The organism is Aeromonas sp. s6, from assembly GCF_040907815.1.
GTDB lineage: Bacteria > Pseudomonadota > Gammaproteobacteria > Enterobacterales > Aeromonadaceae > Aeromonas > Aeromonas caviae.
Genome location: NZ_JBFOCN010000052.1, coordinates 56833 through 114503 on the forward strand (window position 1 = coordinate 56833; position 57671 = coordinate 114503).

At 60.8% G+C, this 57671-nt stretch carries 48 protein-coding genes (2 of these 48 only partly in view); 27 read left to right on the top strand and 21 right to left on the bottom strand.

The genetic code is table 11. The features are described 5' to 3' along the window. From AB5Y50_RS07770 to AB5Y50_RS07795, 6 genes are all read left to right on the top strand, one after another. Window positions 1–2255, top strand: partial view of a hypothetical protein gene (locus tag AB5Y50_RS07770; RefSeq protein ID WP_368162590.1) — the 3' portion only. It extends 16 nt beyond the left edge of the window; the window shows 2255 of its 2271 coding nt (coding positions 17–2271); its start codon lies off the left edge, out of view; the stop codon is at window positions 2253–2255. A gap of 85 nt (window positions 2256–2340) precedes the next feature. Beyond that, on the top strand, window positions 2341–3942 hold the full coding sequence (locus AB5Y50_RS07775) for a diguanylate cyclase (RefSeq protein WP_043152479.1): 1602 nt from the start codon (window positions 2341–2343) through the stop codon (window positions 3940–3942). A gap of 158 nt (window positions 3943–4100) precedes the next feature. Next, a complete protein-coding gene (gene ppnN, locus AB5Y50_RS07780; protein ID WP_010673382.1) occupies window positions 4101–5456 on the top strand; it encodes a nucleotide 5'-monophosphate nucleosidase PpnN in 1356 nt (451 codons plus the stop codon). 127 nt (window positions 5457–5583) lie between these two features. Next, window positions 5584–6381 carry a flap endonuclease Xni gene (gene xni, locus AB5Y50_RS07785; RefSeq protein WP_042864270.1) on the top strand — a complete coding sequence of 266 codons (798 nt, stop codon included), beginning with the start codon at window positions 5584–5586 and terminating at the stop codon, window positions 6379–6381. A 142-nt stretch (window positions 6382–6523) separates the two neighbouring features. Next, window positions 6524–7531, top strand: coding sequence for an isocitrate dehydrogenase (locus AB5Y50_RS07790; protein WP_010673380.1), 1008 nt, complete (start codon window positions 6524–6526; stop codon window positions 7529–7531). Window positions 7532–7651: 120 nt separating this feature from the next. Next, a complete protein-coding gene (locus tag AB5Y50_RS07795) occupies window positions 7652–8095 on the top strand; it encodes a hypothetical protein (RefSeq protein ID WP_010673379.1) in 444 nt (147 codons plus the stop codon). A gap of 66 nt (window positions 8096–8161) precedes the next feature. Here AB5Y50_RS07795 and rlmM read toward each other — a convergent pair whose 3' ends face one another. From rlmM to dinB, 6 genes are all read right to left on the bottom strand, one after another. Continuing rightward, window positions 8162–9256, bottom strand: coding sequence for a 23S rRNA (cytidine(2498)-2'-O)-methyltransferase RlmM (rlmM, locus tag AB5Y50_RS07800; protein WP_010673378.1), 1095 nt, complete (start codon window positions 9254–9256; stop codon window positions 8162–8164). After that, entirely contained in the window at window positions 9249–9635 is a 387-nt protein-coding gene (locus tag AB5Y50_RS07805; RefSeq protein ID WP_010673377.1) for a DUF423 domain-containing protein, read from the bottom strand. Before AB5Y50_RS07805 ends, rlmM begins: the two co-directional genes overlap by 8 nt. Window positions 9636–9678: 43 nt before the next feature. Next, window positions 9679–10314 (bottom strand): alpha/beta fold hydrolase, encoded by a 636-nt coding sequence (locus AB5Y50_RS07810; protein WP_043152486.1) that lies wholly within the window; start codon window positions 10312–10314, stop codon window positions 9679–9681. A 12-nt stretch (window positions 10315–10326) separates the two neighbouring features. Further along, window positions 10327–11247: a transcriptional regulator GcvA gene (locus AB5Y50_RS07815; RefSeq protein ID WP_029313926.1), complete on the bottom strand. Its 921-nt coding sequence runs from the start codon at window positions 11245–11247 to the stop codon at window positions 10327–10329. A 286-nt stretch (window positions 11248–11533) separates the two neighbouring features. Then, complete coding sequence (locus AB5Y50_RS07820) at window positions 11534–13669, bottom strand: methyl-accepting chemotaxis protein (RefSeq protein WP_043152488.1); 2136 nt, start codon at window positions 13667–13669, stop codon at window positions 11534–11536. Between the two features lie 67 nt (window positions 13670–13736). Continuing rightward, a complete protein-coding gene (gene dinB, locus AB5Y50_RS07825; protein ID WP_043152491.1) occupies window positions 13737–14789 on the bottom strand; it encodes a DNA polymerase IV in 1053 nt (350 codons plus the stop codon). A 218-nt stretch (window positions 14790–15007) separates the two neighbouring features. On the opposite strand from dinB, the gene AB5Y50_RS07830 reads away from it, so the two are divergent. After that, a complete protein-coding gene (locus tag AB5Y50_RS07830) occupies window positions 15008–15220 on the top strand; it encodes a hypothetical protein (protein WP_039040708.1) in 213 nt (70 codons plus the stop codon). Between the two features lie 81 nt (window positions 15221–15301). Here the strand turns inward: AB5Y50_RS07830 and nqrM are convergent, their stop codons facing one another. The 9 genes from nqrM to AB5Y50_RS07875 all read right to left on the bottom strand — a co-directional run bounded on the left by nqrM (window position 15302) and on the right by AB5Y50_RS07875 (window position 23127). Then, window positions 15302–15526, bottom strand: a complete 225-nt coding sequence (gene nqrM / locus AB5Y50_RS07835) for a (Na+)-NQR maturation NqrM (RefSeq protein WP_010673371.1) — start codon at window positions 15524–15526, stop codon at window positions 15302–15304. Between the two features lie 11 nt (window positions 15527–15537). Continuing rightward, on the bottom strand, window positions 15538–16575 hold the full coding sequence (locus AB5Y50_RS07840) for an FAD:protein FMN transferase (RefSeq protein WP_029313924.1): 1038 nt from the start codon (window positions 16573–16575) through the stop codon (window positions 15538–15540). Between the two features lie 3 nt (window positions 16576–16578). Continuing rightward, window positions 16579–17802, bottom strand: a complete 1224-nt coding sequence (gene nqrF, locus AB5Y50_RS07845) for an NADH:ubiquinone reductase (Na(+)-transporting) subunit F (RefSeq protein WP_010673369.1) — start codon at window positions 17800–17802, stop codon at window positions 16579–16581. A gap of 17 nt (window positions 17803–17819) precedes the next feature. Next, the gene (gene nqrE / locus AB5Y50_RS07850) at window positions 17820–18416 is read right to left on the bottom strand and encodes an NADH:ubiquinone reductase (Na(+)-transporting) subunit E (RefSeq protein ID WP_005303538.1); all 597 of its coding nucleotides are present in this window, start codon (window positions 18414–18416) and stop codon (window positions 17820–17822) included. Between the two features lie 3 nt (window positions 18417–18419). After that, window positions 18420–19052 (bottom strand): NADH:ubiquinone reductase (Na(+)-transporting) subunit D, encoded by a 633-nt coding sequence (locus AB5Y50_RS07855; RefSeq protein WP_005303545.1) that lies wholly within the window; start codon window positions 19050–19052, stop codon window positions 18420–18422. Further along, on the bottom strand, window positions 19045–19833 hold the full coding sequence (locus AB5Y50_RS07860) for a Na(+)-translocating NADH-quinone reductase subunit C (RefSeq protein WP_029313922.1): 789 nt from the start codon (window positions 19831–19833) through the stop codon (window positions 19045–19047). Before AB5Y50_RS07860 ends, AB5Y50_RS07855 begins: the two co-directional genes overlap by 8 nt. After that, complete coding sequence (locus tag AB5Y50_RS07865; RefSeq protein ID WP_010673367.1) at window positions 19823–21052, bottom strand: NADH:ubiquinone reductase (Na(+)-transporting) subunit B; 1230 nt, start codon at window positions 21050–21052, stop codon at window positions 19823–19825. Before AB5Y50_RS07865 ends, AB5Y50_RS07860 begins: the two co-directional genes overlap by 11 nt. A gap of 3 nt (window positions 21053–21055) precedes the next feature. Next, a complete protein-coding gene (locus tag AB5Y50_RS07870) occupies window positions 21056–22399 on the bottom strand; it encodes a Na(+)-translocating NADH-quinone reductase subunit A (protein WP_029313920.1) in 1344 nt (447 codons plus the stop codon). A gap of 419 nt (window positions 22400–22818) precedes the next feature. Further along, window positions 22819–23127 carry a BolA family transcriptional regulator gene (locus AB5Y50_RS07875; RefSeq protein WP_010673364.1) on the bottom strand — a complete coding sequence of 103 codons (309 nt, stop codon included), beginning with the start codon at window positions 23125–23127 and terminating at the stop codon, window positions 22819–22821. 207 nt (window positions 23128–23334) lie between these two features. On the opposite strand from AB5Y50_RS07875, the gene AB5Y50_RS07880 reads away from it, so the two are divergent. The 6 genes from AB5Y50_RS07880 to AB5Y50_RS07905 all read left to right on the top strand — a co-directional run bounded on the left by AB5Y50_RS07880 (window position 23335) and on the right by AB5Y50_RS07905 (window position 28563). Continuing rightward, on the top strand, window positions 23335–24468 hold the full coding sequence (locus AB5Y50_RS07880; RefSeq protein ID WP_010673363.1) for a methyltransferase: 1134 nt from the start codon (window positions 23335–23337) through the stop codon (window positions 24466–24468). A 24-nt stretch (window positions 24469–24492) separates the two neighbouring features. Then, the gene (locus tag AB5Y50_RS07885; protein ID WP_039040711.1) at window positions 24493–25065 is read left to right on the top strand and encodes a YajG family lipoprotein; all 573 of its coding nucleotides are present in this window, start codon (window positions 24493–24495) and stop codon (window positions 25063–25065) included. A gap of 14 nt (window positions 25066–25079) precedes the next feature. After that, window positions 25080–25631 carry a peptidylprolyl isomerase gene (locus AB5Y50_RS07890; RefSeq protein WP_010673361.1) on the top strand — a complete coding sequence of 184 codons (552 nt, stop codon included), beginning with the start codon at window positions 25080–25082 and terminating at the stop codon, window positions 25629–25631. A gap of 114 nt (window positions 25632–25745) precedes the next feature. Next, the gene (locus AB5Y50_RS07895; RefSeq protein ID WP_052816331.1) at window positions 25746–26075 is read left to right on the top strand and encodes a hypothetical protein; all 330 of its coding nucleotides are present in this window, start codon (window positions 25746–25748) and stop codon (window positions 26073–26075) included. A gap of 187 nt (window positions 26076–26262) precedes the next feature. Then, window positions 26263–27564, top strand: a complete 1302-nt coding sequence (locus AB5Y50_RS07900) for an MFS transporter (RefSeq protein WP_041215845.1) — start codon at window positions 26263–26265, stop codon at window positions 27562–27564. Between the two features lie 156 nt (window positions 27565–27720). Next, window positions 27721–28563 carry an outer membrane protein OmpK gene (locus tag AB5Y50_RS07905; RefSeq protein WP_041211271.1) on the top strand — a complete coding sequence of 281 codons (843 nt, stop codon included), beginning with the start codon at window positions 27721–27723 and terminating at the stop codon, window positions 28561–28563. Between the two features lie 102 nt (window positions 28564–28665). On the opposite strand, the gene AB5Y50_RS07910 is transcribed toward AB5Y50_RS07905, so the two are convergent. After that, entirely contained in the window at window positions 28666–29148 is a 483-nt protein-coding gene (locus tag AB5Y50_RS07910) for a YajQ family cyclic di-GMP-binding protein (protein ID WP_010673357.1), read from the bottom strand. Window positions 29149–29506: 358 nt separating this feature from the next. On the opposite strand from AB5Y50_RS07910, the gene AB5Y50_RS07915 reads away from it, so the two are divergent. The 3 genes from AB5Y50_RS07915 (at window position 29507) to AB5Y50_RS07925 (ending at window position 32870) form a co-directional block, all read left to right on the top strand. Then, entirely contained in the window at window positions 29507–30454 is a 948-nt protein-coding gene (locus AB5Y50_RS07915; RefSeq protein ID WP_039040714.1) for a ketopantoate reductase family protein, read from the top strand. Between the two features lie 30 nt (window positions 30455–30484). Next, on the top strand, window positions 30485–31060 hold the full coding sequence (locus AB5Y50_RS07920; RefSeq protein WP_052816332.1) for a DJ-1 family glyoxalase III: 576 nt from the start codon (window positions 30485–30487) through the stop codon (window positions 31058–31060). A 319-nt stretch (window positions 31061–31379) separates the two neighbouring features. Continuing rightward, a complete protein-coding gene (locus tag AB5Y50_RS07925; RefSeq protein ID WP_010673354.1) occupies window positions 31380–32870 on the top strand; it encodes a SulP family inorganic anion transporter in 1491 nt (496 codons plus the stop codon). Window positions 32871–33018: 148 nt separating this feature from the next. Here AB5Y50_RS07925 and AB5Y50_RS07930 read toward each other — a convergent pair whose 3' ends face one another. Next, window positions 33019–34098, bottom strand: a complete 1080-nt coding sequence (locus AB5Y50_RS07930) for an ATP-binding protein (protein WP_010673353.1) — start codon at window positions 34096–34098, stop codon at window positions 33019–33021. Further along, on the bottom strand, window positions 34095–34823 hold the full coding sequence (locus tag AB5Y50_RS07935; RefSeq protein ID WP_010673352.1) for a response regulator: 729 nt from the start codon (window positions 34821–34823) through the stop codon (window positions 34095–34097). Before AB5Y50_RS07935 ends, AB5Y50_RS07930 begins: the two co-directional genes overlap by 4 nt. A 155-nt stretch (window positions 34824–34978) precedes the next feature. Here AB5Y50_RS07935 and AB5Y50_RS07940 point away from each other — a divergent pair, with 155 nt between their 5' ends. The 7 genes from AB5Y50_RS07940 (at window position 34979) to AB5Y50_RS07970 (ending at window position 44905) form a co-directional block, all read left to right on the top strand. Further along, the gene (locus AB5Y50_RS07940; protein ID WP_010673351.1) at window positions 34979–36136 is read left to right on the top strand and encodes an efflux RND transporter periplasmic adaptor subunit; all 1158 of its coding nucleotides are present in this window, start codon (window positions 34979–34981) and stop codon (window positions 36134–36136) included. A gap of 14 nt (window positions 36137–36150) precedes the next feature. Then, on the top strand, window positions 36151–39276 hold the full coding sequence (locus tag AB5Y50_RS07945) for a multidrug efflux RND transporter permease subunit (RefSeq protein WP_010673350.1): 3126 nt from the start codon (window positions 36151–36153) through the stop codon (window positions 39274–39276). A gap of 39 nt (window positions 39277–39315) precedes the next feature. After that, window positions 39316–39444, top strand: coding sequence for a hypothetical protein (locus AB5Y50_RS07950; RefSeq protein WP_261925305.1), 129 nt, complete (start codon window positions 39316–39318; stop codon window positions 39442–39444). Between the two features lie 642 nt (window positions 39445–40086). Further along, window positions 40087–41448, top strand: a complete 1362-nt coding sequence (locus AB5Y50_RS07955; protein WP_127904527.1) for a putative glycoside hydrolase — start codon at window positions 40087–40089, stop codon at window positions 41446–41448. 61 nt (window positions 41449–41509) lie between these two features. Further along, the gene (locus tag AB5Y50_RS07960) at window positions 41510–42799 is read left to right on the top strand and encodes a carbohydrate porin (RefSeq protein ID WP_029313911.1); all 1290 of its coding nucleotides are present in this window, start codon (window positions 41510–41512) and stop codon (window positions 42797–42799) included. A gap of 74 nt (window positions 42800–42873) precedes the next feature. Beyond that, the gene (locus tag AB5Y50_RS07965; RefSeq protein ID WP_010673345.1) at window positions 42874–43743 is read left to right on the top strand and encodes a MalM family protein; all 870 of its coding nucleotides are present in this window, start codon (window positions 42874–42876) and stop codon (window positions 43741–43743) included. A gap of 139 nt (window positions 43744–43882) precedes the next feature. Continuing rightward, window positions 43883–44905 carry a LacI family DNA-binding transcriptional regulator gene (locus AB5Y50_RS07970; protein WP_041201452.1) on the top strand — a complete coding sequence of 341 codons (1023 nt, stop codon included), beginning with the start codon at window positions 43883–43885 and terminating at the stop codon, window positions 44903–44905. 326 nt (window positions 44906–45231) lie between these two features. Here the strand turns inward: AB5Y50_RS07970 and AB5Y50_RS07975 are convergent, their stop codons facing one another. From AB5Y50_RS07975 to AB5Y50_RS07985, 3 genes are all read right to left on the bottom strand, one after another. Further along, window positions 45232–46563: an ABC transporter substrate-binding protein gene (locus tag AB5Y50_RS07975; RefSeq protein ID WP_010673343.1), complete on the bottom strand. Its 1332-nt coding sequence runs from the start codon at window positions 46561–46563 to the stop codon at window positions 45232–45234. 10 nt (window positions 46564–46573) lie between these two features. Further along, complete coding sequence (locus AB5Y50_RS07980; protein ID WP_010673342.1) at window positions 46574–48547, bottom strand: methyl-accepting chemotaxis protein; 1974 nt, start codon at window positions 48545–48547, stop codon at window positions 46574–46576. Window positions 48548–48640: 93 nt separating this feature from the next. Further along, window positions 48641–51361 carry a glycoside hydrolase family 3 protein gene (locus AB5Y50_RS07985; RefSeq protein ID WP_029313906.1) on the bottom strand — a complete coding sequence of 907 codons (2721 nt, stop codon included), beginning with the start codon at window positions 51359–51361 and terminating at the stop codon, window positions 48641–48643. Window positions 51362–52161: 800 nt separating this feature from the next. Here AB5Y50_RS07985 and AB5Y50_RS07990 point away from each other — a divergent pair. From AB5Y50_RS07990 to AB5Y50_RS08005, 4 genes are all read left to right on the top strand, one after another. Continuing rightward, window positions 52162–54390: a glycoside hydrolase family 9 protein gene (locus tag AB5Y50_RS07990; RefSeq protein WP_197970411.1), complete on the top strand. Its 2229-nt coding sequence runs from the start codon at window positions 52162–52164 to the stop codon at window positions 54388–54390. 828 nt (window positions 54391–55218) lie between these two features. Continuing rightward, entirely contained in the window at window positions 55219–55524 is a 306-nt protein-coding gene (locus tag AB5Y50_RS07995) for a PTS sugar transporter subunit IIB (protein WP_010673339.1), read from the top strand. A 27-nt stretch (window positions 55525–55551) separates the two neighbouring features. Then, the gene (locus tag AB5Y50_RS08000; RefSeq protein WP_010673338.1) at window positions 55552–56904 is read left to right on the top strand and encodes a PTS cellobiose transporter subunit IIC; all 1353 of its coding nucleotides are present in this window, start codon (window positions 55552–55554) and stop codon (window positions 56902–56904) included. A gap of 57 nt (window positions 56905–56961) precedes the next feature. Further along, window positions 56962–57671, top strand: the 5' portion of a protein-coding gene (locus AB5Y50_RS08005; RefSeq protein ID WP_010673337.1) for a glycoside hydrolase family 1 protein. It continues 670 nt past the right edge of the window; 710 of the gene's 1380 nt are visible here — the first part of the coding sequence; its start codon is at window positions 56962–56964; its stop codon lies off the right edge, out of view.

A 57671-nucleotide genomic window follows, 5' to 3' on the forward strand; every position in this document is an offset into this window, starting at 1 on the left:
TTCTGGCAATGATGATGTCCTCCTTGTCGGCTCCTGATCTGGATCTGGCCAAGGAGCAGTTGTCCATCGACCTGCAGCAGGCCCAGACCCTGGTGCTGACCGATCCCGCCAGATGTGCCCAGATTGCCACCTCCTTCCTCGAACGCACGGCCAACAATCCCAAGCAGATCATCAGCAACCGTCAGGAGTACGGCTATCGCGAGCCGATGCTGAACTACGGTACCGCCACCCAGACCACGGGCGCCTATCTGCTCAAGGGGGAGTGTCTGCAGCAGCTAGGGCAGTTCACCCAGGCACAGGAGTCCTTTGAGCAGGGCATCGCCATGGCCGAGAAAGAGCAGCAGTTCGAGCTGCAGGCCCATGGGCTCTATCTGCTGGTTCGAAGCCGCAATCTGCAACAGCATACCCATGGCGCCGCGTCCCCCCTGCTCGACAAACTCGACAAACTGCTGGCCAATCCCGACCTCAAGGAGAGCCAGTTGCAGGTCTACAGCCGTCTGCTACGCGTCAACGCCAGCGTAGAGGAGCGGCAATTCGATCTCGCCAAACAGCAGCTGGCCGAGACCCGCAAATGGGCGGAACACGCCAAACAGCCTCTGGCCAGGGCCTGGACCAGCGCCGTGGGCGGGGATCTCTATCAGGCGCTGGGTCAGCCCCAGCTTGCACTGGGGGAATACATCGAAGCACAACAGCAAGCCAAACCCCTGCAGGATCCCCTCTTCCTCGGCCTGCTCTCGAACCAGATGGTCAGCCTCTATCAGGAAGAGCAGGAGCCACAAAAAGCGCTGCAATACGCCAGCGAGGCGGCCAACTATTTTCATGCCCTCGGCAATTCCTCCATGCTGAGCGACGCCCTGATCGTGCTCGCCCGTCTCAACCGGGATCAGGGCGAGATGAACATGGCGCTGGTCTATTTCTTCAATGCTCTCGACCTGCTGGACGAGAGCAGCAACCGCACCCGCATCGCCCATCTCAAGTTCGAGATAGGCAAGACCTACCTGCAGACCGGCAACCTCAACCTGGCGCGAAACTACCTGAACGCCGCACGCCAGTCCCATGAGCTGGGGGATGACAAGGAGTCGCTCATCGACACCCTGCTGTTGCTGGGAGAGTTGCACCTCAAGCAGCAGGAGGCGGGCATCGCCATCCTGCAGTTGGAGAACGCTCTCACCCTGGCCAACCGGATTGGGGACATCCGGCGCCAATTCGAGATCTTCCGCCTGCTCTCCGTCGCCTATGAGCAGAAGGGTTACCTCCAGCAGGCCCTGGAGAGCTACAAGAATTACCACCAGCGCAGCGAACTGGTTCGCCAGCAACAGCTGGCGCTGGAGCAGGAGGCGGTGCGCGACAACTACGCCCAGGTGGAGCGTGTGCAACAGGTCAAGGAGCTGGAACAGCAACTCGACGTCAGCCAGCACCAGCAGGAGCGATACCTCTGGACCAGCGTCAGCACCGGGCTGCTGCTGGCACTCTTCATCTATTTGTTTTTCACCCTCTGGCTGAAACTGCGGGTCGCGCGCCTTCATGCCAAACAGCTGGGAGAAGCCCTGCAGGTAGAGCCGCGCAGCGGCCTGGCCAACTGGCAGCGACTGATGAGCCGCTGGCCGCGGGAGATGGCCAAGCGCCAGCAAAAATCCGAGCGCTGGTACCTGAGCGAACGCCCCACCAGCGAATTTGACGACAAGCTGCACTACCTGCTGTTCCGGGTTCCCTTCCTGATCAACAGCCTGGAGCAGCACGGCTATCAGGTCAGCCGCGAGATAGAGCAGGCCTTCGGCCGTTACGTCAACGAACTGACCCCGCAGGATGGCCGCATCTACGACCTGCGCGAAGGCCACCTGCTCTATGTGGTGCCCCAGCGCCACGTGGCCCAGTTGCATCAGCTGGCCCAGACCCTGCTCGACACCCTGGCAGCCTTCCCCTGCGAGCACCCGCTGGACAGGCGCATCAGCCTCGGCATCGTCAGCCATCCCTTCCTGCCCAAGGCGGCCATGGCCCTCGATCACCACGGCCTGTTCGATCTCTGCTACCTGGCCCTCTCGGGTGCCATTCAGCTCAGCGAAAAATGCCAGCAGAGCGTCTGGCTTGAGCTGGCCGCCATCGATTGCCAGCAGGCCGCATTTTTTAACGGAGATGTGTGGCAATGCTGCTTGATGGCAATTGACAAGGGACTGGTAAAAGTAAATTCTTCTCATGAAAAGCAATGGGTTAACTGGCTTGCGCTTTCACGGACGAAGGTTGCGGACAATCCGTGACAAAAAGGTACTCAACGGGGTCTTTGATTGGCTTTCTGTTGCTGGACGAAACAAAAACGATAATGACAACAGGGCGACCTGAAGAATGAATGATATGGCTGCCGTAACAGGACAACTGGCAAGACTCAGGGAATCCCTCCAGCAGAAACAGCAGGAGCTTGACGGCATGGCGAGCTTCTCCGATGCCGAACGCACCCGCAGTATCCAGTTCATCGGCAAGTTGATGCAAGCCTGTCGCGGCCACGATCGCGAGCTCGACAACCGGCTCGCCAAGCTCAAGCAGAAACTTGAAGGCAACCCTCCGCTCACCTCCATCGATGCCGATCTGATCGCCATCGAGAAGCTGTTGCAGCAGCACAGCCACACCATGGAAGAGTCCATCAGCCTGACCCGGGCAGCCATCGATCTCGGCAGCAAACAGCTCAAAACCATCAAGGGGTTTCCGGAAGATACCCGCCGCGCCCTCAAGGAGTTTCTCGCCAGCCCGGAGAGTTACGGCATCGGCGATCACCAGAAGAAGGTGATCCGGCTGCTGGAGTTCTACCAGCAGGCGATCAAGATCCAGCTGCTGCCGCGCAAGCCGCTGATCCCCCCTTCGGCGGAGATCCCCACCGAGCTCTCCAGCCCGGCCCCTACCGACTCCTTTGACATCAAGGCACATGCCCAGATTTCAGACGAGTTGCAGCGTCTCATCACCGAGCTCGACTTTGCCGGCGCCGTGGGCGAGAGCCTCGCAGACATCCGCCGCCAGTTGCTCGGGGGCATCACCCCTGCCCTGCTGGCCGAAGTCTGCCTGCAGATCATCGAACTCATCATCGAGGGTACCCGGGAAGAGCGCAAAGCCTCCCAGGCGTTTCTCAGCACCCTGAACGAGAGTCTCTCCTCGGTCCATTACAGCTTTACCGAATCCCTGGATGAAGGGCGGGCGCTGCAAAATGCCGCCCATCTCAGCGGACAGGCGCTGGAGCGGGAACTCGCCGCCATCGATCGCGCCATGGCAGCCCATGACTCGCCACAGATACTCAGGGGCGCCATTTCTGGGCATCTGGACACCATCCGCCGGCTGCAGCAGGAGCGGGAGGAGATGGCCAACCGCGAGCGCCACCTGCTCACCCACCTCTCCAACATGGAAGCCAAGCTCAGGTTGATGAAGGACGAGACCGCCGAGTACAAGAAGCGGCTCAGCATCCAGAAACACAAGCTCTTCCTCGACAGCCTGACCCAGGTACACAACCGGGCGGCCCTGGACGAGCGGCTCGAGCTCGAATACAAACGCTGGCTACGCTATGGCACCCCCCTGTGCCTGGCCATCATCGACATCGACCACTTCAAGCACATCAATGACAATTACGGCCACATGGCCGGCGACAAGGCATTGAAGGTGGTTGCCAAGGCCCTGCAGAACGCCTTGCGCGACACCGACTTCATCGCCCGCTTTGGCGGTGAGGAGTTCGTGGTCCTGCTGCCGAACATCAATCCGGACAAGTACCAGAAGCCGCTGGAGAACCTGCGTCAGACCATCAAGAGCATCCCGTTCCGCTTTCGCGATGCCAGGGTCGAGATCACCATCTCCATCGGTGCCACCCTGTTTCGGACCGGCGACCATACCACGGATGCGTTCGAGCGCGCCGACAAGGCGCTTTACAGTTCCAAGCACTCCGGCCGGGATCAGGTCAATCTCGCCTGAATCCGCTTTGAGGGGCGGCTAAAAAAGCGGCAAACGCACAGTCCCCCTATTCCCCTGCCCACCCCCTTGCCTCTACTATCGAACCCGAGGGATGCCAAAGCATCCCGTTTTCTCCCCAGGGAAAGCACAACGATAACAAGCGAGTGAAAGGGGAAATTATGATTACACACATCAATCCCGTGGGCAGCATGGACCTGCTGTCCCAGCTCGAGGTGGATCGCCTCAAGCAGACGGCCTCCAGCGATATCTATCAACTGTTTCGCAACTGCTCGCTGGCGGTCCTCAACTCCGGCAGCCATACCGACAGTTCCAAAGAGATACTGGAACGTTTCAAATCCTTCGATATTCACGTGATCCGGCGCGAGCGCGGGGTCAAGCTCGAGCTGTTCAACGCCCCCGAGCACGCCTTCGTCGACGGCGAGATCATCCGCGGCATCCAGGAGCACCTGTTCTCCGTGCTGCGGGACATTCTCTATGTGTCGACCCAGCTCGAGTCCAATCGTCTGGTCAACCTGACCAGCTCCACCCATATCTCCAATGTGGTGTTCGCCATCCTGCGCAACGCCAAGGCGATCCTGCCCGGCGCCGATCCCAACCTGGTGGTCTGCTGGGGCGGCCACTCCATCAACGAGGTGGAATACCAGTACACCCGGGCGGTGGGTAGCGAGCTGGGTCTGCGCGAGCTCAACATCTGTACCGGCTGCGGTCCGGGTGCCATGGAGGGCCCCATGAAGGGGGCCGCCGTCGGCCACGCCAAGCAGCGGGTGCGCAACGGCCGTTACATCGGTCTCACCGAGCCTTCCATCATCGCCGCCGAACCGCCGAACCCCATCGTCAACGAGCTGGTGATCCTGCCGGACATCGAGAAGCGGCTGGAAGCCTTCGTGCGTCTGGGTCACGGCATCATCATCTTCCCGGGCGGGGTCGGCACTGCCGAGGAGCTGCTCTACCTGCTCGGCATCATGATGCACCCGGCCAACGATCGCCAACCCATCCCCATCGTGCTGACCGGCCCGAAAGAGAGCGCCGACTACTTCCGCGCCATCGACGACTTCGTCAAGGCGACCCTGGGGGAAGCCGCCACCAGTCTCTACCGGATCATCATCGGCGATGCGCCCGAGGTGGCCCGCGTGATGAAGGAGGCGATGCCGAAGATCCGCGAATACCGCAAGTCGGTGGGAGATGCCTACTCCTTCAACTGGTCCCTGCGGATCGAGCCCGAGTTCCAGCTGCCGTTCGAGCCGGATCACGCCAGCATGGCCAGCCTGGATCTGCATCGCAACCAGCCACCCCAGCTGCTGGCAGCCAACCTGCGCCGCGCCTTCTCAGGCATCGTCGCAGGCAACGTCAAGGAAGGGGGCATCAGGGCCATCGAGAAGAAGGGTCCCTTCAAGCTGCACGGCGACAAGGAGCTGATGCACCTGATGGACAGATTGCTGGAAAGCTTCGTCAAGCAGCAGCGCATGAAGCTGCCGGGCAGCCAGTACGTTCCCTGCTACGAGATAGTCAAATAGTCGGGACATCACAATGCACCGCACCGGAGGGGCCCATGGGCCCCTCTTTCATTGACTGGTCTTCTACGGGGTTAGCAGGAGACGCCACCATTGTTACAATGGCAATCCCCGACGCCCGGAGTGCCCCATGCCACACCTGCTCATCATCGATGCCCTCAACCTCATCCGCCGACTGCACGCGGTGCAGAGCCAGCAGGGACTGACCCCGGCTCAGGCCCTGCTCGCCACCCGTGCCAACCTCATCAACACCTGCAAGAAGCTCCTGGCGGCCAGCGAGCCGACCCACGCCATCGCGGTCTTTGACGGTGAGGTCCACAGCTGGCGCAAGACGCTCTATCCCCCCTACAAGGAGGGCCGCACCCCCATGCCGGATGAGCTGAGAGAAGGGCTTGCCGACCTGCAGGACGCCTTCTGGGAGTGCGGTGTGGATGCCCTGCTCTCCCAGACCGACGAGGCGGACGATCTCATCGCCACCCTGGCAAGCGGCATTGCCCAGCACGGCGCCAGCGCCACCATCATCTCCACCGACAAGGGGTTCTGCCAGCTCATCTGCCCGCAGATCCGGGTGCGGGATTACTTCAACAAACGCTGGCTGGATGCCGCCTTCGTCCAGCAGCAGTACGGCGTTACACCGACCCAGCTTGTGGACTTCTGGGCCCTGACCGGTATCAGCGGCTCCAACATCAAGGGGGTGCCCGGCATTGGCCCCAAGACCGCCACCCAGTTGCTGCAGCAATACGGGGACCTGGCTGCCATGCTGGAGGCCTGTGAGCGGGAGGAGGCCACCAGACCCCTGCTCAAGCTGCGCCAGCACCGGGAAGAGGCCCTGCTGGCCCAACGCCTGGTCCGGCTGCAGCACGATATCCCGCTCGGGTTCAACCTGCGGGAGATCCGCTACCCTCCCATCCCTGATGCCGGGGCGTGATCCCCAGCACACCATTTCCCAAGACAGGCCGTACCTGTTGACATAAATGGGTAAAATGTAAAGAAACATGGAGGATGTGGTGCAAAAATGGTATAAAGCCGACGAATCCTCCCCCTCTGTTCCCTAGAAGTGGATACGCCTCATGTCAAAAAGAAAGATTACCGTCATCCCGGGCGACGGCATCGGCCCCAGCATCATCGAATCCGCCATCCAGATCCTGACCCACGCGGGTTGTGACTTCGACTACGAATACGCAGACGCCGGTCTGGTAGCCCTGGAAAAACATGGCGAGCTGCTGCCCCAGGCCACCCTCGACCTGATCGAGAAGAACAAGGTCAGCCTGAAAGGCCCGCTCACCACTCCGGTCGGCGGCGGCTTCACCTCCATCAACGTCTCCCTGCGCAAGAAGTTCAATCTCTACGCCAACGTGCGCCCCGTCCTCTCCTTCAAGGGCACCAAGAGCCGTTACGACAACATCGACATCATCACGGTGCGCGAGAACACCGAAGGCATGTACTCCGGTGCCGGCCAGAAGCGCAGCGATGACAACCAGAGCGCCGAGGCGATGAGCATCATCACTCGGGAAGGGGCCGAGCGCATCGTCACCTTCGCCTTCGAGCTGGCGCGCCAGGAAGGACGCAAGAAGGTCACCATCATCCACAAGGCCAACATCCTCAAGTCCACCTCCGGCCTGTTCCTGGAAGTGGCCCGTCAGGTCGCGGCCCGCTACCCGGACATCCAGAACGAGGAGATGATCGTCGACGCCGCCTGCATGAACCTGGTGATGTACCCGGAACGCTTCGATGTGATGGTCACCACCAACCTGTTCGGCGACATTCTCTCGGATCTCTGTGCCGGTCTGGTGGGGGGGCTGGGCATGGCGCCGGGCGCCAACATCGGTGAAGGGGCCGCCATCTTCGAAGCGGTACACGGCTCTGCGCCGGACATCGCCGGCAAGAACATCGCCAACCCCACCTCGGTGATCCTCGCCTCCATCCAGATGCTGGAGTATCTCGGCATGCAGGACAAAGCGGAGCGCATTCGCGAGGCCGTGCGGGCGACCATCGAGTCCGGTGATCGGGTGACCCGTGACCTGGGGGGCACAGCGTCCACCAGCGAATTCACCCAGGCCATCATCGACCGTCTATAAATAGAATCCAACCATATGATTTTAAAAGGGAGCTTCGGCTCCCTTTGTTTTATGCCAACGCCTCCCTACCTCCCTCGCCAGATGAATACTATGTTGATATGAGGGATAAGGAGATCCACCATGCGTGCTACTTTCATCTTGCTGATTGTCAGCAGCAGTGCCACGGCATTAGACAGGCCAGTCGACAATGCCTGGTTGACGCCGCCTCCCCAGCACGAGGCGCCAGCCAAGCAGACCTGGCAATCCACCCTGGATACCAACGATCTGCTCAAACAGCCCAAGCCGCTCTCTCTGGGGGTGGATATCACCACCGACAGCAACGGTAATCGGCAGATCACCCCCTATCAGAAGCTGAACCTCACGGCAGAGAAGAGCGTCAGCCTCTCCTTCGAAAAGCAAAAGCCCAGGATCAAGTTCAACGCTGGCGGCATCAACACCTCGGTCAAGCTTCGCGGGGATGGCGTCAAGATGCAGTTCAACCCCAGTGACAAGACCATTCCCCTGCAAATTGAGCTGAAGATCACCGACGACGAGTCCATGATGCGTCTGGACTACCGCTTCTGATGACCCAGACACAAAAAAACCGGACGTCACCGTCCGGTTTTTTCATGCCCTGTTCCCGATGCTGCTTCAGGACTTGGGGGACAGCTTGGAGACCCAGAACTTGTTGTAGACGTGCACCGTGATCTCTTCGCGATCGTGATAGAGCTGTTTGGCCTGAATGATGAAACCGCCATCGATCTCTGCCAGCAGTCCGCGCAGCACCTCGATGTTGTGCACCGCCTCGGCGTAGCGCTTCTTCATCGGCAGCTTGAGGTTGAACATGGCTTCCTGACAGTCGTTCTCCCTGAACCAGTCGGCCACCATGTGGGTCACTCGCGCCGGCTTGTCCACCATGTCGCACACCAGCCAGTAGGTATTCTTCTTGCTCGGCCGCCACACGAAACCATCGTCACGGATGTGCTTCACCTGGCCTGTGTCCATCAGGGATTGGGCCATCATGCCGTTGTCCACCGCCGTCACCATCATGCCACGACGCACCAGCTGATAGGTCCAGCCACCCGGGCAGGCGCCAAGATCCACGGCCTTCAGGCCGGAGCACAGGCGCAAGTCCCACTCTTCCTTCGGCACGAAGACGTAGAACGCCTCTTCCAGCTTGAGGCTGGAGCGGCTCGGGGCATCGGCCGGGAATCGCAGGCGCGGGATCCCCATGTGGAAGGCAGAGTTGTTGAAGGAGTAGGAGTACCCCAGCATCAGGTGGTCATTGGCCAGGAAGAAGGCGTGGAACACGGGACGGTTCGGGGTCTCCTTCTTGGTCAGGATCTCGTTGCTGCGCAGCGCCTGGCGAAGCGGCACGGTGAACTTGCGGCAAAAGGCGGAGAGCTCCTTCGCCTCGTTGGTATCGGCCGTCTCCACCCGAAGATCCCCGCAAATGGCGTAACCGCTCGCCGCCTCCAAGATGGGAGAGACCCGATCGCTTATTTCCAGATCTTTCAGCTCGTGGGTCACCACCAGCATCTGGCGAATGAAGATAAGCTCGCGGAACGGCAGCTTGCGCGCCAGCAGATCGGCCTGCTCCTCGTCATACAACTCGAAGATCACATAGCCGCTGTCGTCCTTGACCCGGGCAAAGCCGTAGCACTGCATGTTGCCGGCACGCTCGGTGATCTCTGCCGCCGCCTCTTTCTCAAAACCCGGGCGGCAATAAAGCAGCAGATTATTCATTCTTTCCTCCAAGACGACAGCCGGCCCACATCAGAGCCGCCCATCCCAACATAAAACAGAGGCCACCGGCCGGGGTGATGAGCCCCAGCCCCTTGCTGCCAAGCAGCACCATGGCGTAAATACTGCCGGAGAATCCCAGGATCCCCAGCACAAAGACGGCGCCCGCGAAGGTGATCACCTTGCCGCGCACGCCGCACAGCCCCAGCACCAGCAGGGCCAGGGCGTGGAAAAACTGGTATTGCACGGCGGTGTTGAACGCCGCCAGCAACGAAGGAGCAATGCCGGTCGCCGCCAGCCCGTGAGCGCCGTAGGCCCCGAGCATGGTGGCCGTCAGGCCGAAGAAGCCCGCCAGCACCAGCCAATGTCGTTGGATCTGCATCTTCTCTCCTTGCACGCTTCTTCTCTCGACCCGCTCGAGATGGTCAGGAGCGGCCCACCGCCGCGATAAAATCCTTGATCCGCTCCGCAGCCAGTCGCAGGTTCTCCTGCTCGCTCATGCCGCTCGCCTTTCTCGGTTTGAAACCATGATCCCCGTCGGTCAGCCAGTGGACCGATACGGCGGGTGAGAAGGGGAAATCGGCCAGCTCGGCGCGGGAACCGAAGGTATCGCGCTCCCCCTGCAGCAGCAGCGTGGGCGTCGTGATCAGCTTGAGCACCTCGCCCCGCCATGCGTCGGGCTTGGCCGGGGGGTGGAAAGGATACCCGAGAACGATCAATCCTGCAGCATCCATCTCGTCGCCCCCCTCGCAAAACAGCTCGGCCGCCATCCTTCCCCCCATGGACTTGCCCGCCAGAAACAGCCGGGGATGGGCAAACTGACGCACCATCTCGCGCCAGTGGGCGAGCAGCACGGGTTGTCTGTCCGGCGGCCTGCGTTTGCCGTCCTGAGCCCGTTTGGTCATGTAGGGGAAGTTGAAGCGCACCACCTCGATCTCCGGCCCCGCCAGCAGTCGCGACAACTCGGCCAGGAAGCTGTGCTCCATGCCCGCCCCCGCGCCGTGGGCCAGCAGAATGCGAACGGGGGCGTCACTCGCCCCCTCTCTTGTCAGGTCAGTCACCAGGTCAACTCCTCAGGCATCGGCAAGGCGGGCACGCCTGCGGGCCTCTTCCTGCTCCACCAGTTCCAGCATCCAGTCGCGAAAAGCCACTATCTTGCCCTGATCGGACTGCTGCTCCTGACACACCAGATAGAAAGCGTTCTTGCTCACCAGCACCTGCTCGAACGGGCAGATGAGACGCCCCGCCTCGATCTCCGGCTGGGCCAGCACGCTGTGGCCGAGCGCCACCCCCTGACCGTGGATCGCCGCCTGGATCACCATGGTGGAGTGGCTGAAGATGGGCCCCTGATTGACATTGGGCGCGTCGATATCGAGCTGGCGGAACCAGGCCTTCCAGTCGCGCCGGGAGGTGTCGTGCAGCAGGGTGTGACGGGTCAGATCGTCCGGGGTGCGCAGGGGCTTGGGGCCGGTCAGCAGCAGGGGGGAGCAGACCGGGATCAGGTACTCGGTGTGCAGCTTGTCCGAGCGCAGCCCCGGCCAGTTGCCGCGGCCGTAGTAGATGGCCACGTCCACGTCGTCGGTGAGGGAGCCCTCGTCCATGTCCACCGCCTTGATCCGCACATCGATGTCCGGGTGGCGTTCGCTGAACTTGACCAGGCGGGGCACCAGCCACTGGATGGCGAAGCTCGGCTGCAGGGAGACGGTGAGCGCCCCCTTGGCGCTGCGGGCCAGCAGCTTGTCAGTCGCCTCGGAGATGGAGGCAAAGATGTCCTTGATATCGAGGAAGTAGCTCTGCCCCTCCTCGGTCAGTAGCAGGGAGCGATTCTTGCGGCGAAACAGCTTGATGCCGAGATACTCCTCCAGCGCCTTGATCTGGTGGCTGATGGCTGCCTGGGTCACGAACAGCTCTTCTGCTGCGCGGGTAAAGCTCAAGTGACGAGCCGCGGCTTCAAACGCTTTCAGTGCATTGAGCGGAGGTAAACGACGAGACATGGAATCGGCCGACGATGAATTTTTCTAATGGGGCGCATTATAAATTGTCGGTTGCGGGTCGACCAGTGAATAAACATAATTCGCCACGCAATTCGTTGTCATATGGCTCACACCTTCTCTTCCATGTTGGTTTACATGTGGTTTTTGTGAGTGAGTCGACAGTGATTGTGGTGTTGTGTTTCTTCCTCTGCGGGAAGAAGGGCTAAATCAGGTCGATTTAACCCAGTCTGTCATCTGAATGTGTTTGGCGCCTCCGGTTGGATGGCGCCTTTTTTCTTATCCTCCCCTACACCCGGAACTGGCCCACCAGTTGCTGCTGCTTGTCCGCCAGTTGCGACAGCTCGCGCCCGTTGTCAGCGGAGGTCGCCGCTTCCGCCCGAATGGTATGGCTCACATCGCGAATGTTGCTGACGTTGCGATTGATCTCGTCCGCCACGCCGCTCTGCTCCTGCGCGGCCCTCGCGATCTGCTCATTCATCTGGTGGATGGTGCCGACCGCCTGGATGATCTGCTCCAGCACGCTGACCGACTGCTCCACCTTGGTGAGGGTCAGATCCGCCTGGTGATGGCCGGTCAGGATCGCTTTCACCACCGCCTCCGTCCCCGACTGCAACTGGCCGATGAGGTTCTGGATCTCGACGATGGCGTTCTGGGTTCGGCCCGCCAGGTTGCGCACCTCGTCGGCGACCACCGCAAAACCGCGCCCCTGCTCACCGGCTCGGGCCGCCTCGATGGCCGCGTTCAGGGCCAGCAGGTTGGTCTGCTCGGCGATCCCCTGGATCACCACCAGGATGTCGTTGATGTTGTCGCTGTTGGCGGAGAGGTGCTCCACCACTGGTTTGGCATCGCTTATCACCGTCATCAGTCTGGACATGGCCTCCTGGGTCTGCGCCACCACGGACTTGCCCTCCTGGGCCGCCGTGTCGGCCTCATCGGCCGCCGCCACCGCCGCATTGGCATTGCCAGCGACCTGCAGGGCGGTAGCGCTCAACTCTTCAAACGCGGTCGCCACCAGATCCACCTCCTGATACTGGGACTGCATGCCGGCGCTGGTACGGGCTGCCCCTTGCGCCGCCAGGGCCGCACTGGCCCGAGTGCCCGCAACGGTGTCGATCACCTGGCTGATGGTGGATTGCAGCTTGTCCAGAAACTTGTTGAACCACTTGGCCAGCTCGCCTATCTCGTCATCCCTGCGCAGATCGATGCGCTGGGTGAGATCCCCCTCCCCGCTGGCGATGTCCTTGAGGCGTGCCACCACGGCGCGGATGGGCGCCACGATGCGCTGGGCCATCAGCCAGATGCAGAGCAGGGCGAGCGCCGAAATCCCGCCACCTATGGTGAGCTGGGTGGCCACGCTGCGCTGGGCCTGATCCTCAAGCTCCCCTTGCAGTTGCAGGGCCGAGGCGAGCACCACGGCACGGGGCAGCTCGATATAGATGCCCCACTTGCGATCCGTACGGCGCATGCTGACCGGCACGAAGGTCTGCAACAGGGCGCCGTCCGGGCTCCAACGGGTGGCCACGTCCCCCTTGGCGAGCCAGCCGTCGAGATCCTGCGCCAACGGCGATTGCGCCAGGCGGTTGCCAAGGGCGACCGGGAACCCTTCCACGCCGGCCACCCGCCCTTCACTGCTGAGCAGAAGCACCTTGCCCTGCCCCTTGTAGAGGGTCCGGCCCATCTCTTCCACCAGGCTCTGCAGGGTCCCCAGGGAGATGTCGACCCCCACCATGCCAAGCAGGGAGCCCTGGTCCAGCAGCGGCACGGTCACCGAGGTCATCAACACCTGCTGGGTTCCCACCTCGTCCACATAGGGTTCGAGCAGACAGAGCGCCTTGCTGCGGATGCTGCAACTGTACCAGTCGTTCTCAAGGCCGCCGTGTCCGGAGGGCTTGTCGTTGGCCAGCATCGCCTCGTCCATCACCTCCAGGCTGACCTTGCCGTCGACCCTGGCCCAATAGCTGGAAAAACGCCCCTTGTCGTTGGCTCCAAGCGCCGTCGACCCCTGATAGTTGTCATCCTCCCCGTCGAGCTGGTTGGGTTCGAATACCGCATAGACACCGAGCAGGTTCGCTGACGACTCCGCAGCATCCTGCAACTGCTGGTTGACGGCATTGCGCAGCGCCTCGGAGTGAACGAAGTTGTCGGCCGCGTTCTTGCGCTGGAACAAGATGCCCTCGGCAAGCAGGGTCGCCCTGAAGTAAGCCTCATCGAGGTAGCTGGTCACCCGGGCTGCCTGGGTCGCCCCCATGGCCTGCATCCAGTTTTCTGCCGCGTGCTGCCCCTCCAGGGTGGTGGAGGTGAGCACCTGCTCCTGCATGCGGGCCGCGTTGAAAAGAGAAGAAGCCACCAGCGCGACGGCACTGGCCAGCAGACAGCAACCGGCGATCAGGGTGATCCGTCCCTGAACAGAAAGAGAACTCATGCCACTATTTCCTAACGTCTACAGATGTGAACACTGTATCGGTTTTGGATACAAAAACTTAACTAAATCAGCAGAGATCCAGGCTTAATTGATTGATTTCACCCGCTCCGGGCAAACCAACGACCAGACCGAGCAGGCGAATGGGCTTTCCTTGAGCCCGTTGCAGTCCCTCGTGCAGCAGATCGTGGAAACGGGCCGCCTGATAACTCCCCTTGCGGTAGACGGTGGTCTGGTGAAAATCGGCAAACTTCAGCTTGATCCCCTGCCCCATCAGCATCTCCGCAGGGCAGGCCTTGGCAAAACGCTGCTCCAGCTCGGGAATGAGCCGGCTGAGCACCTGCCAGCAGGTGTCCTCGTCCAGCACGTCGCTGGCGAGCGTCGTCTCTACTCCGATGCTCTTGCGCACCCGCCTGGCCTGCACCGGCTGATCGTCATGCCCCCAGATGCGGCCGGCCAGCATCTCCCCGAGCTTGCCGAAACGGGCGATCAGCTCCTCGTTGCCGAGCTGGCGGGCATCTTCGCACGAATACAGCCCGAGGGACTCCAGCCGCTCTGCCGTCTTGCGGCCGATGCCGGGCAACTTGCCAAGGGGGAGCTGGCGCACGAACTCGTCCACCTCCTGGGGGCGGATGACGAACAGGCCGTCAGGCTTGCGCTGCTCGGAGGCGAGCTTGGCCAGAAACTTGTTCGGCGCCACACCGGCCGAGGCAGTCAACCCAAGCTCGGCGCTGATGGCGGCACGGATCTCCGCCGCCATCAGGGTGGCGCTGCCACCGCAGCGGGGACTCAGGGTCACGTCGAGATAGGCTTCATCGAGGGAGAGCGGCTCCACCTGCTCGGTGTAGCGCAGGAAGATGGCGCGCAACTGGCGCGAAGTTTCTTTGTAGACGGCCATCCGCCCGGGGATCAGCACCAATGGCGGACAGAGCTTTCTGGCCAGGGCGCTCGGCATGGCGGAGCGCACCCCGAAGCGGCGCGCCACGTAGTTGCAGGTGGAGATGACCCCGCGTCGGTCGGCGGCGCCACCGATGGCGAGCGGCACCTCCCTGAGGGCCGGGTTGTCCCGCATCTCCACTGCGGCGAAGAAGCAGTCCATGTCGATGTGAATGATCTTGCGCATGGCCGTGTCTGTTGCTGTGTCGACAGCCTCCCGAACAGATCATAGGGATAGACCCTGGGCATCCGGCGAGGAGGCGTGTCGAACGACAAAAATACTGTATGGATAACCAGTTGAACGTTCCATGCTACCCCAAGCCTGTCATTTCTGCCAGTCTGCGCGCGGGCGCGGCGGCATAGACTCTCAAGGCCACATCCACACGAGACTCAAGGAGGAGAAGCATGAGCATCATCCGGGCGGGGCTCTGCCTGCTGCTGTTGCCGCTAGCGACCATGGCCAAGGATCACCCGACAGCCGAATGCAGCTGGCTGTACAAGCGCATCGAGATACTGGAAACCGCCATCAGGCAGGGAGATGAACTGGGCACCAGGGAAGAGCTGGCAAAGCGAAAGAAAGAGTTCAAGGCAAAGGCATGCAGCCAATATGACTACTGACCCCATGCCACATAAAATAACGAGCCGACCCAGGGGTCGGCTCGTTTCGTTGCAAGGCTGCCTTCAGAGCGATATCCGTCGTTAGATGATGCGGTTGTCCACCAGCATCTTGCGACGAGCCTCTTCCTTGGCCATCTTCTTCTTGCGGTTGTCGCAAGGCTCGGGGCAGTCGCACTCCTTCTCGATCCCGATGGAACCCAGGCCGCCACAGGAGCCGGAGATGGACTTGCGCTGGAAAATGTAGCCGATGGCCATGGCCACCACGACCATCAGAAACACCCCGAAGGTGATCAGAAAGATCTGCATGTAGTTACCCCTTACTTCTTGACCAGATATGGTTTGAAGGCATCCGAATAAGCCTCTTCGAACCCGTCATCCGTCTTGGTGATGGTGAAGATGGCCAGCCCCCGTTCCTTGGCATAGGCCAGGCTCTTCTCCGGCCCCATGACCATAAACACGGTCGCCAACCCGTCTGCAGTCATGCAGGAGGGGTGGATGACGGTCACCGACACCAGGCGGTGCTGGATGGGCTTGCCCGTCAGCGGATCCATGGTGTGGGAGAAGCGCTTGCCGTCCAGCTCGTAATAGTTGCGGTACTCGCCCGAGGTGGCCACCCCGTTGTCACCGGGCAGGATCACCTCCTGTACTGAACCGGCATTGACGGTCGGCTTCTCGATGGCGACACGCCAGGGATGCCCCTTGCCGTTGACACCGTTGATGCGCAGCTCGCCGCCTATCTCCACCAGATAGTTGCGCGCCCCCTGGGACTCCAGGTACTCGGCCACCTTGTCTACGCCAAACCCCTTGGCAATGGCGGAGAGATCCACGTAGAGGTCCGGGATGTCCTTTTGCAGGGTATCGGCATCGGCAGAGGTTATCACATGCAGATTGCCAAGGCCCGTCTTCTGCCGGGTCTGGGCGATCAGCTCGTCGGACGGCACCTTGGTCGGTCTGGCATCCGGCCCAAAGCCCCACAGATTGACCAGAGGACCGACGGTGACGTCCAGCGCCCCGCGGCTCTCGCGGCCAATGTGAATGGCCTCGGTCACCACCCGCGCGGTATCGCGGGAAACCACCACAGGGGTATTGCTCTTGTGCTGGTTGAAGCGTGACAGCTCGGAATCCGGGCGATAGGTCGACATCTGATCGTTGACCCGCTCCAGCAAGACGTCGACCTCGGCTTGCAGCCTGGCGGCATCCTGAACAGCGCTATCTGCCACCTTGATGGAGTAGTAGGTACCCATGGTGCTGCCGGTGATGTGGATCTCCGGCTTCGATTGGACCGTTTCCTGACCGCACCCAGTCAAGAAAAAGGCTAGCCCGAAGGCTAGCCAGGTCTTTACAACGCTGTGCATGGATTAACCACCGAAGTCATCCAGCAGGATGTTCTCGTCTTCAACACCGAGGTTTTTCAGCATGTTGATGACGGCGGCGTTCATCACGGGAGGCCCGCACATGTAGAACTCGCAATCCTCAGGCGCCTCGTGGTTCTTGAGGTAGTTCTCGAACAACACGTTGTGGATGAAGCCGGTGTAGCCATCCCAGTTGTCTTCCGGTTGCGGATCGGACAGGGCGACGTGCCACTGGAAGTTGTCGTTCTCGGCCTGCAGCATGTCGAAGTCTTCGACATAGAACATCTCGCGCTTGGAACGGGCACCGTACCAGAAGCTCATCTTGCGCTTGGTCTTCAGACGGCGCAGCTGGTCGAAGATGTGGGAGCGCATCGGCGCCATACCCGCACCACCACCAACGAACACCATTTCGGCGTCGGTGTCCTTGGCGAAGAACTCGCCGAACGGACCGGAGATGGTCACCTTGTCACCGGCCTTCAGGCTGAAGATGTAGGAAGACATCTGGCCGGGAGGGGCAGTCCAGTTGCTGGGCGGCGGGGTGGCGATCCGCACGTTCAGCATGATGATGCCGAACTCTTCCGGATAGTTCGCCATGGAGTAGGCACGGATGATCGGCTCGTTGACCTTGGACTCCAGCTCGAAGATCTTGAAGCGATCCCAGTCGCCACGATACTCCTCGGGAATATCGAAGTTCTTGTACTGCACGTGGTGGGCAGGCGCTTCGATCTGGATATAACCACCGGCGCGGAACGGCACGCTCTCGCCATCCGGGATCTGCAGCTTGAGCTCCTTGATGAAGGTGGCCTTGTTGTCATTGGAGATGACGGTACAGTCCCACTTCTTCACGCCGAAGATCTCTTCCGGCAGCTCGATGTCCATGTCGGAGCGCACGGTGACCTGGCAGGCCAGACGCTCGCCATGACGGGCTTCGCCCTTGCTGATGTGATCCAGCTCGGTCGGCAGGATGTCGCCGCCGCCGGATTTCACACGCACCTTGCACTGACCACAGGAGCCACCGCCGCCACAGGCGGAGGAGACGAAGATACCACTGCCGGCGAGCACGCCAAGCAGCTTGCCACCCGCCGGGCTGGTCACAGCCTTGGCCGGGTCGCCGTTGATGCTGATTGTCACGTCACCGGCGGTCACCAGCTTGGACTTGGCGAACAGAATGACTGCCACCAAGGCCAGCAGGATCACGGTGAACATGACCACACCCAGAATAATTTCCATCTATATTTCCTTTCCGATTACAGGGAAATACCAGAGAAGGACATGAAGCCCAGCGCCATCAGACCCGCGGTGATGAAGGTGATGCCGAGGCCGCGCAGGCCTTCCGGAACATCGGAATATTTCATCTTCTCGCGGATCCCTGCCATCGCGACGATGGCCAGCATCCAGCCTGCACCCGAACCCACGCCATAGACCACGGACTCAACGAAGTTGTAGTCACGCTGCACCATGAAGGAGACGCCGCCGAAGATGGCGCAGTTCACGGTGATGAGCGGCAGGAAGATACCGAGGGCGTTGTAGAGGGCCGGGAAATACTTGTCCAGCGCCATCTCCAGGATCTGCACCAGGGCCGCGATCACCCCGATGAAGGTGATGAAGCTCAGGAAACTCAGATCCAGACCGGATACCAGGGCACCGTCTTTGAGCACGTAGTTGTAGATCAGGTTGTTGGCCGGGACGGCAACGGTCTGAACCACGATAACGGCAATCCCCAGGCCCATGGCGGTCTTGACCTTCTTGGACACCGCCAGGAAGGTACACATCCCCAGGAAGAAGGAGAGCGCCAGGTTCTCGATGAAGATCGAGCGAATCAACAGACTGATATAGTGTTCCATACCTTAATCCTTCGCCTCCACCTGCTTGGGATCCTTGGTGCGCACGCCCCAGATGATCAGACCAATGATGAAGAACGCACTCGGCGGCAGCAGCAGCAGGCCGTTGGGCACATACCAGCCACCATTGTTCACCAGCGGCAGCAGCTCGATGCCGAACCAGGTGCCGGAACCCAGGATCTCGCGCACGGTGGCCACGGTCAGCAGCACGGCGCCATAACCCAGACCGTTGCCGATACCGTCCAGGAAGGAGGGCAGCGGGGCACTCTTCATGGCGTAGGCTTCGGCACGACCCATCACGATACAGTTGGTGATGATGAGGCCGACGAACACCGACAGTTGCTTGGAGATGTCATAGGCATAGGCCTTGAGCACCTGGTCAACCACGATAACCAGCGAGGCAATCACCGCCATCTGGGCGATGATCCGCACGCTGTTCGGGATCTGGTTGCGGATCAGGGAGATGAACAGGTTGGAGAAGGCGGTGACCGCGGTAACGGCCAGCGTCATCACGAACGCCGTCTTCATCTGGCTGGTAACGGCCAGCGCGGAACAGACACCCAGCACCTGCAGTGCGATGGGGTTGTTGCCGAGCACAGGCGTCAACAGCAACTTTTTCATTTCGCTCTTGTCAGCCATTGTTGATTTCTCCTGCACGTACCTTGGCCAGGAAGGGACCGAAGCCCTTGGGGCCCATCCAGAAGTCGAAGGTGTGCTGTACACCATTACCGGTCAGGGTTGCACCAGACAGGCCGTCGATTTCATGCTCGGAACCAGCCGGAGCATGGCCCTTGATCACCCGCAGCGCAGGCTGGCCGTTCTGGTCGAACAGCTTCTTGCCGACGAACAGCTCGCGCCAGGCCGGATTCTCGATCTCGCCACCCAGACCCGGGGTTTCACCGTGGTCATAGTAGGTGATGCCCTTGATGGTCTGGCCATCGGCCGCGACTGCTACGAAGGCGTACATGGTGGACCACAGACCCTGGCCGTAGATCGGCAGGATGATGTTGTCGACCTTGCCTTCGGCATCTTTCGCGAAGAACACGGGAACCAGCTTGGAGATTTGACGCAGGCCGGCCTTGTCGTCGGCCGGGGCCAGACGGATGCTCTTGGCCGGATCCTTGGCGGCAACCTTGGTGTCGAAGTTGTCGGCGTCGCCGTCAACGAACTCACCGCTGGTCAGATCCACCAGACGCGCTTCAATCTTGTCGCCATAGAGCTGGGCCAGGTCACGCTTGGCCACGGCGCTGATGTCGACGCCGGCGACGGACAGGATGTTGCTTTGCTTGTCCAGCGCCTTGTTTTCCAGCTGGGCCGGACGCAGACCCACGGCGGCCACGGAGACCACGATGGAGCAGACCAGACACAGACCGGTCACTACGGCGAGAGTGCCGGTAGTAGAGTCTTTATTAAACGCCACGTGCGATCCTCCGCTTGATGTTCGCCTGTGCCACGAAATGGTCAAACAAGGGGGCAAACAGGTTGGCGAACAGAATGGCCAGCATCATGCCTTCCGGGAATGCAGGGTTCACTACCCGGATCAGCACCACCATCACGCCGATCAGGGCGCCATACCACCACTTTCCCTTGTTGGTGAAGGCAGCGGAAACGGGGTCGGTCGCCATGAAGGCCATGCCGAACGCGAAACCACCCAGCACCAGGTGCCAGTGCCACGGCATGCTGAACATGGGGTTGGTATCGGAGCCGATGACGTTGAACAGCAGGGAGGTCGCGACCATGCCGACCATGACGCCGGCGATGATGCGCCAGGAGGCGATGCGCATGTAGACGATCATGGCTGCGCCGATGAGGATCATCAGGGTGGAAACTTCACCGATGGAACCGGGCAGGTTGCCAAGGAAGGCATCCATCCAGCTGATGGCTTCACCGGTGGCACCGTTGATCAGCGCCATCTGGCCGCCCTGGGCCCACTGGCTCAGTGCGGTTGCGCCGGAGAAGCCGTCAACGGCAACCCAGACCGCATCACCGGAGATTTGACCCGGGTAGGCGAAGAACAGGAAGGCACGACCCGCCAGCGCCGGGTTCAGGAAGTTTTTGCCGGTACCACCGAACACTTCCTTGGCCAGCACCACACCGAAGGTGATACCCAGGGCAGCTTGCCACAGGGGCAGCTCGGGCGGCACGATCAGGGCGAACAGGATGGAGGTCACGAAGAAGCCTTCGTTGATCTCGTGCTTGCGCACCATGGCGAACAACACTTCCCAGAAACCACCGACGATGAAGACGGTGATGTAGATCGGGAAGAAGTGCGCCGCACCGATCAGCATCTTGCTGCCGATGCCGGCGACGGCCGGATCCAGCGAGGCACCGAACAGGGTGGCCAGGGCGTATTGCCAGGAATCGGCACCGGCCGCGCTGCCCATGTGGGCGATAGCGGCGATAGACTGGTTGCCGACGTTGTACATGCCCCAGAACATGGCCGGGAACACGGCCAGCCACACCATGATCATCATGCGCTTCAGATCGATCGCATCACGGACGTGGGCGGCATTGCGGGTCACGGAACCCGGGGTATAAAACAGGGTGTACGCCGCTTCGAACAGGGCATAGTACTTGGCGTACTTGCCACCCGGCTCGAAGTGATGTTCCATATTTTCAAGAAGTTGCTTGAAACTCATCGCTTAACCTTCCAGTTCGATCTTGGTCAGGCACTCACGCAAGACGGGGCCGTACTCTGTCTTGCCGGGGCAGACGAAGGTACAGAGCGCCAAATCTTCCTCATCCAGCTCCAGGCAGCCGAGCGCCTGCGCGCTGTCGGTGTCACCGGAGATCAGATCCCGCAGCAGCAGGGTCGGCAGGATGTCGAGCGGCATCACACGCTCATAGTTGCCGATAGGCACCATGGAGCGATCACTACCGTTGGTGGTGGTAGTGAAGTTGATGAGTTTGCCCTTCATCAGGTGAGAGAGGGTGGTACGGGTGATGGAGAACTTGTTGGCACTGGGTTTGACCCAGCCCATGAACTCTTTCTCACGGCCTTCGCCCAGCACGCTCACCTGGTTGTGGAAGCGACCCAGGTAGTCATGGACCCCTTCGGCCTTGGCACCGCTCAGCAGGGAACCGGAGATGATGCGGTTTTCGTCCGCACGCAGCTCGTTGTTGGTCAGCTGGCTGAGGCTGGCACCCAGACGGGTACGCAGCAGACGCGGCTTGATGACGTTCGGGCCAGCCAGGGAGATCACCTTGTCGGTGAAGATCTGGCCAGTGGTGAACAGCTTGCCGTAAGCGATCACGTCCTGATAATTGATGTGCCACTGCACCTTGTTGGCACCGACCGGATCCAGGAAGTGGATGTGGGTGCCCGGCAGACCGGCGGGATGCGGACCGACGAACACGGCTTCCTTGACCTGGGCCAAGGAGGAGTGCGGCAGGCTGGCTTCGCCCTTGCAGACGTGGACGGTACCATCGGTCAGGCGGGTCAGCACGGCCAGACCGTCGAGGAAGGCCTGGGCCTGTTCCTTGATGATCAGCTCCGCACTGGCAGCCAGCGGATTGGTGTCCATGGCGGTGACGAAGATGGCGCGCGGGGTGGAACCCACGGCCGGCACCTTGCTGAACGGGCGGGTACGCAGCGCGGTCCATTGGCCTGATGCGACCAGGATCTCCTGCACCTTGCTACGCTCGAGCTGTGCCAGCTCGGCGGAGGCAAAATGCTCAAAGGTCACCTGCTCGTCGGACCCATCGATGTCGATGACGACGGACTGGAGAACACGCTTGGCACCACGGTTGATCTCAGAAACCACACCGGTGGCAGGGGCCGTGAATTTAACGCCGGGATTCTTCTTATCTTCGAAGAGCTCCTGACCTTTAATGACGCGATCACCTACTTTGACAAACATAGTAGGACGCATCCCCACGAACTCTTCGCCGAGTGTAGCAACACGGGTGATGGCCGGGCCATCGTAGATTACTTGCTCCGGAGCACCCAGCACGGGGATGTCCAGTCCTCTTTTAATTGTAATCATACTCACTTGCACTACCGTTAAGGGAAGACAGGTTGGTTAGCGCCGAGAAATACATCACGACGAGTTGTTGAATGAGCCCGTCAACATCGCGGAAAGCTGTCGAAGAAATAAACAAATCAGCAACATACAGGATCATTCAAAAGCGCCTGAGTTTACCACCTTAGGCGAGTTAGCCGCCACGCCAAATGGGGAAAATCCCCGCCCTATCACAAAATTAACCTTCACTGAATATTTCGCGCACGTCCTTGCAAACCGTGGTTTTAAAGGACTTTTCGCAAAACTAACCATATAGAGGTATTTTTCAGGCGCAAGGAAAAGGATTAGAAAAAATAATGCTACCCCCCTCATCCCTGGCTGCACACCATTCGTGATAGCGCTGTTAATGGCCCGAGGAAGGCGCCATCAGGAGGTTCAACGGCTCACGCAAAGGGGGATTTGCTGACGCAACCCGGCGTCTTTGGCGCCTGCTCCCGGGCCTGCCACTCGGATTCGGTATAGGTATGCAGCGCCAATGCATGAATGGCTCCCGCCAGCTCGTCGGCCAGCACCCCGTTCACCTGACGATGGCGACCCAGCAAACGCTGTCCCTCAAACGCCTGGCTCACCACGACTACCTTGAAGTGGCTTTCGGAGCCCGGTGCCACCCTGTGCATGTAGCTTTCATTGATCACTTCCAGGTGGCTCGGGGAGAGCGCGGCGGCCAGCTTGGCCTCTATCTGTTGTTGCATGCTCACGGTAAGGACTCCTCGTTGAATATCCGGCCATTGTAGCCAGGGTTGTGCGCCCGATGCATCAGGTACGAAGGATCCGCTCGCTCTCGCCGCACCGGACTGGTGAATTTCTCCGCCGCCGCTAGAATAGCGCCACTTTCACCGCTGCCGGGCAACACGGGGCAGACGGTCGCCATTCATCAATCACACGTTGGACTCTTGCCTATGCAAACCCTGCTCGACACGGCCCACTGCCGCCTGACCCTGTATCGTTACCCACGGCAGAGCCAGGATCCCCTGCAGGCCTGGGATGCGGCGGACGAGTACCTGATAAGCCACCTTGCCGAATCGCAGCAGGCACCTGACGGCCCCGTCATCATCATGAACGACGGCTTCGGCGCCCTGGCAGGCTACCTGCATGCCCACGCCCCCGTCTGCGTGACCGACTCCCACATCAGCGAGCGGGCCACCCTGGCCAATCTGGCGGAAAACGGGCTGGATCCCCACGCCATCACCCTGCAGGATGCCCTGGCCCCCCTGCCCGATGCCCCCGCCCTGGTGGTGATCAAGGTCTCCAAGTATCAGGCGCTGCTGGAGCAGCAACTGCTTGCCCTGCGCGGGGTCGTCACCCCCGCGACCCGCATCATTGCTGCCGGCAAGGCCAAGGACATCCACACCTCCACCCTCAAGCTGTTCGAAAAGTATCTGGGGGAGACCCGCACCTCGCTCGCCTGGAAGAAGGCGCGCCTCATTCATTGCACCCCGGCCGCCGAGCGCCCGTCCCTGACCAGTCCCTTCCCGACCGTCTGGCCGCTGGAAGGCACCGACATGCTCATCCACAACCATGCCAACGTGTTCTCGCGCACCAGCCTGGATATCGGCGCCCGCTTCATGCTGGACAACCTGCCCATCCACAGTGCCCGCAGGGTGATCGATCTGGGCTGTGGCAACGGCGTGCTCGGGCTCTCCCTGCTCGCGCGGGACAGCGAGGTGGAGGTGACCTTCATCGACGAATCCCGGATGGCGGTGGCGTCCGCACGGCTCAACGTCGAGCACAACCTGCCCGATGCCCTGCCCCGTGCCCACTTCATGGTCAACAACTGTCTCGATGACGTTCCCGTCGGGGCAGCGGACAGGATCCTCTGCAATCCCCCCTTCCATCAGTTGCAGGCGATCACCGATCACATCGCCTGGCAGATGTTCAGCGACGCCCACCGGGTGTTGCCTCAGGGGGGCGAACTCTGGATAGTAGGCAACCGTCATCTGGACTATCACAACAAACTCAAGCGCCTGTTTGGCAACGCACAAGTCGTTGCGTCGAACAGCAAATTCGTTATTTTGAAAGCCATCAAACGCTAAAGATAAAGCTAAAGGAAACCCATGATGAAAAAGTCACTCTTGCTGCTGGCCGCTCTGGTATTGGGCGGTTGTGCTACTCACTGGCCCGAGAGCGCCCTGCTCAACCCGCAAGTCATCCCCTCCAACCAGCAGTACTACTCCGGCAACCGCATCACCATGGAAGGGGTGGACAAGCGTGAAGCCGCCTATGTCTTCTCCATCAAGAAGAAAGAGAAGGCTCCTGTGCTGGTGAACAGCAGTCAGCCTCTCAACAGCCTGCTGGCTGAAAAACTGGCGGAAGGGCTGCGCAGCCAGGGCCTGGAAGTGGGCAACAGCGGCACCACCAACCTGACGCTGGCCATCTCCACTGCCGCCGTCACCGTGGAAGAGAAGACCTTCACCTATGTCACCAAGTCCCGCGTCAGCCTGCAGGTGATTGCGGACTTCCAGGGCAGCAAGCTGACCAAGCAGTTCAACATGTCCTCCAGCAAGGAGGGCCCGGGCGAACCGAGCATGGCCGATCTGGAATCCACTCTGAACCAGCAGCTGGGCAGCGTGCTGCAGCAGATCATGGCCGACGAGGCGCTGCGCGGTTATCTCAAGGGTCAGCCGAGCTGAGCGAGGATATATAAATGAAGAAACTCTGGTTACTGGTCACCCTGATCGCCCCCCTGGCTTTTGCCGGTCAAAAAGTCCAGATGGAGACCAACCATGGCACCATCGTCGTGGAGCTGGCCCCCAAACAGGCGCCCCAGACCGTGAAGAACTTCCTGCGCTACGTGGCAGACGGCAGCTATGACGGCAGCCTGTTCCACCGGGTGATCCAGAACTTCGTGGTGCAGGGTGGAGGCTACAACCAGCAGTTCCAGCCCCTGCCGACCTTCGATCCCGTGGTCAACGAGTCCAGAGGCGGCCTGCCCAACAAGCGCGGCACCATCGCCATGGCCCGCACCCAGGCGGTCGACAGCGCCACTCGCCAGTTCTATTTCAATCTGGTGGACAACGACAACCTCAACGCCAATGCCGGCGCCGGTTACACCGTGTTCGGCCAGGTCGTGAAGGGGATGGAGGTGCTGGACAAACTGGCCCAGGTCCAGACCGGCTACAGCTCCATCCTGCGTGCCAACGACGTCCCCACCAGCCCCATCATCCTGAAGAAAGTGGTGCTGCTCGCGGACAAATAACGCGGCCCGGATCACATTCCACCGCGTCCCTGAACGGGTCACCGGTCTCTTTTTCTATACTCTGCTCCCCGATGTGTGCCACGCATCGGGGAGCAGAACCAGAAGGAGGAGCCGGTGACCTGTCATGATTACATAACCCAACACGCCGGCCCGCTGGCCCAGGCGGTTCGCCATTTTCTGGCACGCAAGATTCCCTATCAGCAGCTGGAAGACTTGAGTTGGCAGCTCCTCTCCCACTGGCAGGCGCTCTGCGTGATCCCCATGGACAAAACCCCCGCCAACGCACAGGAAGGAGTGTTCTGGCATCTGCTTCACAGCCTGCACCTGTGGGATGAGCAGCGCCTCCTCTGTGATGACGCGCTGCGCCTGCAACTCATGGCCTGCGCCAATTTTCTCGCCGACGGGGGCCCCTGCCCGCACCACTGCATCGGCTCACGTCCCTGAAACCTGCCGCCCGCCACTCGGCTTGCCTTGGCTACGCCTGCCGAACCTGACAAAATGACCCCCTTTTCCCAGAGGAGTCAGGCTGTTGAACAATCTCCGCCCGCCCAGTCACACACCGGGCCGCGCCACCCGCTGGCGAGATGCCCTCGCCGTCTATCTGGAAGCGCGGGTACTCATCCTGTTCGCCATGGGATTCTCCTCCGGCCTGCCCTTGCTGCTGGTCTTTGGCACCCTCTCGTTCTGGCTGCGCGAGGCGGATGTCAGCCTGACCGACATCGGTTACATGAGCTGGGTTGCACTGGCCTACGGTTTCAAGTGGCTGTGGTCGCCCCTGGTGGATCGGCTGCCCCTGCCCCTGCTGTCACGGCTGCTTGGGCGACGACGCAGTTGGATGCTGTTCTCCCAGGTGCTGATCGCCCTCTCCCTGGTGGGGATGGCCTATTGCGATCCCAAGACCCAGCTCGCCCAACTGGCCCTCTTCGCCCTGCTGGTGGCTTTCTCCTCTGCCACCCAGGACATCGTCATCGATGCCTATCGCATCGAATCCGCTCCCGAGCGGCTGCAGGCGGCCATGGCCGCTTCTTATATGACGGGGTATCGACTCGCCATGATCATGGCGGGAGCGGGGGCGCTGGCGCTGGCGGCCTGGCTCGGCAGCAACAGCGGCTATGACTATCGCGGCTGGCAGCTCACCTATCTGCTGATGGGAGGGCTGATGTCTCTTGGCATCCTCACCACCCTGATGAGTCACGAGCCGCAGATCGATCTCAAGAGTCAGGACGAGCAGCAGATGGCGCGCAAGGCTACCCTGCTGGCACGGGGTTGGTCACCCACGCTGGCCGGGCTGGGGGCCTGGACCTACGAGGCCATCTGGTGTCCCTTCGCCGACTTCTTTCGCCGCTACGGCTCCTCGGCCCTGCTGATCCTCGGGCTTATCGCCTGCTATCGCATCTCGGACGTGGTGATGGGGGTGATGTCCAACAGCTTCTATGTGGATCTGCAGTTCAGCAAGACGGAAGTGGCCACCATCACCAAGGTCTATGGTGTCATCATGACGCTGGTGGGAGCCGCGCTCGGGGGCGTGCTGGTGATGCGCTTTGGCACCCTGCGCATCCTGTTCCTCGGCGCCGTGCTGACCGCCAGCACCAATCTGCTGTTCGCTCTCCTCAACGAAGTGGGCCACAACCTGGAGCTGCTGACTCTGATCATCTCGCTGGACAACCTCAGCGCCGGCATAGCGACGGCTGCGTTTGTAACCTATCTATCGAGCCTCACCAACGTAGCCTTCTCCGCCACCCAGTACGCCCTGTTCAGCTCCATCATGCTGTTGCTGCCCAAGTTGCTGGCGGGGTTTTCTGGTCGCGTGGTGGAGCAGATCGGCTACAGCCACTTCTTCATCGGCACCAGTCTGCTCGGTATTCCGGTGATGATCCTGATCATCATGGTTGCCAAACGAGGCAGCACCTTGTCACCACAAACGCACAAATAGCAAGCGTTTGCGCATTTTAGGGGGTGATTAGATTCACAAATCCTGACAAAGTTCCCTGGTGCTTGTTTATCCGTTGAATTTATTTGGCTAGAATCCCTCCCGCTCCTTGTGGGCAGGCTACGGAAAACCTCAACTAACGCACAAGAGACCAATAAAATGGCCAAATTTACCAAGACTCTGATCGCTGCCGGTCTGCTGGCTGCCTCCGCCACCCCGGCCTTCGCTGCCGACTACAGCGGCGACATCCACAAGAACGACTACAAGTGGATGCAGTTCAACGTGATGCACACCATCGACCAACGTCCTTTCACTGCAGGTGCTGAAGATTACAACGACACCTACTTCGAAATGGAATTCGGTGGTCGCTCCGGCCTGTTTGACCTGTACGGTTACGTCGACGTCTTCGATATCTTCGACTCCCGTCACAGCGACAAGCACAAGGGTCAGAACCTGTTCATGAAGTTTGCGCCGCGTATGTCTCTGGATGCGCTGACTGGTAAAGATCTCTCCTTCGGTCCGGTGCAAGAGGTTTACATCGCCTCTCTGAACAACATCGGCGACAACCAGATGGAAAACATGATCGGTCTGGGTGCTGATGTACAAGTGCCTTGGTTCGGCAAAGTGGGCATGAACCTGTATGCTCGTCACGCCACCGAAAACCAGTTCTTCACCGAAGAAGAGGGTGAGTGGAACGGTTACTGGTTCGCCATGAACTGGTTCAAGCCTTTCTACACCTTCAGCAACGGCAGCTTCGTCTCCTATCAGGGTTACCTGGACTACGCCTTCGACTTGGACACCCACAACCGTGCTGACCGTACCAGCGACAACCTGGCTACCTTCCACGGTATCTACTGGCACTCCGACCGCTACGCCGTCGGTTACGGCCTGAAGTACTTCATGGATGCCTACGGCACCAAAGACGGTTCCACCGCCTACGACGGTACCCCGTGGAAGAGCTCTGGCTTCAGCCACTACTTCTCCGTGACCTACAAGTTCTAATCGAACTCGTCACACGGATACAAAAAACCGGAGCAGCTGCTCCGGTTTTTTTATGCCCTCATGCTGGCAGTGGGGGGAGAGCCGCGCCCTCCCCGTTCGCCATCAGTCGCGGAAGTTCTGGAACTGCATCGGCTGGCCCAGTTCGGCGCCACGCACCAAGGCCATGGTCTCTTGCAGATCGTCGCGCTTCTTGCCGGTGACCCGCACCTCGTCGCCCTGGATGGCAGCCTGCACCTTGATCTTGGAGTCCTTGATGAGCTTCACCAGCTTCTTGGCCACTTCCTTGTCGATCCCCTGCTTGAACTTCACGGTCAGGTGGAAACGTTTGCCGGAGTGGACGCTGTCACCCACATCCATGGAACTGTTCTCGATCTGGCGCTTGAGCAGGGCGCCGCGCAGGATCTCGACCATCTGCTTGAGCTGGAAATCGGCATCGGCTTCCAGCTTCACTTCTTCCTTGTTCAATTCGAAGCTGGCTTCCACACCACGAAAATCGAAACGGGTCGCCAGTTCACGGTTGGCGTTATCAACGGCGTTCAACACCTCGTTCATTTTGACTTCAGAGACAATATCGAATGACGGCATAGCCGGGCTCCTCATGCTGTACTTCAGGTTGTGCTGACAGGTGGGCAAATCTACCAGAAAACGGGCAAATTTGCTGATTTCGATGGGATTGCTCTGCTAGAATCCCCTGCGCACAGGAATGGTGAGACCCGTTAGAACCCGTTTAGGAGCGACCGCGAGAGGTCCGACACTCGGTGAAGTGCAGCCCAGACACCCGCATGTTCATGCATACATGAGGCTCCCTGGCTGCGCATGAACCTTGAGCACGACCCGGCAACCAGCTCATGCACCGGTTCCAGGTATTCACCAAGCGACATCTTCCCTTATCCCGGGTTGGCGGTTGACAGGATGGCAGCCCTTCCCATGATCGAGCCTCTTCATGCCAAGCGGATTACGCGACAACAACCTGAAAACACGCCGTCACCCTGTCTCTCCCGAGTGGACCTTGCTGGGCTGCGGCGCCCTGGGCGGCGTCTTCGCCTCCCTGTTGACCCAAAGCGGCCAAGCAACCCGCCTCCTGCTGCGCGAGCGCCATCGTGCCACCTTGCACCCCGGCGTCGACTTTACCTCACTTGAGGGGCATACCCAGCTCCTGGCCATCGAACGCGCCTTCATCGACAAGCCGGGCAGCATCAAACGCCTGCTGGTGATGACCAAGGCGGGGCAGGTGATATCGGCCCTCACTCCCCTGGTCGGGCAACTGGCGGCAGGGGTGCCCATCGTGCTGCTGCACAACGGCATGGGGATCGCCGATCAGGTGGTCGCACTCTTCCCCGACAATCCGGTGATCGCCGGCGTCACCAGCCATGGCGCCATGCAGAGCGGCCACTTCGTGTTCCGCCACACCGGCAAGGGGGAGACCTGGCTGGGCCCAATCAACGAAGCGGCCCGTGCCCATGCCCACCTCGCCGACGAGCTGGCCAGCGCCCTGGGTCAGGCCGGTTGGGATGAGCAGATCCTGACACGTCAGTGGCAGAAACTCGCCGTCAACTGCGCCATCAATCCCCTCACCGCGCTCTACAAGCTCAAGAACGGCGAATTGGCCGGTCCGCGTTTTGCCGATGCCCTGCAGCAAATCTGCGTGGAAGTGGCTGACGTCATGCGGGCCGAAGGTCAGCCCACCGGCAGCGAAGAGCTGCTGCGCCGCGTCATGATGGTGGTGGAGCTCACCGCCGACAATTACTCTTCCATGTATCAGGACATGGAACAGGGCCGCGAGACCGAGATCGAAGCCATCACCGGCTTCCTGCTGGGCAAGGCCGCCCTTCACGGTATCGCGGTGCCGGTCAATCAGGGCCTCTATCAGGCCGTCAAAGAGAAGCGCTGAGCAGAGCAGCTGGCAAGCAAGGAGTGCAGGATGAGCGTACTGGTACTGGTGGCCCCCGGGTCGGAAGAGATAGAGACGGTTGCCATCGTCGATACCCTGGTTCGGGGTGGCATCGATGTGGTGCTGGCCTCCTGCTGCCCCACAGGAGCGCGCCAGATCCGCGCCTCTCGCGGGGTGCAACTGGTGGCGGATTGCCATCTCGACGAGCTGACCACCCGTGACTTCGATGCCATGGTCGTGCCGGGCGGTCTGCCTGGCAGCGAAGTGATCCGCGACACCCCCCTCGCCATCGACCTGCTACGGGAGCAGGCAGGCCTCGGCCGCTGGCGCGCCGCCATCTGCGCCGCACCCGCCGTGGTACTGCACCATCACGGCTTGCTGGGGAATGCGAGCACCACCTGCCATCCGGGCTTTCAGGCCCGTCTGCCCGCGACACAATTGAGCACGGCGCGGGTCGTGACCGATGAAGCCCATCGCCTGATCACCAGCCTGGGCCCGGGTACCGCCATCGAGTTCGCCCTCGAGATAGTACGGGTACTGCGAGGTGACGAGGCAGCCCGTACGGTGGCCGGTCCCATGGTGTTGCCCCCTTCGGTGTTGCCATAATCGCATCAATCACTTCTCTGAAAACGGCAGAGCCCCCTTGTTTGGTCTATGTTGGCTGCTCTTGTGCTAGATAAAACAATCCGGGCTTCCCCGGCCTGGCACCGGCTGTTAACATGCGCCCCTTATGCCTGTTATGTGCTCTGGGGTGGCCGTCACGCCGCCCTGACCCTGCCCTGTGCGGCCTCTGCCGCCTGACTCCGGTTATGCCGACCGGCCGGTTTACCCGGCCATCAACAGCCAATCCAACCCTGTGATCCCCGCCATTTCCCCTGATTTGCGGGCCTGTGGCCATGGATCCTCAACGAGCGAGAAAATCCCCATGCTGGAACGTGCAAGACAAGAGTGGTTCTCCAACATACGGGGCGATCTGCTGTCGGGCATCGTCGTCGCCCTGGCGCTGATCCCGGAGGCCATCGCCTTCTCCATCATTGCGGGCGTCGACCCCAAGGTCGGCCTCTATGCCTCCTTCTGCATCGCCGTGGTCATCGCCTTCGTCGGCGGTCGTCCCGGCATGATTTCCGCCGCCACCGGCGCCATGGCACTCCTGATGGTGACCCTGGTCAAGGAACATGGCCTGCAGTATCTGCTGGCAGCCACCCTGCTCACCGGCCTCTTCCAGATAGCGGCGGGCTACCTCAGGCTCGGCAGCCTGATGCGATTCGTCTCCCGCTCCGTGGTGACCGGCTTCGTCAACGCCCTGGCCATCCTTATCTTCATGGCCCAGCTGCCCGAGCTCACCAACGTCACCTGGCAGGTCTACGCCATGACCGCGGCCGGGCTTGGCATCATCTATCTGTTCCCGCTCGTTCCCGTGGTGGGCAAACTGCTCCCCTCCCCCCTGCTGTGCATCGTCATCCTGACGGCGGTGGCCATCACCCTGGGCATCGACATCCGTACCGTGGGCGACATGGGTGAGCTGCCCGATACCCTGCCGGTCTTCCTCTGGCCCGACGTTCCCCTCAATCTGGAGACCCTGGCCATCATCTTCCCCTATTCAGCGGGGCTGGCGGTGGTGGGACTGCTCGAGTCCATGATGACGGCAGCCATCGTCGACGAGATGACCGACACCCCAAGCGATCGCAACCGCGAGTGCAAGGGTCAGGGGATCGCCAACATCGGCGCCGGTCTGCTGGGAGGCATGGCGGGGTGCGCCATGATTGGCCAGTCCGTCATCAACATCAAATCCGGTGGCCGCGGCCGCCTCTCCACCTTCGTGGCGGGGACCCTGCTCATCCTGATGGTGGTCTTCATGGATGAGTGGATCCGTCAGATCCCCATGGCAGCCCTGGTGGCCGTGATGATCATGGTCTCCATCGGCACGTTTTCCTGGGAGTCGGTACGCAACCTGAAGAGCCACCCCCTCTCCACCAACCTGGTGATGGTGACCACCGTCGCCGTGGTGGTCGCGACCCACAACCTGGCACTCGGGGTCTTCGTGGGGGTGCTGCTCGCCTCCCTCTTCTTCGCCCACAAGGTTGCCCGCGTCATGGTGGTCAAGAGCGACAGCGAGCGCAGCGGCGCCGTGCGTACCTATCTGGTGCGGGGCCAGGTCTTCTTTGCCAGCGCCGAGCAGTTCCTGGCCGGTTTCGATTTCAGGGAGGAAGTGGAGAAGGTGGTCATCGACCTGACGCACGCCCACTTCTGGGACATCACCGCCATCACGGCCCTCGACAAGGTGGTCATCAAGTTCCGCCGTGAGGGGAAAGAGGTGGCGGTCATCGGCCTGAACGACGCCAGTGCCACCCTGGTCGATCGCTTTGCCATCCACGACAAACGCCAGGAGGGAGAGCCCCTGCTGGCCGAGCATTGATCCCGGCGCGCCCCAAGAGGGCGCTGCCTGCAAGCCATAAAAAAAGCCCGTCTCTCCCCATGAGATGGGCTTTTTTTATGGGCTGTTGGATCACAGTCAACACACGCGCCTCGGCTCGCCCATCCCGAGCCGATGCGGCAATGCGGGGTCATGACCTGCCGTCAGGGTGCAAGAGGGGCCAGGAAAGCAGGAACAGGGTGCCGCCCCGCCCGCCGGATTGGCAGACCGCACTGCCGCCGTGGGCCTCGGCAATCGCCTTGACCACGGCCAGCCCGAGCCCGCTGCCGCCACTCTTGCGCGAGCGTGACGGATCCCCCCGGCGAAACGCCTCGAAGATATGGGCGGCGACCTCCTCGCTGATGCCGGGCCCTTCGTCTTCCACGCTCAGGATGCACTGGGTGCCAGAACGATGCAGGCGCACGGTCAGCATGCCCGGCACCGCGTGCTTCTGGGCATTTTCCAGCAGCGCCATCAGGGCCTGACGGATGCGAAGTGCATCGCAACAGACCCAGAGCTCGGTATCGAGCTCCCGCTTGAGGGTGAAACCGCTCGCGGCCAGAGGGGTGGCAAACGCCTCAAGCACCACGGCAAGCTCGTCGGACAGCCTGATCTCCTCTCGTTGCAACTCCAGGTGGCCGCTGTCGTTGAGACTGAGTACCCGCAAGTCTTCGATCAGGTGGGTCAATCCCTCCACCTGACGCAGCAAGCCTTCAAAGAGCGCACGCTCTGGCGGAAATACCCCTTCGGCCAGCCCCTGCAAGCGGCCACGCAAGATGGTCACCGGGGTGCGCAATTCGTGGGCGATGGCGGCATTCCAGAACTCCCGCTCACGGGTCATGCTCTGCAGCCGTTCGGCCATGGTGTTGAAGTCCCGCACCAGTTGCGCCGTCTCCCCGATCGCCTGTTCATCCAGCGGCACGCGCGCATCGAGCTTACCCTCGGCCACCTCGCGCAGGCTGGTTGCCACCGAGTTGAGGGGAGTCAGGATGCGCCGAGAGAGGCGCACTGCCACGTACAGCGCCATCCCCAATGCAATGAGAATGGTCGAGCCAATCCAGATCATCTCGACCCTGGAGGGCATCCAGCTCTCGGAGATGCTGCCAGGCACATAGGTCACGGCAATGGCGTAGAACACATAGGTGCCGATCACCGCGAGGCAGATGATGCCGAGCGCCATCAGCCCCAGGGAGCGGATGATCTGCCTGCGCAGGCCGGGTGCCGATGTCACGCATCACCCCCGAAGCGATAGCCGACGCCCCAGACACTGGCGGGCACCCCCTGGATGCCCTGTGCCTCCAGCTTCTTGCGCAGCTTGCTGATGTGGCTGTCCACCGTGCGCTCCTGGGTATCCCCCTCCGGCAGGCAGTGGGTCAGCAGTTCGACGCGGCTGAACACCCGCTTGGGTGCCCGCATCAGGGAGGCGAGCAACTTGAACTCGGTCAGGGTCAGATCCAGCACCTGCTGCCCCTCATCGCGGCAAATGCTGGCCTCGTGGCTCTCCAGATCGATCTGGAAGGGGCCGACCCGCAGCACCCGGGCCATGGTCTGCTTCGCAGCCTGGATGCGTCTGAGCACCGCCTGTACCCGGGCCACCACTTCGGCCGGGTTGAAGGGTTTGACCACATAGTCATCCGCCCCCATGCGCAGCCCCATCAGCTTGTCGAGGTCCTGATCCAGGGCGGTCAGCATGATCACCGGCGTGTCGCCACGGGCACGGATCTCGCTGAGCACCTGCCAGCCATCGAGCTGCGGCATCTGCACATCCAGCAACAGGAGATCGGGTTTGCATGTCTGGTGCATGGCCAGGGCTTCGCGGCCATCGGCGGCATGCAGGGTGCGCAATCCGTGGCGTTGCAGGTAAGCGGCGAGGATGTCGGCTATCTCGGCTTCATCCTCTGCAATCAGTACCAGTGACTGGGCCGCCGGGTTGGCGGAAGCAGGAAGATACGACATGGTCGGACTCGAAAATGGTGGGCTTGAACTTTATCACCGCCTACATGGATTCTCCACAAAGCCTCGAATCATTCGCAATAGCCCCTCTCCATAATGCCCGTTCGATGTGCTCTCGCGGCAGTACCATGCCCGGGAGACGGTTTAACGAGGTGAGTATGATGTTTGTCAAACAGCGGTATGCGGGCACCCTGCTCGCCGTCATTGCCGTATTCGGATTGGCAGGTTGCGATGGGGCGTCGCAAGCGCAAGATGCGCCGACCCGTCCTCAGGTGTCGGTGATGACGCTGGCAGGTCAGGACCTGGTCATCAGCGAGGATCTGCCCGCCCGGGTGGCCGCGGTGCGAAGCGCCGAAATTCGGGCCCAGATTAGCGGCATCGTGCAGCGCCGCCTGTTCGAGCAGGGCGCCGAAATCGGCGCAGGCACCGTGCTGTTCCAGATAAATCCGGCCCCCTTCAAGGCGGATGTCGACAGCGCCGCCGCAGCATTGCAGCGCGCGGAGGCCGTGCTGGCCCGCGCCCGTATCCAGATTGACCGTCTGGTGCCGCTGCTGCGCACCGAGGCCATCAGCCGCCAGACCTATGACGATGCGGTCTCCCAGCGTGATCAGGCGGCCGCCGACGTGGCTCAGGCCAGGGCGACCCTGGCCCGGCACCAGCTGAACCTGCAATTTGCCAGCGTGGAAGCCCCCATCGCCGGGCGCATCGATCAGGCGCTGGTGAGTGAAGGGGCTCTGGTGTCCCCCACCGACGCCACCCCCATGGCCAGGATCCAGCAGATCGATCAGGTCTACGTCGATGTCCGTCAACCGGCCTCTGTGCTCGACACCCTGCGCCAGCAGGCTGGCTCGACGGCACCGGAACTGGCGGTGGACATCCTCGGCAGCGACGGCAAGCCGCTCGGCATGCAGGGGCACATCCTCTTCTCCGGCATCGAGGTGGATGCCGGTACCGGTGACGTACTGCTGCGGGTACTGGTGGACAACCCGGAGCGGCGGCTCTTGCCCGGCCTCTACGTACAGGCGCGCATTCCCCGTGCCCGCTATGCCAACGCCCTGAGCGTGCCTCAGCAGGCGGTGGTGCGCACATCGGGCCAGACCAGCGTGTGGGTGGTGGATGGCCAGGGGCAGGCACAACTGGTTCCGGTCAACACCGCTGAACTGGTGAATAGCCAGTACCGCATCACGTCCGGGCTCAACGCCGGACAGCGGGTGGTGATCGAGGGGATCGACCGCCTGACCCCGGGGACGCAAGTCATTGCCCATCCCTGGCAATCCCCCGCAGTCAGCCAGCAGGCTGACGCCGGTAACCGTTGAATCGGAGACATTTCATGCCGCAGTTTTTCATTCATCGCCCGGTGTTTGCCTGGGTGCTCGCCCTCTTCATCGTGCTGGCGGGGGTCATCGCCATCCCCAAGCTGCCCATCTCCCGCTATCCCTCGGTGGCGCCGGTGTCGGTGACCCTCTATGCCACCTATCCGGGCGCCACGCCGCAGACCCTGAACGATGCGGTGGTGAGCCTTATCGAGCGCGAGCTGTCGGGGGTGAAGAACCTGCTCTACTTCGAGTCATCGGTAGATGCCTCCGGCAGCGCGCAGATCACCGCCACCTTCAAGCCGGGCACCGATCCGGAGCTGGCCCAGATGGACGTGCAAAACCGCATCAAGGCGGTCGAGCCTCGCTTGCCACAGGCGGTGCGACAAACCGGCCTGCAGGTGGAGTCCGCCTCGTCCGGCTTTCTGATGATGGTCGGCATGACTTCACCGGATGGCCGCTTCGATGAGGTCGCGCTGAACGACTACATGGCGCGCAATATCGTGCAGGAGCTACGCCGCATCGACGGGGTGGGGCGAGTGCAGCTGTTCGGCGCCGAGCAGGCCATGCGCATCTGGGTAGATCCGGGCAAGCTCGCCGCCTACGGGTTGACCATCAGCGAGGTGGCGCAGGCCATCGAGCAGCAGAACGTGCAGATTGCACCGGGGCGCCTCGGCGACGAACCCGCCCTGCCTGGCCAGCGACTGACGGTTCCCCTCACGGTACAGGGGCAGCTGACCACTCCCGAGGCGTTCGCCGCCATCGTGCTGCGGGCCGGTAGTGATGGCGCCAAGCTGGTGCTGGGTGACGTCGCCCGGGTCGAGCTGGGGGCGCAATCCTACGCCTTTTCCAACCGGGAGAACGGCGTGGCCGCCACCAGCGCTGCCATTCAGCTCTCCCCCGGCGCCAACGCCGTGCGCACCGCCGATGCGGTGCGCACCCGTCTCGCTCAGCTCGCCCCCACTCTGCCGGCGGGCATGGCCTATTCGATCCCGTTCGACTCGGCCCCCTTCGTCAAGGTCTCCATCGACAAGGTGATCCACACCCTGCTGGAAGCCATGGTGCTGGTGTTCCTGGTGATGTTTCTCTTCCTGCAGAACCTGCGCTACACCCTGATCCCGGCCATCGTCGCCCCCATCGCCCTGCTTGGCACCTTCGCGGTGATGCTGCTGGCCGGTTTTTCGATCAACTCCCTCACCATGTTCGGCATGGTGCTGGCCATCGGCATCATCGTCGACGACGCCATCGTGGTGGTGGAGAACGTCGAGCGCCTGATGGCCACCCAGGGGCTATCGCCCAGGGAGGCGACATCGCGGGCCATGAAGGAGATCACCGGGGCGGTGATCGGCATCACCCTGGTGCTCACGGCGGTGTTCATCCCCATGGCGTTCGGCAGCGGCTCCGTGGGGGTCATCTACCAGCAGTTCACCCTGTCGATGGCGGTGTCGATCCTGATTTCCGCCTTCCTCGCCCTGACCCTGACGCCAGCGCTCTGCGCCACCCTGCTGCGTCCGGTCAGCCCGGATCACCATGAGAAGCGCGGCTTCTTCGGCGCCTTCAACCGGGGCGTCAAGCGGCTCACGGTGGGCTACAGCGTTCGGGTCACCCGGCTGGTCGGGCGCAGCGGACGCGTGATGGTCACCTTCGCCGCCCTCTGCGCCGTGCTGGCCATCGCCGCCACCCAGCTGCCCTCCTCTTTCCTGCCGGACGAGGATCAGGGCTACTTCATGACCTCCATCCAGTTGCCGACCGGTGCCACCAGCGAGCGCACCCTGGCCGTCATCAAGGAGTTCGAGGCCCATGTAGCCTCTCGCGAGGCGCTCGACACCAACCTGGTGGTGCAGGGCTTCAGCTTCTCCGGCGCCGGCCCCAATGCGGCCATGGCCTTCACCATGCTCAAAGAGTGGGACCAGCGTCATGGTGCCACGGCCGCCAAAGAGGCTGAGCTGGCACAGGCCGCCATGGCCAACAGCAAGGAAGGCACAGTGATGAGCCTGCTGCCGCCCGCCATCGACGAACTGGGCACCTCTTCGGGTTTCACGCTCTTCCTGCAAGACAGGGCCAACCAGGGGGAGGCCGCGCTGCAGGCCGCCCAGGCGCAACTGCTGGCACTGGCGGCCCAAAGCGAGGTGGTGAGCGATGTCTATCCCGACAGCCTGCCCCCCGGCGAGAGCATTCACCTCGAGATCAACCGGCAGAAGGCCGAGGCCATGGGACTCTCGTTCACCAGCGTGAGCAGCACCCTGTCGGCGGCGATGGGGTCGCTCTACATCAACGACTTTCCCAACGGCGGGCACATGCAGCAGATCATCCTGCAGGCCGACGCCAAGGCGCGCATGCAGCTCGATGACGTACTCGGCCTGCGGGTGCGCAATGCCAGCGGCGGCATGGTGCCCCTGCGAGAGGTGGTGACGCCGACCTGGCGCCAGTCGCCGCAACAGATGATGCGCTTCGAGGGCTTCCCCGCCGTGCGTCTCTCCGGGAGTGCCGCCCCCGGGGTGTCCAGTGGCGCCGCGATGGCGGAAATGGATCGCCTGGTGGCGCAATTGCCGCCAGGCTTCGCCCTGGCCTGGACGGGACAGTCGCTGCAGGAGCGCCAGTCGGCGGCCGAGGCCCCCCTGCTGATGCTGCTGTCGGCGCTGGTGGTCTTCCTGGTGCTGGCCGCGCTCTACGAGAGCTGGTCCATTCCGCTCTCCGTGATGCTGGTGGTCCCCCTGGGCCTGCTCGGCGCCGTGGCGGCGGTGATGCTGCGCGGCATGCCCAACGACGTCTTCTTCAAGGTGGGCATGATCACCATCATCGGCCTGTCGGCCAAGAACGCCATCCTCATCGTGGAGTTTGCCCGCCAGTTGCACGGCGAAGGGCGCTCGCTGCTTGACGCTGCGGTGACCGCCGCACGCCTGCGTCTGCGCCCCATCCTGATGACATCACTCGCCTTCACCCTCGGTGTGGTGCCGCTGATGCTTGCCAGCGGTGCCAGCGCGGAGACCCAGCATGCCATCGGCACCGGCGTGTTCGGCGGCATGATCAGCGGCACCCTGCTGGCCATCTTCTTCGTGCCGGTCTTTTTTGTCTTCGTCATCGGTACCCAGGCGCGCATTCAGGCCTGGCGGACACAGCGAGCACAGCACCGATCATGCTGACCGCTGCTCGGGTTTGCTGGCCCTGGGGAGGCGATGATCATGCAATGCATGCCTGGCACCATTTTGCGTTCCTTCGAAGAGGATGAGCGCGCCATGGTGCCGGGCCTGTGGTTCATGGCCGGTGCTGCGGGGCGACCCTATCGCGGGTTGCCTCTCCAGGATTTGTGACCAGCCCTCCGTCGCCGGTGCATCCTTGGTCTTCTCCAAGATGGCGATCTGCTATCTGGCACAGGGGGCTTGCACCATCCCGGGTCGGTACCGACCCAGCAGGAACCCGGCCTCAGCATCGCTCTGACGACCGACGCCATTGGCCTCATCGACTGCATGCTGTCTGCCATCACCAGTCAAGGCTGGACACTCCTGGTGCTTGAACCGCTGGAGAGGCCCCCGCAAGGTTGATGACAGCCTGGTTTTCATGCAATACACCATGAAATCGAAGTCAATTTAAGTGTTACTCAGAAATCGACACATCGCAATCACCTCCGATACATTGCAGATCTACTCCGATACTTTCCCTCTGATCGTCAGTCTCAAGAGAAAAATAAAATAAACCATTAAAAACAATATCATGAACTCTTTTCATTTAAAGATAACTCTTTCTTTAACATCCCATCAGCTGGTCGTCAGGACACGTTTTCTGTGATTTGAAACACAAACTTTGATCATCACAGGGGATAAGCATTGCATTGGAAATCGATTTCAAGAAAATGAAGCCAGCATGATTTGTCTTGGCATCGATTGCATAGCGTCTGTTTGAGTCTTGACGGTTCATCGCGGTGGATATTTTTCCCATTGATTGGAGTGGTCAGTATGAATGCATCAAAAAAAGGACTTTTGGCGTCGTTGATCGCCGCTGCCCTGCTTGGCGGGTGTGGTGGGGCCGATAATATCGACTCGAATAGTGGCAACACCGGTGGTAATAACGGTGGCGACAACGGTGGCACCACGCCCCCTGGCGACAGTACCCTGATCCTGTTCGGGGTCGGTGCCAATGGGGGTACAACCCCCAGCATCCAGTCAGAGAAGGACAACTGGAGCTTGCAACCGGTCACCGCTTCTCCCGTCGCCATGACCAGCATCAGCGCCGTGCTCATCAACAATGCCGGTACCGATGACACCGCCGATGTACAGGTAGCCGGTGACGGAGATGGCACCTTCATGCTCAAATCCGCCACCCCTCTGAACCTGAGCAAATACGCCTCCGGTTTCATCGAGTTCCAGCTGCGGACCAAGAGCAAGGTGCCGGAAGTGCTCAATGCCTCCATCGACAACGAGTATCCCAACCGCAGCAGCCTGCCCATTGCCAGCGCCCTGACCGGTTCCGGCGACTGGGAAACGCTCACGCTGCCCATCAACTGCATGAAGCCCTTCCCCGGTGCCACGGCCATCAACCTCGCCACTGTGGGCACACCGTTCCACCTAGCCACCAAAGAAGCCTTCAACTACGAAATCACCAACATCAAGTACCTGCTCACCACCTCGGCCAAGCCCGTTGTCGACCCGGTCACCTGTGAAGCGCCTGGCGGCGCTACCGAACCGGGCACAGACCCAGGCACAGACCCGGGAACCGATCCCGGTACCGATCCTGGCACCGATCCAGGTACCAATCCGGACACAGGCTCCGGCGTCAACAATGCCCCCGCGCTGGTGGCCACCGATGCCGCACTCTACTACTCCGGTGACAAGAGCCAGGCCTTGGACCGCAGCGCCGATTACCCGGCAGCCAGCTTCGGCGGCACCCTGACCGATGAAAACCAGGTCATCACCATGGACCTGCCAGGCAATGGCGCCGCCTTCCTCGGGACCGACAGCGCCAATGGGGATCTCTCCGCCTATCAGGACGGCGCCATGCTGCTCGACCTGAAAGTCTCCAGCTACGGTGACTCCCCCAACATCCAGATCCGCATGGACGGTACCGCAGGCCCGGACTTTGGCACCTTCTTCACCATGGACAGCAACATCGTGCCCGATGACGACACCTGGTACCGCTGCATCCTGCCGGTCGCCTCTCTCATTCCGGCGGCCAACACAGGCTCGGTGCAAAAGGCGCTCTACCTGAGCGGGGCCTGGGACTCCATGGCCGGTCTGCGCTTCGCCTTCACCAACGTGGCCCTGAAAACAGCCATCCCGGCAGACTTTGACAGCAATCAGCCCTGCCAGCAGATCAAGTGACAAGGCATTGAATCTTCGAGAAATCGATTGAAAATAATTTTCTACGGATTGGAGCAATAAGATGAAATTGAAGTCACTCGCCTTGTTTGTCGGGGCATGTTGCGGGCTGGCAATGCCCGCAGTATCGAATGCCGCCGAGAGTTTTGGCTTCCACGGTTATATTCGTGCCGGCTCGATGTTTGACGCCAAGGACAACTTCGCCAAGGCGGGGTACGAATATGAGATGGACAAGACCATGGGGCGCCTGGGCTCCGAGCTGGACAACAGCTGGGAAGCGGGCCTGAACAAGTTGTGGGATCTGGGCAGCAACAAGTCGGTCAACATCCACTTCAAGGTGGAGTCCGATGCCGATGGCCTGCAAACCCGTGCCGCGCCTCGCGAAAGCGGTGTGTCAGAAACCTATGTGGAGCTGGGTGGCATCACCCCGACCGGGACCATGTGGGGTGGCCTGCGCTATTACGACCGCGAGAACTACATCTGGACCACCGACTATTTCTACACGGACTACTCGGGAACCGGCGTCGGCATCAAAGCCATGGAGATGGCGGGTGGCAAGTGGGACTTTGCCTATATCAACAGCAACGACACCAGCCACTCCGACCGCGCCAATGGCACTGAAGCCACCATGCACACCCTCCACACCAGCGCCCTCTATGGTGCCTGGGACATGGAGATCGCACTCAAGCAGATGCCCAGCAACGAGTTCACCGGCGACAACAAGCAATATGCGACCAAGGGGGCAGAAGGAACCGTCATCTATTCCCGCGACGACTTCTTCTTCATGCCGGGCGGCTTCTCCAAGTTCATCGCCCAGGCAGGACGTGGGCTGGGTTCAGGGGACTTGCTGGGTGCCAACCTGACCAATACCGCCATGTATCGCAAGGGCTCCCTGTATCAGAAGACACTGCAGGACACGGCGGATGGCTATAAACCCTACCAGTCCAAGGTGATGGAAGGCGATCAATCCTACCGCCTCTTCCTCTGGGGTGGCTGGTATGGCGCCAATATTCATCTGCTGCCGACCCTCTCCTATCAATACAACGATTACGAGCTGGGTGGCCATGATTCCTGGTATGCCGCATCTCTGCGCCCGGTATTCCCGATCAATGAGTTCTTCTCCATCCAGACGGAAGTCGGATATGTGAAAAACAACCTGATCATCGACAACGTCGAACGGGGTGGCACCTCTCACAAGGTCAGCATAGTGCCGACCTTCACCGTCAATACCGGCATGGGGCCCTCACCGGAGATCCGCATTCTGACGACCTATGTCGATCACAACAACGAGACCCCCTGGCAGGAAGACCGGGAAGATTTCCTGGTCGGTGTACAGGCGGACATGTGGTGGTAGGTTAGGTCGCGATACTTATCTGCACTATAATCTCGGGTCCCTTGGGGGACCCGCATTGCATACGAGGAAACACGATGAAGGGAACGAAGCAGTGTCTGCCTTTCCTGGTCAGTCTGCTGATGGCCGGATGCGCCGGCATGGGCCCGGAGCATTCGCCAGGATCGGCAGTCTCCGCCCTGCAGCAACAGGTTGAACAAGGTCGGGAACAATTGTCGAACAAGGTGGCGGTCGAGTCATTCAAGGAACTTCGCTTCCAGTCCCTCGGGCAGGAGAGCCGCTGGGTCGATGTAAGCACCGACAGCCAGGTCTATGCATTTGATTCAGGCAAAAGCTATGTAATGGCCTTCTCGCTGCCCGAAGTCAGCCAGGCAACCCGCGTCAAAATAACCATTCCGGTCGACTATACCGTCTTCCTGCCCAGCATCCTGTTGCTGGACGAGCAATACAACGCCGTTCAAACCATTCCCGGTTCCACATTCAGTTATGACGGTCATTCGTTAATTTCAGGGCAGAACATTCAGGGGGAATTCACCATTCCGGCCCCCATCGGCAGCGCTCGGGCCGCCTATATGGTGATCTATTCCACTGCGAAGGACATGCAGGGCAGTACCCGGCTCAACCCGGACGATCTCCAGCGCGCCATGCAATATGATCGCACCACGGATGTCGCCCGCCTCATCAATGTGGAAGTGCCTCACTCTGCTACCGGACGCCTATATTTGACGCTGGACGCAGAGCCTGCTGCAAATGCGACGCAGATCGCAAAAACCATATCACCCGTGATGGTCTCACCAGATAAATCGTTGGGTGAACTGGATTATTATCAGCATATTCGCACTGCCGTTCAGAGCAAAAACTATGAGCAGGCGCTCGCCTGGGTCAAAGCCGCCGAGCAAGCCGGTTTTACCAAGGCAAAAGAGGTCTTTTTTGCCGCCCAGCAGTAGCATTCCCTCCCCTGGCAAGGCGCATCATCGCTTGTCACCACCAGGGGAAACGGGTATCCTAACTTGCTGATTTATTAAGAAGATATTCATATAACACTGGCCATGACCAGGGGTTTTCACAGTCGAGTACGGAGGGGGGATGTCGAAGTCAGCTCAGGAGAAAAAAGCCACTGTCTATGATATCGCCCGCCGAGCCGGTGTCTCGGCAAGCACTGTATCCCGGATATTGAACGGCTCGGCCAAAGTGGCCGCAGATAAACGTCAGGCGGTGGAAGATGCCATTCAGGAATTGAATTTTCGTCCCAACCTGATGGCGCAATATTTGAAAACGGGTCAGTCCATGACCCTGGGTGTTTTGACCCAACATGTGGAGAGTCCATTTTCCAACGAAATGTTGCGGGGTGTTGAACACACTCTTCAGGGCATGGAGTATGTGCCGCTGATTGTCAGCGGTCACTGGAATGCGGAAGAAGAAGTTGAGCGGTTGCGCCTGCTGGTGGCCCGGCGGGTTGATGGCCTTATTATTTTGACCGGCCACGTCAATCAGCAAACACTGCTCGAGTTTTCCCAGCAAATACCGATTGTGGCCACAGGTCACAATATCATGACCGAGCGGGTACACTCCTTCAGTATCAATAACCGGCTGGGTGGCTACATGGCGACTCGCTATTTATTGGATCTGGGTCATCGTGACATCGCCCATATCGTCGGTTTACCGGATCATAACGATGCCATCGAGCGTCATCATGGCTATCGCCAGGCCCTGGTGAGCGCAGGTATCGAATATGACCCCTCCCTGGTCATCCAGGGGGATTTCGCCGAAGTCGGCGGGCTCAATGCCGTCAAGAAGCTGGTGGAGAGCGGCCGGAAATTCTCCGCCATCTTCTGCGCCAACGATCAGACCTGTTACGGTGCCATTCTGGGGCTCAAGCAGTGCGGCTTGCGGGTGCCTGAGGATGTCTCGCTCATCGGTTTTGACGACCTGCCCTTCTCTACTTATTCCAACCCGCCATTGACCACGGTACGTCAGCCCATCTACGAGATGGGTGTCAAGATGGTCAAGACTCTGTTGGGTTTGATCGAGAACACGGAGCTGAACTCGGACGAACTGCCCGAGTTGAGCATTGTGGTGCGTGATACCACACTGCCGTACAAGGGGTGAACACAGACCGGGGCGGTTCCCTGGGCAGCATCAGATCCCAGGACAGCATCAGCGCAAAGCGGCCTTCGGGCCGTTTTTCTTTTGTCAGCCGCCTGTCCAGCGAGCGACGAGTCCCTGCCGCGTATTCCACCTTGACTCTCTGACATAGCACAGAGACTACACATAACCAGGCGTCCCTCTTCTGCCGGCCCTCAATTCGACCTGGCCCGATGACACCAGCCAAAGCCTGGCAATCACAACCCGATGACCCCGGTCGACCTGAATGAAACAAGGCGCCTGAAGGCGCCTTGGTGTGTGTGCAGATCCCTGCGGGAGCGTGGCCACCGTCAAGGCGCTGCGAAGGGGGATTCCGTCCCGGTGGCCGCGCTGGTTGCCAGCGTGGGGAGAGGCTCGTCCGCTTCACACAGACTGGATCTTCTCGTGGCCGCCTTCTGGGGGGGATACCAGCTTGCCAACCCCTGCTGGATGCGCGCGGCGGCCGCTTCCGGCGTCATGGTGCCGAGCACCACGGATTGCGATACCTCCGCAAGCTCTGTGGTAAGCGATGGCTCACCCCGGGTGAGGAACTGCGCCCCCAGACGCAAGGTGGAATCGCAGGTATCCCGCCAGCCCATCATGGTGCTCGCAACCGGATCCTTGAGCTCGAAGAAGTGGTTGGAGAGGGAGAAAAAACCGGGCACCGAATTGGAGAAACGCTCGGCAAAGTCGGCGCTTGCCATCCACTCCACCAGTTTCAGGGCGGCCTCCTTGTTCGGGCTGGCGGCATTGATGCCGATCCCCATGTCGGTGTGATCGGTGAAATAGCAGGTGTCCCCCTCCCGCGCGACGGGGGGCGGGAAGGCACCAAAATTGACCTTGCCGGTGAACTGGGCCAGAGACCAGGAGCCCGCCACTATCATGGCGGCCTTGCCCGCAGCAAAGGCATCCACCGCCTGTGCTTCGGTGGCATCGGCAGGATGGTCCCCTATGTAGGGCCGCCAGCTCGTCAGCTCACGAAACGCCGCCACATAAGGGGCATCGGTCACTCGCGCCTGACCGTTGATCAGCGCCAGGCGACCATCTTCCCCATGCCAGTAATTGGGACCGATGTTCTGATAACCAAGCTCGGAGACCACCCAGCTGTCGTGAGCCGCCAGTGCCAGCGGCAGATAGCGGCCATCCTGCTTCACCTTCTCCAGCACGGCGAAGAAGTCGGCACGGGTTCGCGGCGGTGTCAGCCCAAGGGCGTTGAAGATATCGACATTGAAGTAGAAACCCTGGATCACGGAGGCAATGGGCAGGCAGAAGGTCTGGGCCCCGGAGTCGGTCTGCCAGGCGGCCTTGGCAAAGCTCGGGAAGTTCTCCATCCCGGGCAGGTCCGTCAGATCCAGCAGATGCCCCTGCTGGAACAGCCGCAGGGACTGATCATAAGGACGGCAAGTGATGAGATCCCCCGCCTTCCCCGCCGCCAGCCGCTCGGCAAGCTCCCGATCGTAATCCGCCGAGCGCTGCGAATGCAGCTTAAGGGTGATCTCGGGATGGATCGCCTGAAAACGGGGCAGAAACTGCTCCTTCCAGAGCGCCTCGTCATCCACGCGCCAGGTTTCCAGCACCAGCTCCTGGGATACCGCCGCCGTACTCAGCCCCCAGACCAGCAGGGCACTCACAGATTTCCACATCGCCTCTCTCCTACACCTTGAAACGGGCCACCAGACTCTGCTGCTGGCTGGCCAGCCCCGACAACACCTCACCACTGCTCGCCGATACCCGGGACGCCTGCTCGGTCTCGTGAGCCACGTCTGCGATGGCCGCCACGTGCTGGGCCACTCCCTGACTCACCGAAATCTGCTCCGCTGCGGCATAAGCCATGTGATCCGCAATCTCCTTGATGGCCTCCATGCGCGAGGCGATCCCCGCCAGGGCACTCTCGACATCCCGGGTCTGCTGCACACTCTGCTGGGTCTGCTCATGGCTCTGGGCCATCACGCTCGCCACATCGCGGGCGCATCCCTGCAGGTTGTCGATCATCACCTGGATCTCCTGGGTCGCCCCTTGTGAACGGGTAGCCAGCGCCCGCACCTCCTCGGCCACCACCGCAAAGCCCCGCCCGGCCTCCCCGGCACGGGCCGCTTCGATGGCCGCATTGAGGGCCAGCAGGTTGGTCTGTTCAGCCATGCCACGGATCACCTCGAGAATGTTGCCAATGTTGCTGCTGTAGCCTTCGAGCTTGCGGGTGATCGCCATGGCCCCGGCGATGTCGGTCGCCAGTTGCTCGATGCCATCCCGATTGGCCTGCATCAGATGACGTCCGCGCCGGCTCTCGTCATTGGCCTCCCCCACCTCCCGACGAACATGATCGCTCGAGCGCGCCACTTCGGTCGCACTGGTCTCCAGCTCGAAGATGGCGGCCGCTACCTGATCGGTCTGGGCCTTCTGCGCCTGCACCTGCGACATCACCTGCTCGCCGATCTCTGCGGTCTTGCGCGTCTCGCTCACCAGGTACTCAGAGCCGGTCTGGACCTCCATCAGAAGCGTCTTGGTGTGGTGGGCCAGCTGGTCGATGGAGTTCGCAACCTCACCAAGCTCGTTCCTGGCGGGGTAGCGAACCCGCAGCGTCATGTCCCCTTGTGCCATCAGACCGAGAACCCGATTGATCCGCACCAGCGGCACCTGGATGCTGCGGGCCGTACTCCAGGCAACAATGAGGGCGGTGAGCACGGAACACAGGGCCACCATCACGATCCAGGTGCGGGCGCTGTCAACCGCGACGTCGGCACTCAGCCTGTCCTCCTGCATGCTCTGGTTGCTGATGGCGATAAGCCTGTCCAGGACCTCCCCCAGTTGCTGGCTCTGCGCCTCCTGCTGTTCACGCAAGCCATGGAGTTGCTGGCTGATTTGCTGACGGCGCACCAGGGTGGCAATCAGCCCCTTGTCGCCAAATACAAGTTGGGGAATGCGCGCCACATGGCGGGTGAACCTGGCCTTGACGTCATCGGGGACAACAATCCGCTCCAGGCGCTGGTTCGCAATGTCGATGTCTTTGGCCAGCACCCCCTGTAGCGCCACCAGATCCGTGTTGCCGTCGGCACGCAGGATCAGCTTGAGATCCCGTGCAATACCGCTGGTGATGAGCTCCGCCTTGTTCTGCAAAGAGCGCCGACCCGCCGTGTAACGCACCAGCAGGTCTGCCGCCGAACGGTAGTTGTCGTCCAGGTGCAGCAGCTCGCTCCGCATCCGTGAGAGCACCCGCTCCAGCTCGACCGACTCTTCGTGCAGGCTCATCAACTGCTCAGAGAGGGTAAACAGCCGGGGGGCCTGGTCGGTGACCCGGGCGAGTTGCCGCTCACTCTCGGTATCGAGTGTCAGGGCCGCGAATGCCTTGATGTGCTGCTCATAGCGGACCTTGTCATGGGCAACACGCTGACGGGACTCGGGGAACGCCGACGTCTCCCGGATGGCGAGATGCGCCAGGCTGTCCCTGTCAGCCATCAGCAGCGCGGCGCGCAGCCGGCTGGCGGTCAGGGCCTGAGGCGTCGCCTCCTCGGTCACCTGCTGGAAACGACCGTGAATGGAGGTCGTCTTCAGGTAACTGATGGCCCCGAGCAATAGCAACAGGACCAGCAGCAGCGTAAAGCCCAATCTGATCCGCTGTACGATCGACATCCTTCTCTCCCACCTCTCCCTCCGCATCGGGGCGGAGCCGGTTATCAAGGCACCAGGAGCCCGACAGGCATCCTGGTGCATCTGGCTGACGGCTTATCGACTCAACCTGCCCTGGCAATCGAGCCTGACCACTTCCCCTGAGGCCCCCAGCAGAGAAGCCGGTACCCAGCGTACGGTCGCCATGTCGATGCGTGCCTGTCCACTCGTGCCCAGGATGAAGGGGGTATTGACCTTCGCGAAGTCCATGCCCTCTTCGAGGCAACGCAGGGGCAGACTCAGGGTCACCCACTTCTGCGGGGGCAACTGGCGCAAGGCCGGAGCAATCTCGATGGACTTGCCGCAGGGCCAGCCACACTGCAGCCCCAGCGTCATGTCCCCCGCTGGCGCCTGCTGCACCCGCAGCGTCACCTGCAGCTCGCTCTCTCCCTTCAGGTAGGTGCGACGATCCGCCCCCTTGACCTGGGTGGTCTGCAACTGGATCGTGGCCCCGGAGTCGACACCCGGCTTGTTCGCCCCGAGGAAGGTGACCGCTCGCGCATCCTGCTGGCGCAGGTAGTCGATGGGCTGAACCTTGATGAAGGTCATCTCGGTCACGCTGTTGCCGGAGACTTCAGTCCCCGTCCAGTTGCTGGCATCCCCCATGCGCAGACGGTGTTCTTCACCCGCCTTTGGCCCGAACAGCTCGAGCACCTTGTCAGCGGCGCTCAGTTTGGCGGGGTCGCTCTCGTTGCAGCCGAAGGTACGATTATCCAGGGTCAGGGTATTGAGGTTGCTGACCCGGGCCGCCACAGGGGAAGGCTTGCCGTAGCTGAGCCCGTAGCCATAGGGGAAGAGCGGTGCGTACTCACCCGCTGGCTCCTGCTCGAAGGCTGGACGCTGCCAGCCCGGGATATGGGTGGGCGTGCGATTGATGGTGGTGGCGCACTTGCCAAAGGGCCACGAGAAGGAGAGGCGTCCCTGGAAGTCATGGGCCACCTTGCCCTTGGCATCCCTGAACAGCAGATCGGTGATCCCCTCCCCCTCGGTGCCCGGCAGCCAGGCGGCGACAAAGGCGGAAGAGAGATTGAGCTCCTCATTGACGTAGAGCGGACGTCCGGAGAAAAGCACGGTCACCACGGGGATGCCGGCCGCCTTCAGCCGCTTGAGGGTCAACAGGTCCTCGTGATAGCTGCTCTTGAGATCCCCATAGGCAAGGGTCTTGTTGTCAGGAATGTCGCCGAACCACTCGGCATAGGGATCCTCCCCCATGACCAGGATGGCGACATCGGGCTTGGCTCCCGCAAACTCACCGGATCCCGTGCTCACCTGCACATGATCCGCACCGACGGTGGCGGTCACCGCATCCAGCACGCTCTGGGCACCGGGGAAATCACCGCGCCCGTTTTCGCTGCCTTGCCAGGTCAGGCTCCAGCCCCCCACCTGCTTGCCCAGATCGTTGGCGGCGCTCCCAGCCACCAGCACCCGGCTCTGCCGGCTCAGGGGCAGGATCCTGCCCTCGTTCTTGAGCAGCACCAGCGACTTGCGTACCGCCTCCCGGGCCAGCGCCTTGTGCGTCACGGCACCAAGTTCACCCTGCTTGCCCGCCAGCTCACGGGCCGACGGCATGGGTTTCTCCCACAGCCCGGCCCGCATCTTGACCCGCAGGATACGCGTCACGGCATCGTCGATCCGGCTTATCGGGATCTGCCGGCTCGCCACGCCATCGAGCAGGCTCTGGCGAAACTCCATCCAGTCCTTGCGCGCCGTGACCATGAAGATGTCGACCCCGGCCAGCACCGCAGGCAGGCAGCTCCCCATGGTGCAACCGGCGATCTCGCTGTGACCGTTCCAATCAGAGACGACAAGGCCATCAAAGCCCATCTTGCCCTTGAGCACGTCGGTCAGCAGATAGCGGCTGCCGTGCAGCTTGCCGTTGTACTCCACCCCGTCTTCTGGCAGCACGTCGCGGTTGAGCTCGTTGTGCCAGCTGTTGAACGAAGCCATGACCACCTGGGCACCGGCATCCAGCCCCGAGAAGTAGCCCACCGCGTGCAGGTTGCGCAGGTCCTCTTCCGAATAGAAGTTCTGACCCCGGTCGACCCCGTTCAGGGTACCGCCGTCCCCCACGAAGTGTTTCACGTTCGAGATGACATGGTGCTGGCCGCGCAGATCCGTCGCGGAACCTTGCAGGCCACGCACCATCTCGCCGGCATAGTGATAGACGATGGCGGGATCTTCGGAATAGCCCTCATAGGTCCGGCCCCAGCGATCATCCCTGGGCACCGCCACCGTCGGGGCGAAGGTCCAATCCAGCCCGGTGGCGGCCACTTCCCGCGCCGTCACCTGGCCGATACGGTAGATGAGATCCGGATCCCGCGCCGCCCCCAGGCCGATATTGTGCGGGAACAGGGTCGCCGCGAAGACGTTGTTGTGGCCGTGCACCGCATCGGTCGCCCACATGAAGGGGATGCGATACCCCCTGCCCTCAAAGCCCGCTTCCGCCGCTTGCCAATAGGTGTCGGCCTGGTGTGCCCAGTCCTGGGCCGACGCGTGTTTGTTGTTGCCGGGCCAGCCCCCCCCTCCGTTGAGGACGGAGCCAATCTTGTAGCGCGTCACCTCCTCAGGTGTCACTTCACGAAAGTCGGGCTGGATCATCTGGCCAACCTTCTCCTCCAGGGTCATCCGGGAGAGCAGAGCCTGGATCTGATGCTCCATCCCCTCGTCCCTGGTAATGGCGCTGTGGATCTGCGGCCAGGTGGAAAAATAGGGCATGGTCGACAACTCATCCGCCATCCCGGCACTCCAGATGCCGCACCCCACGAATAGGCAGGTCATAGACCTGGTGAGACCTGTAGTTTTACGCATTTTCCTTATGACTCTCCGGATGTTCTCGTTCATCGCCTGGACTCATCGTTCATGGCGAGTCGTCTTGAAAAACAGTCAAATTTGAAATCGATTGCAAGAATGTTAAATGGTAAACAGAAATCTCTTCGTCATTCCAGCAGTATCTTTGTCATGCCATGACAAAGATCCCGCTGAAAGAGAAAATAGTGATGCAACTCACAAACTCGGGGGCGAGCATCATCAGCAGAATACCCAGGAAGGAACAGAGAGAACGGGTAGACTCATGTCAGGAAGATCAAAAAAAATAAAATTAAAACAATAATTTAAATGCAATCTATCACATTGATTTGCCGCATGAGCTGTCTGGAACGACACCGATATGGCCAAACGGCTCGGGAGTCAGAGGAATGTTGAAAGGATTCAATGGAATTCAATTCAAGTGCATTAATATATCAATAAACGAAAATTTGCCGTCTCCATCACATTTCATAAAAGCAAACTTGATCTGCAAAAAAATTTACTGTTACCTGAATCGTGAAATCGATTTCCACTCAGGGACTGTGTGTGAATCTTGACAGTGAAATGCGGGCCGCAGGATGACTCGGTCATTTTCTGCGTGAGTGCGAAAATCGACGCCATTATTTCCGTCTGTGATCAAAGGGGTAACAATGAAAACATCTCGGCTTAGTGCCCTGACGCTTGCCATGTCTTGCGTCATTGGCTTGCATGGCTGCTCACTGCCCAGCGCAGGGGCATCTGGTTCAGGTACCTCCTCGGCATCTGCCGGGCCTGTGGGTGAATTGCTGACCAATGGGGGCTTCCAGGGAACCGATGGATGGTGGACGGCCGGGGGGACCCTGAACGCCGAGAACCAGATGGGCTGTATCACCTTCACCGAGTCGGGCTCCAATCCCTGGGATGTCATCCTGGGTCAGTCCAATCTCGGCCTGGTGCAGGGGCAAACCTACAAACTCCATTTCACTGCCATGGCCAAGAGTGACATCAACGTCAAGGCCCTGATCCAGCATGATGGCGCCCCCTACACCAACTACATGGTGCAGGACCTCGCCCTCGGCAGCACGCCCAAACCGTTCGATATCCAGTTCACACCTTCTGCCACTGACGAGAAGACCCAGTTCCAACTTCAGATGGGCACCCAGACACCGACCACTGTCTGTATCGGTGAAGCCACGCTATCGGGCCCCTCCTTGATCAAGAAATCGGAGCTGGGCAGCGTGCGCGTCAACCAGGTCGGCTATCTGAGCAAGGCTCTGAAACGGGCGACCATCGCCACCGACAGCAAGGACTCGCTCCCCTGGACCCTGCGCAATGCCCAGGGTGAGACCATCGCGGAAGGCAAGACCACGCCCTTTGGCCTGAATGCCGCATCCGGCGAGAACGTACAGATTGCCGACTTCAGTCAGGTCACCACCCCGGGCACCGGCCTGGTACTGGAGGTCGCCGGCCAGAAGAGTCATCCGTTCAGCATCGGCGATGACATCTATCACACCATGAAATTCGATGCCCTCTCCTTCTTCTATCAGCAGCGTAGCGGCATCGACATCGAAGCCAAATATGTCCAGCGCCCCGACCTTGCTCGCCCGGCAGGACACAAGCCCGAGAACGTAACCTGCTTCAACAAGCAGGACGCCAAAGGCAACCAGTGGCCTGGCTGTGACTTCACGCTGGATGTGACCGGCGGCTGGTACGACGCCGGCGATCAGGGCAAGTACGTGGTCAACGGGGGGATCTCGGTATGGACCTTGATGAACCTTTATGAACGGGAGCAGCTGGCGAAAGAGGGTGACAAGAGCGCCTTTGCCGACGGCAAGGTCAAGATCCCGGAACAGCACAACGGCTACAACGATCTGCTGGACGAGTCCCGCTGGATGATGGAGTTCTTCCTCGCCATGCAGGTGCCCGAAGGCAAGAAGGCCTGGGTGCCGGTAGGCGATCAGTCCAAGCAGCTCGACAGCCTGAAACTGACCGAGATCGATGCCTCCGGCATGGTATTCCACAAGGTCGCCGACGAAGCCTGGACCGGGATGCCGCTCCCGCCCCACAAGGATCCACAACCCCGTTTCCTGAGCCACCCCAGCACGGCTGCGACTCTGAACCTGGCGGCCACCGCCGCCCAGTCCGCTCGCGTATGGAAGAATCTGGATCCGGCCTTCGCACAGCGCAGCCTGCAGGCAGCGGAACGAGCCTGGAAGGCGGCCAACCGCCATCCGGACGTCTATGCCTATGACAACTTTGTGGGATCCGGTCCCTATGATGACACCAACCTGAAGGACGAATTCTACTGGGCTGCCGCCGAGCTGTTTGCCACCACCGGCAAAGCCGAGTACAAGCAGGCCGTCCAGCAGTCCCCTCTCTATCTGGCTGCCCCCAAGGGGGATCGCAGCGCAAGTGGTGATCTCTACTGGCAGGATCTCAGCAGCGCAGGGACCATCACGCTGGCCATGGTGCCTAACAAACTGGGCAAACAGGAAGTGGAGAAGGCACGCGCCGCTATCATCGCCGCAGCTGACGGCTACCAGAAGAGCGTGGCGACGGAGGGTTACCTTATCCCCTATCAGGCGACCGAATACCCCTGGGGCTCCAACTCCAACCTGATGAACCGCAGCATCTTCCTCGGGTTGGCCCATGACTTCACGGGAGAGCGCAAATACCTGCAGGCCATGTCCGATGCCATGGACTATGTGCTCGGCCGCAACCCCCTCGACCAGTCCTATGTGTCGGGCTACGGCAGCCGTCCGCTGAAGAATCCGCACCACAGGTTCTGGGCTCACCCCATCGACCCCGCGTCTCCCCTGGTTCCGCCAGGTGTACTCTCGGGCGGACCGAACTCCATCAACTTCAGCGATCCCGTTGCCTCCACCCTCAAGGGCAAGTGTACCGGCCAGACCTGCTGGAAAGATGAGATTGGTGCCTGGACGCTGAACGAGGTCACCGTCAACTGGAATGCCCCCTTCTTCTGGACGGTCAGCGTACTGGATGAAGGTGGATTGACCCGCTGATCACCCTTCCAATGCTCCGTCCCCGTGACGGAGCATTGTTTTACTCCCCTGCCATTCTTGCCCAGGACAGCTCCCGCACCGGTCGCCACCCTCAGCTTTACGTTTTCCTTTTCCCTTTTCCATCATCATTCAGAGGCTGACGGCAGCAGAACCCTCTCTTATCGATCATTTCATCTGACCGCACCTTCGCAACCCTGTCATTTACATGTCCGTCTCTTGGCCACCTTATTTTGCGCATCCACTTGATCCCTCATTTGCCATCAGATCTGCTGACGCCATCTGGGCATCACCCGCCCCCCGCCTCTTCTACAGTGCCCCGCGCGCGAAGAAGGCGGGACAGCAAGATACCCGGCTCCTGAATCGGGTTTCGTGACCCTCAGCGAGAACCACAAGGCAACCCCAGGCTGAGCCCGCCATCTGAGCAAGACACTGTACAGAGCCCCTTAGCCGCCACCATGACCCCCTGCCACCAGAGGGTGAAGGAGCACGGCGATGGGCTCGGTTATCCAGGATTGCTGGCATGGGCGCCGGATCGGCACCATGCCGAAAGCGCCCCCTGCATCATGCAGGGGTCCAGGAGCAGCATGAAAACCACGACAGATTTGAAATCGATATTTCAAAATGCCAAGTCGAATAAACATGGCGTAAATCACATCATAAAAACAATTATAACTAACTGACAAATAACGATATTTTATTTTATAGACCTTATATCAAATATCCATCAAGTGATCGCGATCACAATTACAAAACCCCATTCGTGAAATCGATTTCCCACCTTGTTGCATCGATCTATAGTGAGCCCAGCTTAATAACTGAGGAATGATCATGAAAAAAATCATGTTGTGCTGCTCTGCCGGGATGTCCACCAGCCTGCTGGTGAAAAAAATGCTGGTAGAAGCCGAAAAACGGGGCCTGGCTGCCGAGATCAAGGCTTTTGGCGCATCGGAGTTCGATGACCAGATGCCCCATTACCAGGTGGTCTTGCTGGGACCGCAGATCAAGTACATGCAACCGGAGTTGCAAGCCAAGGCGGCGGCTCACGGCATCAAGGTACAACCTATCGACATGATGGATTACGGCATGCAGCGCGGCGACAAGGTGCTGGACTACGCCCTGTCCCTGATTGGTTAAGCGTGCTCACAAGGAAGGACACACACTATGAGTTCACTCTATGGGATGCTGGTCAAGTTGATCGAACAACGGATCGGCCCATTGGCAGGAAAACTGGGCCAGCAACGCTATGTTCTGGCCATCCGTGACGGTTTTATTGCCGCGCTGCCGTTCATGATCGTCGGCAGCTTCATGCTGGTCTTCATCTTCCCACCCATCTCCAGCGAAACCACCTGGGGCTTTGCCAGAGCCTGGCTCGATTTTTCCAACACCTATCGTGCCGAACTCATGTTGCCCTTCAACATGAGCATGGGGCTGATGACAGTCTTCATCTCGGTGGGCGTCGCATCCAGCCTGGCCAAGCAGTACTCCCTGGACCCCATCACCACGGGCCTGCTGTCGCTGATGTCGTTCATGCTGGTGGCAGCGCAATACAAAGACGGCACCATCTCCACCCAGTATTTCTCCGGTCAGGGCATCTTTACCGCTCTTATTTGCGCCATCTATTCGACTGAGGTCTATGCCTGGCTCAAGCGCAACAACATCACCATCCGTCTGCCCGAGCAGGTGCCGATGGGGGTGGCGCGCTCCTTCGAGGTGCTGATCCCGGTCCTGGCGATTATCCTGACCCTGCACCCCTTCAACATGCTGCTGCAGGAAACCACTGGCATGATCCTGCCCGAGGCGATCATGTCCATGCTCAAACCGCTGGTGGCGGCTTCCGACAGCCTGCCTGCCGTCTTGCTGGCGGTGCTGTTGTGCCAGATCCTCTGGTTTGCCGGCATCCACGGCACCATGATCGTCACCGGCATCATGAACCCCTTCTGGATGGCAAACCTGGCCAGCAACCAGGCCGCATTGGCCGCCGGCCAAGCTATTCCCCACACCTTCCTGCCCGGTTTCTGGGATCACTTCCTGTTTATCGGCGGCGTGGGCTCCACCTTGCCACTGGCATTCCTGCTGATGCGCAGCCGCGCCGTACACCTGCGCACCATAGGACGAATGGGCGTGGTCCCCGGGTTCTTCAACATCAACGAGCCGATCCTGTTTGGTGCTCCCATCATCATGAACCCGGTCTTCTTCCTGCCCTTCATCCTGGTGCCGGTGATCAACGCCATCCTGGCCTGGTTCGCGGTGGATCTGGGTCTGGTTGAGAAGGTCGTGATGCTGACCGCATGGACCACGCCGGCCCCCATCGGCGCCTCCTGGGCGACCAACTGGGCCTTCAGTCCGGTCATCATGTGCTTCATCTGCATGGGGATCTCCGCCCTGATGTATTACCCCTTCGTGCGGGCTTACGAACGCACCCTGCTCAAGCAGGAAGCCGAGACGGCTGAAGCGGAAGAAGCCGCCAGATCAGAAAAAGCAGACACAATCACACCGATTCAGAGTCAGGCGTAAGCGCCAGGCGTGCGGGCGCCACGCCGCCTGCACGCCGGTCATCAAGAGGAAACTGCAATGCAATATACATTCCCCGAAGGCTTCTGGTGGGGTAGCGCCTCGTCGGCCGCACAATCGGAAGGAGCTGCCAATGTGGGCGGCAAGGCACCGACCATCTGGGATCACTGGTTCGAGACGGAGCCACACCGTTTCCACGGTCAGGTTGGCCCGGCCAACACCTCCACCTTCTACGATCGTTATCGTGAAGACATCGCATTGATGGAACAGATTGGCCACAACAGCTTCCGCACATCCATCTCCTGGGCCCGGTTGCTGCCGGATGGCCACACCGTCAACCAGGAGGCCGTCGACTTCTACAACAAGGTTATCGATGAGCTGCTAGCCAAGGGGATCAAACCCTTCATCGGCCTGTTCCACTTCGACATGCCGATGTACTGGCAGGAGCAGGGTGGCTGGGAGAGCCGCGAAACCGTGGCGGCCTATGCCGAGTACGCAGCGCTCTGCTTCAAACTGTTCGGTGATCGCGTCGCCTGCTGGATGACCTTCAATGAACCCGTTGTGGTAGTGGAAGGAGGGTATCTGTATGACTTCCATTACCCGAACCAGATGGACTTCAAACGGGCAGCCCAGGTGGCCTATCACATGATGCTGGCCCACAGTCTGGCGGTGAAGCGTTATCGCACACTCTCCCTGCCCGGCCAGATCGGCATCGTCCTGAACCTGACCCCCTCCTATCCGCGCTCTTCAAACCCGGCAGACTTGAAGGC

Excerpts from the sequence above, each read along its gene's own strand:
- AB5Y50_RS07775 (WP_043152479.1), top strand. The coding sequence starts at position 2,341 with ATGAATGATATGGCTGCCGTAACAGGACAACTGGCAAGACTCAGGGAA.
- ppnN (WP_010673382.1), top strand. The coding sequence starts at position 4,101 with ATGATTACACACATCAATCCCGTGGGCAGCATGGACCTGCTGTCCCAG.
- xni (WP_042864270.1), top strand. The coding sequence starts at position 5,584 with ATGCCACACCTGCTCATCATCGATGCCCTCAACCTCATCCGCCGACTG.
- AB5Y50_RS07790 (WP_010673380.1), top strand. The coding sequence starts at position 6,524 with ATGTCAAAAAGAAAGATTACCGTCATCCCGGGCGACGGCATCGGCCCC.
- AB5Y50_RS07795 (WP_010673379.1), top strand. The coding sequence starts at position 7,652 with ATGCGTGCTACTTTCATCTTGCTGATTGTCAGCAGCAGTGCCACGGCA.
- rlmM (WP_010673378.1), bottom strand. The coding sequence starts at position 9,256 with ATGAATAATCTGCTGCTTTATTGCCGCCCGGGTTTTGAGAAAGAGGCG.
- AB5Y50_RS07805 (WP_010673377.1), bottom strand. The coding sequence starts at position 9,635 with ATGCAGATCCAACGACATTGGCTGGTGCTGGCGGGCTTCTTCGGCCTG.
- AB5Y50_RS07815 (WP_029313926.1), bottom strand. The coding sequence starts at position 11,247 with ATGTCTCGTCGTTTACCTCCGCTCAATGCACTGAAAGCGTTTGAAGCC.
- AB5Y50_RS07820 (WP_043152488.1), bottom strand. The coding sequence starts at position 13,669 with ATGAGTTCTCTTTCTGTTCAGGGACGGATCACCCTGATCGCCGGTTGC.
- dinB (WP_043152491.1), bottom strand. The coding sequence starts at position 14,789 with ATGCGCAAGATCATTCACATCGACATGGACTGCTTCTTCGCCGCAGTG.
- AB5Y50_RS07830 (WP_039040708.1), top strand. The coding sequence starts at position 15,008 with ATGAGCATCATCCGGGCGGGGCTCTGCCTGCTGCTGTTGCCGCTAGCG.
- nqrM (WP_010673371.1), bottom strand. The coding sequence starts at position 15,526 with ATGCAGATCTTTCTGATCACCTTCGGGGTGTTTCTGATGGTCGTGGTG.
- AB5Y50_RS07840 (WP_029313924.1), bottom strand. The coding sequence starts at position 16,575 with ATGCACAGCGTTGTAAAGACCTGGCTAGCCTTCGGGCTAGCCTTTTTC.
- nqrF (WP_010673369.1), bottom strand. The coding sequence starts at position 17,802 with ATGGAAATTATTCTGGGTGTGGTCATGTTCACCGTGATCCTGCTGGCC.
- nqrE (WP_005303538.1), bottom strand. The coding sequence starts at position 18,416 with ATGGAACACTATATCAGTCTGTTGATTCGCTCGATCTTCATCGAGAAC.
- AB5Y50_RS07855 (WP_005303545.1), bottom strand. The coding sequence starts at position 19,052 with ATGGCTGACAAGAGCGAAATGAAAAAGTTGCTGTTGACGCCTGTGCTC.
- AB5Y50_RS07865 (WP_010673367.1), bottom strand. The coding sequence starts at position 21,052 with ATGAGTTTCAAGCAACTTCTTGAAAATATGGAACATCACTTCGAGCCG.
- AB5Y50_RS07870 (WP_029313920.1), bottom strand. The coding sequence starts at position 22,399 with ATGATTACAATTAAAAGAGGACTGGACATCCCCGTGCTGGGTGCTCCG.
- AB5Y50_RS07875 (WP_010673364.1), bottom strand. The coding sequence starts at position 23,127 with ATGCAACAACAGATAGAGGCCAAGCTGGCCGCCGCGCTCTCCCCGAGC.
- AB5Y50_RS07880 (WP_010673363.1), top strand. The coding sequence starts at position 23,335 with ATGCAAACCCTGCTCGACACGGCCCACTGCCGCCTGACCCTGTATCGT.
- AB5Y50_RS07885 (WP_039040711.1), top strand. The coding sequence starts at position 24,493 with ATGAAAAAGTCACTCTTGCTGCTGGCCGCTCTGGTATTGGGCGGTTGT.
- AB5Y50_RS07890 (WP_010673361.1), top strand. The coding sequence starts at position 25,080 with ATGAAGAAACTCTGGTTACTGGTCACCCTGATCGCCCCCCTGGCTTTT.
- AB5Y50_RS07900 (WP_041215845.1), top strand. The coding sequence starts at position 26,263 with ATGGGATTCTCCTCCGGCCTGCCCTTGCTGCTGGTCTTTGGCACCCTC.
- AB5Y50_RS07905 (WP_041211271.1), top strand. The coding sequence starts at position 27,721 with ATGGCCAAATTTACCAAGACTCTGATCGCTGCCGGTCTGCTGGCTGCC.
- AB5Y50_RS07910 (WP_010673357.1), bottom strand. The coding sequence starts at position 29,148 with ATGCCGTCATTCGATATTGTCTCTGAAGTCAAAATGAACGAGGTGTTG.
- AB5Y50_RS07915 (WP_039040714.1), top strand. The coding sequence starts at position 29,507 with ATGCCAAGCGGATTACGCGACAACAACCTGAAAACACGCCGTCACCCT.
- AB5Y50_RS07920 (WP_052816332.1), top strand. The coding sequence starts at position 30,485 with ATGAGCGTACTGGTACTGGTGGCCCCCGGGTCGGAAGAGATAGAGACG.
- AB5Y50_RS07925 (WP_010673354.1), top strand. The coding sequence starts at position 31,380 with ATGCTGGAACGTGCAAGACAAGAGTGGTTCTCCAACATACGGGGCGAT.
- AB5Y50_RS07935 (WP_010673352.1), bottom strand. The coding sequence starts at position 34,823 with ATGTCGTATCTTCCTGCTTCCGCCAACCCGGCGGCCCAGTCACTGGTA.
- AB5Y50_RS07940 (WP_010673351.1), top strand. The coding sequence starts at position 34,979 with ATGATGTTTGTCAAACAGCGGTATGCGGGCACCCTGCTCGCCGTCATT.
- AB5Y50_RS07945 (WP_010673350.1), top strand. The coding sequence starts at position 36,151 with ATGCCGCAGTTTTTCATTCATCGCCCGGTGTTTGCCTGGGTGCTCGCC.
- AB5Y50_RS07950 (WP_261925305.1), top strand. The coding sequence starts at position 39,316 with ATGCAATGCATGCCTGGCACCATTTTGCGTTCCTTCGAAGAGGATGAG.
- AB5Y50_RS07955 (WP_127904527.1), top strand. The coding sequence starts at position 40,087 with ATGAATGCATCAAAAAAAGGACTTTTGGCGTCGTTGATCGCCGCTGCC.
- AB5Y50_RS07960 (WP_029313911.1), top strand. The coding sequence starts at position 41,510 with ATGAAATTGAAGTCACTCGCCTTGTTTGTCGGGGCATGTTGCGGGCTG.
- AB5Y50_RS07965 (WP_010673345.1), top strand. The coding sequence starts at position 42,874 with ATGAAGGGAACGAAGCAGTGTCTGCCTTTCCTGGTCAGTCTGCTGATG.
- AB5Y50_RS07970 (WP_041201452.1), top strand. The coding sequence starts at position 43,883 with ATGTCGAAGTCAGCTCAGGAGAAAAAAGCCACTGTCTATGATATCGCC.
- AB5Y50_RS07975 (WP_010673343.1), bottom strand. The coding sequence starts at position 46,563 with ATGTGGAAATCTGTGAGTGCCCTGCTGGTCTGGGGGCTGAGTACGGCG.
- AB5Y50_RS07980 (WP_010673342.1), bottom strand. The coding sequence starts at position 48,547 with ATGTCGATCGTACAGCGGATCAGATTGGGCTTTACGCTGCTGCTGGTC.
- AB5Y50_RS07985 (WP_029313906.1), bottom strand. The coding sequence starts at position 51,361 with ATGACCTGCCTATTCGTGGGGTGCGGCATCTGGAGTGCCGGGATGGCG.
- AB5Y50_RS07995 (WP_010673339.1), top strand. The coding sequence starts at position 55,219 with ATGAAAAAAATCATGTTGTGCTGCTCTGCCGGGATGTCCACCAGCCTG.
- AB5Y50_RS08000 (WP_010673338.1), top strand. The coding sequence starts at position 55,552 with ATGAGTTCACTCTATGGGATGCTGGTCAAGTTGATCGAACAACGGATC.